We start from the raw sequence: 57,671 nt of genomic DNA on the forward strand, positions 1-57,671 counted from the left end.
CCCCCCCCCCCCCCCCCCCCCCCCCCCCCCCCCCCCCCCCCCCCCCCCCCCTTTTTTCAAGCACAAGACGGCATACCAGATAATGGCGTATGTCTCGTGGGCTCGGAGATGTGTATAAGAGACAGGTCATATGCAGACCGTAAAATACGCCGCGACCAATTAACTCCCCTGCCAGCACCAGCACAAAGGCCAGAGACAGCAACGGCAGCGCAGGCGAGTAACCTTTAAGCTGAGGGGCAATCCAGCACACCAGCGCCGCCGTCAGCAGCACCACACGCCAGGCCATCAGCGAACCGTAATCCGGCACCAGCGCCGAAGCCTGCTGGATAGAGCTGTGAATAGTCGCCAGCTCTGCTCCCTGCATAAGCGCGACAACGGTACTGATTACCAGCGCCAGCAGCGAGACCGCGGGCAGCAGGCGCATCGCCCAACCATTAATGCCAGCCACACGCAGCAGCAGATAACCCAGCAGCGGCCCGCCAATAAACATAGTCAGGAAGAAGCTCATCGGCGTCCAGACGCTATACCAGGTCGGAACGGTATCGATGGTGTTGTACACCCGGACCATCATCCAGACGAAGACAACGCCCAGTACCATGGTGACGATGAGCCACAACGCGCGTAACCCTGACGGCAGCTTTTTCACCGCTGCCAGTAACCACCCCAGCCCACCAACGGCAAAGAAGATTGCCCCGCTGGCAATCTCGTTACTCAGCGAGGAGGCACCTACGCGGTTCAGGGAGTTGAACGCGCGCATCGGTGAGCCGAGGTGCAGCGTAGAGGCGATAAACCCAATGCCCATCAACACCCACAGGCCAAACATGCTTAACACCAAACGCTGCTGCTGTTCAGCATTGAGGTTCCCTTTTAACAGCGCCAGCGCAAGGACGATAAACCCGCCTGCCACGCACTGCCCAAAGACCGTGAAGATCATCAGCGGCCATTCATGCCATCCACTTCCCATCTCACACCTCCTTCGGATTTGCCAGGTAGCCGGTGGTGTCACCCGTCGGACGGCTGTTGGCGTTAGGTTTAATCACAATACTCGGCTTCGTGAAGTGCGCAGACGGCAGCGGCGCGACGGCAGCAAGCTGGCCGTGTTTTTTGCGCAGCTCCTCAATCGGGCCAAAGTTCAGCGCGCGCAGCGGGCAGGATTCGACGCAGATGGGCTTTTTGCCGTCCGCCACGCGGCTGTGGCAGCCGTCGCACTTGGTCATGTGGCCTTTGGCGGCATTGTACTGCGGCGCGCCGTACGGGCAGGCCATGTGGCAGTAACGACAGCCGATGCAGACATCCTCATCCACCACCACAAAACCGTCGTCGCGCTTGTGCATTGCCCCGCTCGGGCAGACCTTGGTGCAGGCCGGATCTTCGCAGTGGTTGCAGGCAATCGACAGGTAATAGGCGAAGACATTCTGATGCCAGACGCCGTTGTCCTCCTGCCAGTCGCCGCCCGCGTATTCATAAATACGCCGGAAGCTGACGTCCGGGGTCAGGTCTTTGTAATCCTTGCAGGCCAGCTCGCAGGTTTTGCACCCGGTGCAGCGGCTGGAATCAATAAAAAATCCATACTGGGTTGTCATCGGTTACTCCTTACGCCTTTTCAACCTGAACGAGGTTTGTGTGGGATGGGTTGCCCTTCGCCAGCGGCGATGGACGCTGCGTAGTGAGAACGTTGATGCAGCCCGCCTGATCGATACGGTTCGCATCCGGGTTATACCAGGCCCCTTCCCCCAGCGCGACAACGCCAGGCATCATGCGCGGAGTCACTTTAGCTTCGATATGCACTTCGCCACGCCCGTTGAAGATACGTACGCGATCGCCATTACTGATGCCGCGCGCTTTCGCATCCATCGGGTTGATCCACATCTCCTGTCGGCAGGCCGCTTTCAGTACGTCAACGTTGCCGTAGGTGGAGTGAACACGCGCTTTGTAGTGGAAACCGGTCAACTGAAGCGGGAATTTCTCCGTCAGCGGATCGTTGTAGTTTTCGAAGCCTGGCGTATAAATCGGCAGCGGATCGATAACGTCCCCTTCCGGCAATTCCCACGTTGCAGCAATTTTTGCCAGCTCTTCGGAGTAGATCTCGATTTTGCCCGACGGCGTGGTCAGCGGATTGGCCTGCGGATCGTCGCGGAAGGCTTTATACGCCACGTGATGCCCTTCCGGATCGCGCTGCTTGTACATGCCCTGCTTGCGGAAGGTATCGAAGTCCGGCAGGTCAGGAATGGCTTTGCGGGAAAGCTCGTGCAGATGGCGCATCCAACCTTCCTGAGTACGTCCTTCAGTGAACTGCTGCTCAACGCCAAGACGTTTCGCCAGCTCAGAAGTCATCTCGTAGATGGTTTTGCACTCGAAGCGCGGTTTGATGGCCTGATCAGTGAAGATCACATAGGACATGTTGCCGCAGGAGGCGTCCAGCGCGAAATCCATCTGCTCAGACGCGGTGCAGTCCGGGAGCAGAATATCGGCATACTTCGCCGACGAGGTCATGTGGCAGTCGATCACCACAATCATTTCGCACTTTTTGTCGTCCTGCAAAATTTCATGGGTGCGGTTGATTTCAGAGTGCTGGTTGATCAGGCAGTTACCGGCATAGTTCCAGATCATTTTGATCGGCACGTCCAGCTTATCTTTGCCCCGAACACCGTCGCGCAGCGCGGTCATTTCCGGGCCGCGCTCGATCGCGTCCGTCCACATAAACATGGAGATGCTGGTCTGAACCGGGTTATCCAGCGTTGGCATACGTTCAAACGGGACTTCATACGAGCCTTCACGCGCCCCGCTATTACCGCCGTGAATGCCGACGTTGCCAGTCAGAATCGAGAGCATAGAAATAGCACGGGTGGCAATTTCGCCGTTCGCGTGACGCTGCGGTCCCCAACCCTGGCTGATATAGGCCGGTTTCGTTGAACCAATTTCACGCGCCAGCTGAACAATACGTTCGACTGGAATGCCGGTGATGGTGGATGCCCACTCAGGGGTTTTCGCTACCCCGTCGCTGCCCTGACCAAGAATGTACGCTTTGTAATGCCCGTTAGCCGGTGCGCTGGCTGGCAGGGTCTTCTCGTCATAACCCACGCAGTATTTATCCAGGAACGGCTGATCGACGAGGTTTTCAGTGATCATCACATACGCCAGCGCATTGACCAGCGCCGCATCGGTACCAGGGCGAATAGGGATCCACTCATCTTCACGTCCCGCACCGGTATCGGTATAGCGCGGATCAACGATGATCATACGTGCGTTGGATTTGGCGCGCGCCTGCTCAAGATAATAGGTTACCCCACCGCCGCTCATGCGCGTTTCGCCTGGGTTGTTGCCGAACAACACTACCAGTTTACTGTTTTCGATATCCGACGGACTGTTGCCGTCTGCCCAGCCGCCGTAGGTGTAGTTCAGCCCCGCAGCAATCTGTGCGGAAGAGTAGTCGCCGTAATGATTGAGATAGCCGCCGCAGCAGTTCATCAGGCGCGCCACCAGCGTTTTACCCGGCGGCCAGGAGCGGGTCATGGTACCGCCCAGCGTCCCGGTGCCATAGTTGAGATAGATGGATTCGTTGCCGTACTCTTTGATCAGGCGCTGCATGTTGGTCGCGATAATATCGTAGGCTTCGTCCCAGCTAATGCGCTCGAACTTCCCTTCCCCACGCTTACCGACGCGCTTCATTGGGTATTTCAGACGATCCGGATTATAAACGCGACGGCGCATTGAACGGCCACGCAGACAGGCACGAACCTGATGTAACCCTTCGTAGTTATCATCGCCAGTATTGTCGGTTTCGACATATTTGATTTCACCGTCCACAACATGCATACGCAGGGGACAACGGCTACCACAGTTAACGGTACAGGCACTCCACACCACTTTTTCCGGGGCTGAAGCGGGAGACAGAGCCTCCGCCGCCGACGCCAGACGGGTAAAAGGGAGCGTAAAGGCGCTGCTGGCAACCGCCAGACCACCTATTGCCGTGGTTTTCATCAACCCACGGCGAGTGACCTCGGCAGCCATTAACGCTTCAGGCGCTTTGATTTTCATAAAGACTCACTTTGGTTGCTCACAAAGAAAAGAGAGGCGGCGCAAACCGCTATGTAGTTTTATTTATAACGAATTACAACGTTATTGGTGTTTTATGCTAACTTTCGTTCGGAGAAGTATTACTACTTTAGAGTGAGGAGGTATTGCGTCGTATCAATTCAGAGGGATAAAAAAAGCGCCCGAAGGCGCTTTTGTGCGTGAATGCAAAATCATTATCCGATGTACTGCTGACCTTTCATGTAAGGACGCAGCACTTCTGGGATCTCAATACGTCCATCAGCCTGCTGGTAGTTTTCCAGCACGGCAACCAGCGTACGGCCGACAGCCAGACCAGAACCGTTCAGGGTATGAACCAGACGGGTCTTCTTGTCGGACTTGCTGCGGCAACGCGCCTGCATACGGCGAGCCTGGAAATCCCAGACGTTAGAGCAGGAGGAGATTTCACGGTAGGTATTTTGCGCAGGCACCCAGACTTCGAGGTCGAAGGTTTTGCAGGCGCCGAAGCCCATGTCACCGGTACACAGCGCCATACGGCGATATGGCAGCCCCAGCAGCTCCAGCACTTTCTCTGCGTGACCCGTCATCTCTTCCAGCGCGTCCATAGACTCTTCCGGACGAACGATCTGCACCATCTCAACTTTATCGAACTGGTGCATACGGATCAGACCGCGCGTATCGCGACCGTAAGAACCGGCTTCAGAACGGAAACATGGAGAGTGTGCGGTCAGTTTGATTGGCAGATCGTCTTCGTCGATGATCTCATCACGCACGAGGTTGGTCAGCGGCACTTCCGCGGTTGGGATCAGCGCGTAGTTGCTGCTGTCAGCTTCCTCGTCCAGCGGACGGGTATGGAACAGATCGCCGGCAAATTTCGGCAGCTGGCCTGTACCGTACAGTGTATCGTGGTTAACCAGATACGGAACGTAGGTTTCGCTGTAGCCATGCTGCTCGGTGTGCAGATCCAGCATGAACTGCGCCAGCGCGCGGTGCAGATGGGCAATCTGACCTTTCATTACCACAAAGCGAGAACCGGTCAACTTAACCGCAGCCGCAAAGTCCAGGCCCGCGTGCATTTCGCCCAGCGTGACGTGATCGCGCACCTCAAAGTCAAACTCGCGAGGCGTACCCCAGCGTTTCACTTCAACGTTGTCGTTTTCGTCTTTGCCGACAGGCACGCTGTCGTCAGGAATGTTCGGGATCGCCAGAGCGATATCACGAATTTCAGCCTGAAGAACGTCCAGTTCAGCTTTCGCCTGATCCAGCTCTTCACCCAGCTTGTTCACTTCCAGGCGTAATGGCTCAATATCTTCCCCGCGCGCTTTCGCCTGGCCAATGGATTTCGATCGAGAATTACGCTCTGCTTGCAGATTTTCAGTTTGTACCTGCAAAACTTTACGACGCTCTTCAAGAGCGCGCAGCTTATCTACATCCAGCTTAAAGCCCCGGCGTGCCAGTTTTTCAGCGACTGCGTCTGGCTCATTACGCAGCAGATTGGGATCGAGCATGCTTATCCTGTGCTTATCGAATTAAAAGAGGAAAAAGTGACCACAGCCTGCGGCCACAGAGATATATTGCCAACATTACCGCAACGATTGAACTAACGGTAGCGTTTTATAGGGCTATTTTGATCCTGTCCGGCAAGCCAGGCGAGCTTTTCGCCAATCTTACCCTCAAGACCTCTGTTTGTGGGGTGATAATAGCGGGTTTGTGCCATCTCCTGCGGGAAATACTCTTCCCCGGCGGCGTAGGCATTGGGTTCATCATGGGCGTAGCGATACTCCTGCCCATACCCCATCTCTTTCATCAATTTGGTTGGCGCATTGCGAAGATGTACCGGCACATCGTAGTCCGGGCGCTCACGCGCGTCCGACATCGCCGCTTTGAAGGCGGTATACACCGCGTTACTTTTCGGCGCGCAGGCCAGATAGACAATCGCCTGCGCAATGGCACGCTCGCCTTCCGCGGGCCCGACGCGGGTAAAGCAGTCCCAGGCGGAAATAGCGACCTGCATGGCGCGTGGATCGGCATTTCCGACATCTTCCGACGCAATGGCCAGGCAGCGACGCGCGACATATAACGGATCGCCACCGGCGGTAATGATACGCGCGTACCAGTAGAGCGCCGCATCCGGGGCGCTGCCGCGCACGGACTTATGTAATGCCGAGATCAGGTCGTAAAAACGATCGCCTTTATTATCGAAGCGTGCGCTGCGTTCACCGGCTATTTCGGTGAGCAATTCAGGTTTCAGTACGCGCTTGCCCGCATCGTCCACTTCAGCCATATCGGCCATCATTTCCAGCGTATTCAGTGCCCGACGCGCATCGCCGTTGACCAGTTCAGCGATCGCACGACGCGTGTCGTCTGGCAGAACGATATCCTGTCCGCCGTAACCCCGCGCGTTGTCCTCCATCGCCTGGGTCAGAACCTTTTCGATATCTTCCGTGGTCAGCGACTTAAGAAGATAGACGCGCGCACGAGAAAGGAGCGCAGAGTTCAGCTCAAACGACGGGTTTTCCGTGGTTGCGCCGATGAAGAAAATCGTGCCGTCTTCAATGTGCGGCAGAAACGCATCCTGTTGGCTCTTGTTGAAGCGGTGGACTTCATCGACAAACAGAATGGTGCGGCGCCCGGCATTGCGGTTTTGCCGCGCGCGCTCGATCGCCTCACGGATCTCCTTCACGCCGGACGTCACCGCCGAGATGCGCTCAACGTCCGCGTTAGCATAGCGGGCGATCACTTCAGCGAGGGTTGTTTTGCCGGTGCCGGGTGGGCCCCAGAGGATCATGGAGTGCAGATGCCCCGCCTCAATAGCGCGCGGCAAGGGTTTCCCCGCAGCCAGCAGGTGTTGCTGGCCGATGTACTGCGCTAAATTTTCTGGCCGCATACGGGCGGCCAGAGGTTGAAACGCATTATCTGAAAAATCGAGCGACAGGTTGCTCACTCATGCCTCTTACTTATTACGTTGGTCGTCCACCGTTACGCCCTGCGGCGGGGTAAAGGTGAATTTCGAAGCATCTACAGCGCCGTTTTGCTGAGACTTAAGCTGATAGCTACTGCGCTGATCGTCCTGCTCAACCGCACCGAACTGATTAATGGTACCGTTGCTGCTCACGTTAATGGTGAACTGCTTCAGGTTACCGTTGCTGCCTTTTGGCGTCAGGACGAACTCATCACCGTTTTGTTTAATGTTGTACTGCTGCCAGTCGCTGGACTGGTTACGGGCAATGAGCATAAACGGCGTATTGCTGGTCGCATCTTTCAGCCAGGTGGCGGTCGCCTGCTCAACAAACGGGTTGTAGAACCATAAGGTTTTCCCGTCGGACACCAGCACGCTTTCATCCGGCTGGGTCATGTGCCAGTTGAAGAGATTCGGGCGTTTCACCCACAAATCCCCCTGACCTTCCTGCACCGCGTTGCCGCTGCCGTCAGTCACTTTTTGCGTGAAGCTGGCGTGGAAGCTGCTCACTTTATCCAGTCGGCTTTTAAGGTCGCTGGCTGCATCAGCCCAGACGCTGCTGGCAACAAAACTGGAGAGTAATGCACAGGCGATGGCGATTTTTTTCATTGTTATTCCTTAAAATACGTCTTCCCGATATGGGGGTTCCGTTTCTATTCTGGACCTGCCCGAAGGCAGGCGACAGAAGAATATGCTTAATTTTTGCTGATTTACCCTTCTTTGCAATCGCTGAAGGTTAATCAAACGGCGGTGGCGCCAGCACCTCACGGTTACCGTTATGCCCCTGTTCGCTCACGATGCCCTGGGCTTCCATCTGCTCGATGATACGCGCCGCGCGGTTGTAGCCAATACGGAACTGGCGCTGGACGCCGGAGATGGACGCCTTACGTTTTTCGGTGACGAAATTAACCGCCTGGTCAAATAACGGATCCAGCTCTTCGCCGCCGTCAAAACCACCGCCGCCGCCTTCACTTTCACTGTCGGAGGTGATGCCGTCGACGTATTGCGGCCGCCCGCGCGCTTTCCAGTCCTGCACCACCGCGTGCACTTCCTGGTCGCGAACAAACGCACCGTGGACACGCACCGGCGAGGTGGAGTTCGGGCCGGAATAGAGCATATCCCCCATCCCCAGCAGCGACTCTGCACCGCCCTGGTCAAGGATAGTACGCGAGTCAATTTTACTCGACACGGTAAACGCGATACGGGTCGGGATGTTTGCCTTAATAAGACCGGTGATAACGTCTACGGACGGACGCTGCGTTGCCAGTACCAGATGGATGCCCGCCGCACGCGCTTTCTGTGCCAGACGCGCAATCAGCTCTTCCACTTTCTTGCCAACGGTCATCATCAGGTCGGCGAATTCATCCACCAGCACCACGATGTAAGGCAGTTTTTCCAGCACCGGATGCTGGGCATCCATGCTGTCACCCGGCTTCCAGTATGGGTCCGGAATCGGACGGCCCATACGTGCCGCCTCAGCGATTTTCTCGTTATAACCGGCCAGGTTACGCACGCCCAGCGCCGACATCAGCTTGTAGCGACGCTCCATTTCATTGACGCTCCAGCGCAATGCGTTGGCGGCGTCCTTCATGTCGGTCACCACTTCCGTTAACAGGTGCGGAATGCCTTCGTAGACGGACAGTTCAAGCATTTTCGGGTCGATCATGATGAAACGCACATCTTCAGGCTGCGCTTTGTAGAGCATACTGAGGATCATGGCGTTCACCCCGACCGATTTACCGGAGCCGGTGGTACCCGCAACCAGCAGGTGCGGCATCTTCGCGAGATCGGCAACCACCGGATCGCCAGCGATATCTTTACCCAGCACCACGGTCAGCGGGGACGGGTTGTCGCGGAATTTGGTGTTATCCAGAACTTCACGCAAATAAACGGTCTGGCGTTTCTTGTTTGGCAGCTCAAGGCCAACGTAAGGCTTGCCTGGGATCACTTCCACCACGCGTACCGCCACGGTCGACAGAGAACGCGCCAGGTCACGGGACAGGTTAGAAATACGCGCCGCTTTTACGCCTGGCGCCAGGTTCAGTTCGAAACGGGTGATCACCGGGCCAGGTGAGTAGTTCACCACGTCCGCTTTAATACGGAAGTCAGCCAGACGCGCTTCCACCAGACGGGCCATCTGCTCAAGGGCAAAAGTATCCACCGGTTCGACTTCCGCTGGCGGCGGCGTTAACAGATCCAGCGACGGCAACGGCGTACTTGGTCGTTGCAGCGGACGGCTGTCTCCGTTACGCATCAGCAGCGGGTGAATCAGGCTTTCCTGCGGCTGTGGTGCTGGCTGCTGGAACTGCGGCTGCGGCGGTTGGGCCGGTGGTGTATGCGGCTGCGTATAAGCCTGCGGCGCTGGCTGTTGTGGCTGCGCATTAACCTGCGGCGCTGGCGCCTGACGCACCGGTTCCGCTTCCGGCATCACGCTCGGCGTGAACAGCGGTTCGCTCGGACCGTCATCCACCAGATCTTTCATCGGTGAAAATTCAAAATCCGAGAGCGAGAACGGGTTTGCCCCCGAAGGCTGCTCACCGGAATAACGTTGCTGTTGTGTGGCCGCAAACTGACGCGCTAATTCCGCTTCAGCAGCATCATCCTCATCCTGCTGAGAATGAACATCGTGTTGGTACTCATTCCCGTAGCGTTGAGTCTGCTGGGCGGCAAACTGACGCGCCAGCTCATCCTGATGCAGTTCGTCAGCATCATCTTCGTAGTCGGACTCACGGGCTTTCTCTTCCGCCATACGCTGGGAAGGCAGTTTAATGCCATAAGAGGCAAGCTCCCGGCGCGTCGGTACGCGCACGCGATTAGGGCGCGGCAATTGTGGACCAATGCCCTCTTTTACCTGAGGACGCGGCGCACCGTCGGTTGCCGGGCTGAATAGCGGAGCGGACGCGGCAGCGGCTGCCGTTGCCTGCTTCACGGCTTCCGCTCCCGACGCAACGGCTGGCGCTGGATCTACAGGTGCAACGCTTGCAGAAGGCGCTTTTACAACAGGCTCCTGCACCGGCTCAGGCACGGGCTGATACCAGGCGGCAAGCTGCTCGCGCTCACGGGCACGGCGCTCTTCCACTTCTTCAAAATAGTATAATGGCGGACGGGATGGCTTCGCTTCCTCCACCACTTCGGGTTCAGACACCGGCGCAACATATGGCTGTTCAGGTACAGCGGGTTCGGGCGTATAAGCCTGATGCGGCTGTTGCGGCTCGCTGACAGGCTCAGGCGGCTGATACGGTTGCTGCCACTGTTCCTGCTGCACAGGAATATAGCTTTCAGGCTCCGGCGCAATGGTCGGTTCAGGCGTATGGACGCCTGGCGCAGTCTGCCAGTCTACCTGCGGTTGCTGGATCGCGGACTCCGGTGCCGGAACAGGCGAGGACGGCATCACGGCTTCAACAGGCGCAACATGGGCCTGCGCAGCCGTCGTTGCGGCAGCAGCAGCGGCTACCGGTTCAGTCACGGAATGACCATTTAACAGCGGATCGTATTCGTCATACTCACCCGGCGTGGCTCGATGACCAGAGAACAACACATCATCAGGATCGACGGCCGCGCCGCGATACTCAATCTGCTCCTCTTCATCCATACGTTTGCCGGAGAAAAGCGCGGCATCCGTTTTACGGCCTAACGGGTTAGCGAATTTTTCAGCAACGCGCTGACGGCGCGCCAGAGCACCGCGCAGAATACGGGCACGGCGGGATTCACGACGCTGCACAGGTGCCTCGTCTTCCTCTTCGTACTCATCTTCATATTCGTCTTCATCGACCCACGTATCGTCACGACGGGTGCGATTGCTGGCAAACGTCAGCAGAGTCAGAATAAAGCTGCCGATTTTTTCAGCAATGCTCACCCAGGACCAGCCGGTAAACAGCGTCAGCCCTGCCGCCCAGATGCAGAGCAGCGCCAGCGTGCCGCCGCTGCTGTGAAGCATCGGTTGCAGCGCGGAGCTCAACAGGCTGCCAATCACCCCGCCGGAGGCGAAGTACCAGATGTCATCGGCGTTGATCGCCGCCAGTCCGCAGGAGGTGAGGATCAGCGCCAGGGCGCCAATCAGGCGCAGCGAAACGGCAAAATAATCGATGTAGTCGTCGTTCTGTCGATGACGCCAGGCAAACCAGCATCCGCCAATAATGATGACGGGAAGGGTATAGGCCATCACACCGAAAATGAAGAAAAGCGTGTCCGCAAGCCAGGCGCCGGGAACGCCACCTAAATTATGGATAGGCTCATGCCATGCGGTTTGCGACCAGCTGGGATCTGAGGGGTTGAAACTGAGTAAGGCAGCCATCAGCCAGACGGCAAAAAGGGCAATAACAATCAGTAACGCCTCAAGGAGACGACGTCCGCTGCTTAGCTTAGATAATGTGACTTCTTTGTCTTCAGTGTATTCCTGGCTCAAGAAAGGCTCTCCAGGTATCAGGCATGTCCTGCCTGTGTGCTAAAACGGACAACAGCGCCGGGGCTCCCCGGCACTGTTGCTGTATGGATTAACAGGAGTGTAATCAAACTACACTGATTTTGCACCTGTTCCGTGTTAGCGCGTCTTAATAACCAGACGATTGCTCTGTTTGACCTCTTCCATCACCACATAAGTACGGGTGTCGTTCACGCCTGGCAGACGCAGCAGGGTTTCACCCAGCAGCTTACGGTAGGCGGACATATCAGGCACACGGGTTTTCAACAGGTAGTCAAAATCACCGGAAACCAGATGACACTCTTGAATTTCTTCAAGTTTTTGTACAGCGGCGTTAAATTGCTCAAACACATCTGGTGCACCACGATTCAGAGTAATCTCAACAAATACCAGAAGTGAGGCATCCAGATAATGCGGGTTCAGCAGAGCCGTATAGCCCTGAATAAAACCCTGTCTTTCCAGTCGACGCACACGCTCAAGGCACGGCGTCGGGGAAAGTCCCACACGTTTTGAAAGCTCGACGTTGGAAATACGCCCATCCTTTTGCAATTCATTAAGAATGTTACGATCGATACGGTCGAGATCTTTGCCAGGGCGCTTCTTGCTATCTACCATTATTATTGTCTCTCTGTATTCCTTCCCTACTCCTGCCTGGACCCTGTGCACATCACTGTTCAGAGCCTGTACCCGTTATTCATCACATCGCCTGGTTATGTATTAGACGCGATGTGGATTCGGGTTCTGCGGTAAGAAGACCGTTGCCCGAAAGCAGTCACAGACATCACGTATGGCGTCTGTCCACACCATGCGTAGATTTCACTGACCCGGTAAAAATGGCATTTCCGTGCATGTCTATGCGGCATGCAGTTCGTGCGTCTTTTTTTCTTCCTTGAATGTTTTCGCAAAAGCGCAGGGGATTGTCAAAGCAAAACATCGATTTTTAGTACAAGATGCCGGATATTCATTACGGAGGGGTATTAATCCTCATTTTATTGCCTTATAAACGCGCGGTTTTCAGTAGCAGACGTGATGTGACCGCCTCTGACCCATAGGGCGCGTCTATTGCATATATCGGAAGCAAAACTGCCGTGCTCTTTTTTTACGGCAACAAATTCCCTACAATCCAGCCCATTGCCTGCCAACAACAATGGGGATCTCATGGGCACGACCAAACACAGTAAGCTGCTAATCCTTGGTTCTGGACCTGCGGGATATACCGCAGCGGTCTATGCTGCACGCGCTAACCTGCAACCGGTACTGATTACCGGGATGGAAAAAGGCGGTCAGTTGACCACCACCACGGAAGTGGAAAACTGGCCGGGCGACCCGAACGACCTGACCGGGCCGCTGCTGATGGAGCGCATGCACGAGCATGCCGCCAAATTCGAAACCGAAATCCTGTTCGACCACATTAATAAAGTGGATTTGCAGAATCGTCCGTTCCGCCTGACGGGTGACAGCGGCGAATACACCTGCGATGCGCTGATCATCGCCACCGGCGCCTCTGCCCGCTATCTCGGCCTGCCGTCTGAAGAAGCGTTCAAAGGCCGCGGCGTGTCAGCCTGCGCGACCTGCGACGGTTTCTTCTATCGCAACCAGAAAGTTGCGGTGATCGGCGGCGGCAACACCGCTGTGGAAGAAGCGCTGTATCTGGCAAACATTGCCTCAGAAGTACACCTGATCCACCGTCGCGACACCTTCCGCGCGGAGAAGATCCTGATCAAACGTCTGATGGACAAAGTGGCGAGCGGCAATATTGTGCTGCATACCAACCGTACGCTGGAAGAAGTGACTGGCGATCAGATGGGCGTGGCGGGACTGCGTATCCGTGATACCCAGAACACCGATAACGTCGAATCGCTGGAAGTGGCAGGCCTGTTTGTGGCCATCGGCCACAGCCCGAACACGGCTATCTTCGAAGGTCAGCTGGAGCTGGAGAACGGCTACATCAAAGTGCAGTCTGGCATTCACGGCAACGCCACCCAGACCAGCGTTCCGGGTGTCTTCGCAGCCGGCGACGTAATGGACCATATTTATCGTCAGGCGATCACCTCTGCGGGCACCGGCTGTATGGCCGCGCTGGACGCAGAACGCTATCTGGATGGACTGGCTGAACAAGGTAAATAATCTTTACAAGTCAGTAACAAACGTAAATAAAGGCGGCCACTGGTCGCCTTTATTTTTGCTCGCGTGTAACATGCAGAGGTCTAATTTCTTATAACGTCACCTGCAAAGTACGCAATGGAAAAAACCCGTCAACAAGAATTAACCCGCTGGCTGAAACAGCAAAGCGTTCTGTCCCGCCGCTGGCTTATGATTTCCCGCGTTCTGGGATTTGTCAGCGGTCTGTTGATTGTTGCCCAGGCATGGCTGCTGGCCCGCATTCTCAACCATATGATCATGGAGAACATCCCGCGCGAAGCGCTGCTGTTGCCGTTTATCGTTCTGGTGCTGGTTTTCGTTCTGCGTGCGTGGGTGGTCTGGCTGCGAGAGCGGGTTGGGTTCCATGCCGGGCAGCACATCCGCTATGAGATCCGCCGCAAGGTGCTCGACCGGCTTTCGGAAGCCGGGCCTGCGTGGATCCAGGGCAAGCCGGCCGGTAGCTGGGCGACGCTGATCCTTGAGCAAATCGACGATATGCACGATTACTACGCGCGTTATCTTCCGCAGATGGCGCTGGCGGTGTTTGTGCCTCTGATGATTGTTATCGCCATCTTCCCTGTTAACTGGGTAGCGGCGTTGATCCTGCTGGGCACCGCCCCGCTCATCCCGCTGTTTATGGCGATGGTCGGCATGGGCGCGGCTGATGCTAACCGCCGCAACTTCCTGGCGCTGGGGCGGTTGAGCGGTCATTTCCTGGACCGTCTGCGCGGAATGGAAACCCTGCGGATCTTTGGTCGTGGTGAAGCGGAAACCGAAAACATTCGCCTGGCGTCGCAGGATTTTCGTCAGCGCACCATGGAAGTGTTGCGCATGGCCTTTCTCTCTTCTGGCGTGCTTGAATTTTTCACCTCCCTGTCGATTGCGCTGGTGGCGGTTTACTTTGGCTTCTCCTACCTCGGCGCGCTGGACTTTGGCCACTACGGTACGGCGGTCACGCTCTCCGCCGGGTTCCTGGCGCTGATCCTGGCCCCGGAGTTTTTCCAGCCGCTTCGCGATCTCGGCACCTTTTACCATGCCAAAGCGCAGGCGGTGGGTGCTGCCGACAGCCTGAAAACCTTTATGGAAACGCCGCTGGCGCATCCGGAGCGTGGTGAAGTGACGCTGAATACGAACGATCCGGTGACCATTGAAGCACAGGATTTTTCCGTTCTGTCGCCTGAAGGCAAAGTGCTGGCCGGTCCGCTGAACTTTACCCTGCCTGCCGGGCAACGTGTGGTGCTGGTGGGTACCAGCGGCTCAGGTAAAAGCTCATTGTTGAATGCGCTGTCAGGTTTTATGGCGTACACCGGATCGCTGCGTATCAACAAAACGGAGCTGCGCGAGCTCGATCCTGATGCCTGGCGTAAACAGCTGAGTTGGGTGGGGCAAAACCCTCAGCTGCCAGCTCCGACGCTGCGCGAGAATGTGCTGCTGGCACGCCCGGATGCGCGTGAAGATGAGCTGCAATCGGTCCTCGACCGCGCCTGGGTCAGCGAGTTTCTGCCGCTGCTTGCGCAGGGTGTCGATACCGTCATTGGCGATCAGTCTGCCGGGCTGTCAGTTGGCCAGGCACAGCGCGTCGCGGTCGCCCGTGCGCTGCTGAATCCCTCTTCGCTAATGCTGCTGGACGAACCCGCCGCCAGCCTGGACGCTCACAGCGAGCAGCGCGTGATGGATGCGCTTAACGCAGCCTCACGCCAGCAAACCACCCTGATGGTGACCCACCAGCTGGAAGGTATTGCCGACTGGGATCAGATCTGGGTGATGGAAAACGGACACATTGTTGAGCAAGGCGATTACGCCGCGCTTGTTGCCGCGCAGGGGCCGTTTGCGACCCTGCTGGCGAACCGTCAGGAGGATATCTGATGCGCGCCCTGCTTCCGTATCTTGCACAGTATAAACGCCACAAATGGATGCTGACACTCGGGATCGTGCTGGCGATCGTCACGCTGCTGGCCAGCATCGGCCTGCTAACGCTTTCCGGCTGGTTCCTCTCCGCGTCTGCGGCCGCAGGCTTTGCCGGGCTGTACAGCTTTAACTACATGCTGCCTGCCGCCGGGGTGCGCGGCACGGCGATTACGCGAACTGCCGGGCGCTACTTCGAGCGTCTGGTCAGCCACGACGCGACCTTCCGCGTGCTGCAACACCTGCGTATTTACACCTTCAGCAAACTGCTGCCCCTCTCCCCTGCCGGGCTGGCACGTTTTCGACAGGGCGAATTACTCAACCGCGTGGTCGCGGATGTGGATACGCTGGATCACCTCTATTTGCGCGTCATTTCACCCATGGTGGGCGCGTTTGTGGTGATTGTCGTGGTGACGCTGGGGTTGAGTTTCCTGGATGTTCCCATCGCACTGACGCTCGGCGGCATCATGCTGATGACGCTGATTATTCTGCCGCCCCTGTTTTATCGTGCAGGTAAAACCACCGGGGAAAACCTGACGCGTCTGCGCGGGGAATATCGCCAGCAGCTCACCGCCTGGTTGCAGGGACAGGCCGAGCTTACCCTTTTTGGCGCCAGCAAGCGCTACCGCGCCCGTATGGAAAATACGGAGCTGAACTGGCATGAAGCCCAGCGTCGCCAGTCTGAACTGACCGCGTTCTCCCAGGCGCTGATGATGTTAATTGGTGGGATTGCCGTAATCGCCATGCTCTGGATGGCCTCCGGTGGCGTGGGCGGTAACGCGCAGCCTGGCCCGCTGATTGCGCTGTTTGTTTTCTGTGCCCTGGCAGCCTTTGAAGCCTTAGCCCCGGTCACGGGCGCCTTTCAGCATCTCGGCCAGGTGATTGCCTCTGCGCTGCGCATTACGGATATTGCCGAGCAGGAGCCGGAAGTGAAGTTCAGCGCCGGTCAAACCGCTGTACCGGAGCAGGTCGCGCTGACGCTCAGCAATGTCACTTTCGCCTACGACAAGCAGGCGCAAAACGCGCTGGAAGACATCACCCTTTCTGTTGATGCCGGGCAGCGCATTGCGATCCTTGGCCGTACGGGATGTGGGAAATCGACACTTCTGCAACTTCTCACGCGCGCGTGGGACCCACAGCAGGGCGAGATTCGGTTTAACGACGTTCCGCTGTCTGGTTTTAGCGAAGCGGCCTTGCGTAAAACGGTCAGCGTCGTGCCCCAGCGGGTGCATCTGTTCAGCGCTACGCTGCGCGATAATCTTCTTCTGGCGGCACCAGATGCCTCCGACGATACGCTGCAAGCAATGCTGGAGCAGGTTGGGCTGCACAAGCTGCTTGAAGACGACGGGTTGAACAGCTGGCTGGGTGAAGGGGGTCGACAGCTTTCCGGCGGCGAACTGCGTCGTCTGGCCATTGCGCGTGCGCTGCTGCACGATGCGCCGCTGATGCTGCTGGATGAACCGACAGAAGGACTGGATGCCACGACAGAGAGCCAAATCCTTGATTTACTGGCGAATGTGATGAAAGGTAAAACCGTACTGATGGTCACGCACCGTCTGCGCGGGCTGGTGAATTTCGATCAGATAATTGTGATGGACAACGGACACATAATTGAGCAAGGTAGTCACGCAGAGCTGCTGGCAAAACAGGGTCGCTACTACCAGTTTAAACAGCGCCTGTAGACTATATTTGTAGCGTCCTCTCTCGCGTACTGGAGTTCTGTTGTCATGCGCCTGGTGCAGCTTTCTCGCCATAATATTGCGTTCCCTTCACCGGAGGGGGCGCTGCGTGAACCTAACGGCTTGCTGGCTCTGGGCGGCGATCTCAGCCCGGCACGGCTCTTAATGGCTTACCAGCGCGGCATCTTCCCGTGGTTTTCTCCCGGCGACCCGATCTTATGGTGGTCTCCCGACCCGCGAGCCGTGCTGTGGCCTGGACAGTTTCACCTGAGCCGCAGCATGAAGCGTTTTCATGCAAAATCACCCTTTCGCGTCACGCTCAATCACGCCTTCGGCCAGGTTATCGAAGGCTGCGCTGAAGATCGTCATGAAGGCACCTGGATAACCCGCGATATCATTATCGCCTACCACCAGCTTCATGAACTGGGCTACGCGCACTCTATTGAAGTATGGAAAGAGGATAACCTCGTCGGCGGAATGTACGGCGTGGCACAGGGCACGCTGTTCTGCGGCGAGTCGATGTTCTCCCGCGCCACGAATGCGTCAAAAACCGCGCTGCTGGTGTTTAGCCAGGAATTTGCCCGACGTGGCGGACGGCTGATGGATTGCCAAGTGCTGAATGAGCACACCGCCTCGCTCGGCGCCGTTGAAATCTCCCGCCGACACTATATCGAACACCTTGAACAGTGCCGAAAAGAGACCCTTCCACGCGATTTTTGGGTTCCCAGAACGCTCTTTATGCCCAATGCCTAAATGTTTTCCGCATATTTTTTATGAGGGTGTTATAATTATGCCGCAGAGTAGCTTCTGCCTGTTGCCCCGCCGCCGTTTGGGACCCTCGCTTCAGATAACGTCCTGACGTTTATCCTGTCGTCTCCCCTTTACGAATGCGCTTTCCGTTCGGTTGTACCGTGACGCTTGGGCAATACGCTGAGACTGTTTTGCTGCGTTTTAAACGCGCAATTCTTTACTTAATTGAGGAATTTCGGCATTATCTTGCCGGTTCAAAACTTGGTAGTGATACCCCAGAGGATTAGATGGCCAAAGAAGACAATATTGAAATGCAGGGTACCGTACTTGATACGTTGCCTAATACCATGTTTCGCGTAGAACTGGAAAACGGTCACGTGGTAACTGCGCACATCTCCGGTAAAATGCGCAAAAACTATATCCGCATTTTGACGGGCGACAAAGTGACTGTTGAACTGACCCCGTACGACCTGAGCAAAGGCCGCATTGTCTTCCGTAGTCGCTAATTGTTTTCGCCTGTAATGGCAGATGAATATTTAAAAGGTCGGGACAATCCCGGCCTTTTTTATTTATGGCTTTAGTGTGGCTGTTCAGGAAGAGGTATTTTAGTGCGTTCTGATGCCTTCACCCTGACCCTCTCCCACAGGGAGAGGGAGAAAAGCGGACACAAAAAAGCCGGGTTAAAAACCCGGCTTTTACACTAAAGAAAATCAGTGAGCCGCTTCCGGCTTGTGCTTCGCCGCACTCTGGAAATCGTACGTCAGTTCGTTCTTCGCCTGATCCAGCCCCACCGTTACCTGGCCGCCGTCCACCAGCGAGCCAAACAGCAGCTCGTTTGCCAGCGGTTTCTTCAGGTTGTCCTGAATCACACGCGCCATCGGACGAGCGCCCATCGCACGGTCATAGCCTTTCTCAGCCAGCCAGTTGCGGGCCTCCTGGCTCACTTCCAGCGACACGCCTTTCTGATCCAGCTGGACCTGCAACTCGACGATGAACTTGTCCACCACCTGATGGATCACCTCGGTAGACAGATGATCGAACCAGATAATGTTGTCCAGACGGTTACGGAACTCCGGCGTGAAGATCTTCTTGATCTCTTCCATCGCATCGGTGCTGTTATCCTGGTGGATCAGGCCGATGGATTTACGCTCGGTTTCCCGCACGCCCGCGTTGGTGGTCATCACCAGCACCACGTTGCGGAAATCGGCCTTGCGCCCGTTGTTATCGGTCAGCGTCCCGTTGTCCATCACCTGCAACAGGATGTTGAACACGTCCGGGTGCGCTTTCTCGATTTCATCAAGCAGCAGTACCGCGTGCGGATGCTTGATAACCGCGTCCGTTAGCAGGCCGCCCTGGTCAAAGCCCACGTATCCCGGAGGCGCACCAATCAAACGGCTGACGGTGTGACGCTCCATATACTCGGACATATCAAAGCGCAGCAACTCAATGCCCAGCGCTTTGGAGAGCTGAACCGTCACCTCGGTTTTCCCCACGCCGGTCGGGCCAGCGAACAGGAAGGAACCAACCGGCTTGTGGTCATGCCCCAGGCCAGCACGGGCCATCTTGATCGCTTCGGTTAAAGCCTCAATGGCTTTATCCTGACCAAAGACCAGCATTTTCAGGCGATTGCCGAGGGTGCGCAGCGTATCACGGTCGCTCTGAGAAACGCTCTTCTCAGGAATACGCGCGATGCGGGCCACCACGGACTCGATATCCGCCACGTTCACGGTTTTCTTACGCTTGCTGGCTGGCATCAGGCGCGCACGCGCACCCGCCTCATCAATCACGTCGATCGCTTTATCCGGCAGATGACGATCGTTGATGTATTTCACCGCCAGTTCCACCGCCGCACGTACCGCTTTCGCGGTGTAACGCACGTCGTGGTGCGCTTCGTACTTGGTTTTCAGGCCGTTGATGATCTGCACCGTTTCGTCAACCGACGGCTCGGTAACGTCGATTTTCTGGAAACGACGCGCCAGCGCACGATCCTTCTCAAAGATGTTGCTGAACTCCTGGTACGTCGTGGAGCCCATCACGCGGATCTTACCGCTGGAGAGCAGCGGTTTGATCAGGTTAGCGGCATCCACCTGGCCACCGGAGGCCGCACCTGCACCGATGATGGTGTGGATCTCATCGATAAACAGGATGCTGTTGGTGTCCTGCTCCAGCTGTTTTAACAGCGCTTTGAAACGTTTTTCGAAATCACCGCGGTATTTGGTGCCCGCCAGCAGCGAGCCAATATCCAGCGAGTAGATGGTGCAGTCGGCAATCACTTCCGGCACGTCGCCCTGCACAATGCGCCAGGCCAGCCCTTCGGCAATCGCGGTTTTACCCACGCCAGATTCCCCCACCAGCAGCGGGTTGTTCTTACGGCGGCGGCACAGCACCTGGATGGCACGCTCCAGCTCTTTGTCGCGGCCAATCAGCGGGTCGATACCGCCAACGCGAGCAAGCTGGTTAAGGTTGGTGGTGAAGTTTTCCATACGATCCTCCCCGCCTGCTTGCTCTTCATTGCTGTTGATCTGTCCGCTGGGATCCGATGCCTGGTTAGGCTCGTCTTTTCGCGTTCCGTGAGAGATGAAGTTGACCACGTCGAGCCGGCTGACTTCGTGTTTACGCAGCAGGTAGGCCGCCTGGGACTCCTGCTCGCTGAAGATGGCGACCAGAACATTGGCGCCAGTCACTTCGCTACGTCCGGAAGACTGGACGTGGAAAACCGCGCGCTGCAACACGCGCTGGAAGCTGAGCGTCGGCTGCGTGTCGCGCTCTTCTTCACTGGCTGGCAGCACCGGTGTAGTTTGTTCGATGAAGGCTTCGAGTTCCTGACGTAGCGCCACCAGATCCACGGAGCAGGCTTCCAGCGCTTCGCGGGCAGATGGGTTGCTAAGCAGTGCGAGCAGCAGGTGCTCGACGGTCATAAACTCATGTCGGTGCTCACGCGCTCTGGCGAAAGCCATGTTTAAACTGAGTTCCAGTTCTTGATTGAGCATAGGCACCTCCCCCAATTTTATGCCTTATCAGGCCTTTTCCAGCGTACACAGCAACGGATGCTCGTTCTCCCTTGCATAGTCGTTCACCATCGCTACTTTGGTTTCCGCAACCTCGGCAGTAAAGATGCCGCAGATCGCTTTGCCACGATAATGAACGGTAAGCATCAGTTGCGTTGCACGTTCAACATCATAAGAAAAGAACTTTTGTAGCACGTCAATAACAAATTCCATCGGCGTGTAATCATCGTTCATTAACATAACTTTATACATAGATGGCGGTTTTAGCGCGTCGCGCACTTTATCTTCCGCCAGCTGGTCAAAATCCAGCCAATCGTTGGTCTTACCCATTATGCATAACCACTTTGAATCTACCTCAGATGTTAGATAACAATCATCTATTACTGTCATCCGCGATGTCTGTCACAAACTGTTGCAATAGCGTTAACTGCCTCAAATTTTGGTTGATTATTGTCCCAACTCCAGCGCCAAACGCTTGACGGCTTCTTCCGTTTCTCTAAATTGTACAAGCGTGAGTTGGCGAGGTTTTGAACAGCCCCCACTCCACTACCGGTTCATTCCATCTTAATTTATAAGATTTACGAAGGATGTCGAAGCATGGAAATGGGTACTGTTAAGTGGTTCAACAACGCCAAGGGGTTTGGCTTCATTTGCCCCGAAGGCGGCGGCGAGGATATCTTCGCTCACTATTCCACCATTCAGATGGATGGTTACAGGACGCTCAAAGCCGGGCAGTCCGTCCGGTTCGATATACACCAGGGGCCAAAAGGCAATCACGCCAGTCTTATCGTGCCCGTTGAAGCAGAAACGGTTGCATAGCTCTCTGATTCATTGTGTACACCCCGCAGGCAAAATGCCAGCCCGATCGGCTGGCATTTTTATTTTCGGGTTATTCCCGCGCCAGCGCATCCACCGGATCCAGCCGCGCCGCGTTTCGCGCCGGCAGCCAGCCAAACAAAATGCCGGTAAAGGTGGAGCACAAAAACGCGGTGAGGATCGCCATCGGTGAGAAGCCAATCTCCCACCCCGGTAAAAAGAGCTGGAGCGCGAAGGCGATCATCATTGAGAGCGCAATCCCCATCGCGCCTCCCACCAGACACACCAGCACCGCTTCAATTAAAAATTGCTGGAGCACATCGCTGGCTCTGGCCCCTACCGCCATGCGAATGCCGATCTCCCGCGTACGTTCGGTCACCGACACCAGCATGATGTTCATCACCCCTATTCCGCCGACGACCAGCGAAATCACCGCCACCAGCGTCAGGAACAGCTGAAGAGTACGTGTGGTCTTTTCGGCCGTTTTCAAGAGGCCGTCCATGTTCCAGGTGAAGAAATCCTTTTTCCCATGGCGCAACGTCAACAGTCGCTCGAGCTGCTGTTCCGCCAGCGCGCTGTCGTAGCCCTCCTTCACGCGCACGGTAATGGAGTTAAGCCAGGACTGCCCCATAATGCGCCCGGAAATGGTGCTGTACGGCAGCCAGACGCGCAGGATCTTGCTGCTGCCAAACATGGACTGTTTCTCTTCCGCCACACCAATCACCGTGGCGGGCATGTTACCCACCAGGATCACTTCCCCCACCACACGGGTTTTATTGGGGAAAAGCTGTCTGCGCGAGTTAGCGTCTAACACCACCACCTGCGCCCTGCCCGCCAGCTGTTCCGCGTTGAAGGTCGCCCCTTCGCTGAAGGTCATGCCGTAAACGTTGAAGTAATCTCCGCTGACGCCGTTAGCGCTGGCCGCCACGTCAATGTTGCCGTAGCGCAGACGCAGGTTTTGCGACACGGCAGGCGTGGCGGAGTTCACCCACGGCTGCTTCTGAATAGCCGCCAGATCGTCGTATTTCAGCGCCTGCTGATACTGCGGCTCGTCGTCGCCGAAATCTTTGCCGGGGTAAACGTCAATGGTGTTAGTCCCGATGGCGCGAATATCCGCCAGCACCAGCTGTTTCGCCGCATCGCCCACCACCACAATCGACACCACCGAGGCAATACCGATAATGATGCCGAGCATGGTCAGCAGGGTGCGCATTTTGTTGGCCGCCATCGCCAGCCAGGCCATGGTCAGCGCCTCACGGAAACCGCTGGAAAACTGTCCCCAGCCGGTGGACGCAGGCAAGGCTTCTTTCGCTGCCGCCGCTCTGGACTGACGCGGCGGCGGGTTGCTGATCAGCTCGCCGTCGTGGATCTCAATGATGCGTTCCGCCTGCGCTGCGACCTGCGGATCGTGGGTGACGATAATCACCGTATGCCCCTGATCGCGAAGCTGATGGAGGATCGCCATCACCTCTTCACCGGAATGGCTGTCGAGCGCACCGGTTGGCTCATCGGCGAGGATCACCTGTCCGCCGTTCATCAGCGCGCGGGCAATACTCACGCGCTGCTGCTGACCGCCGGAAAGCTGTGAAGGCTGATAATCAACACGCTCCGCCAGCCCAAGACGCGTTAACAGCGCCTTCGCGCGTTCGAGGCGTTTTTTGCGCTCGACGCCCGCATACACCGCCGGCACCTCCACATTCTGCGCCGCGCTCAGGTGTGAAAGCAGATGGTAACGCTGGAAGATAAAGCCAAAATGCTCGCGACGCAGCTTCGCCAGCGCGTCGCCGTCCAGGGTGGAAACATCCGTCCCGGCCACGCGATAGGTGCCGCTGGTGGGCTTATCCAGACAGCCGAGAATGTTCATCAGCGTTGATTTACCCGAGCCCGACGCCCCGACAATCGCCACCATTTCGCCGGCTTCAACGCGCAGGGAGATGCCCTTCAGCACCTCCACCGGCCCGTCGCCGGACGGATAGCTGCGACGAATGTCATTCAGCTCAAGCAGCGCCGTCATTGCGCGGCTCCGGGCAGGCTTTCGCTGGTGACCACTTCCTCACCCTCTTCCAGCCCTTTTACCACCACCACATCGGTGTCGTTACGCGCGCCAATCACCACTTCACGCTCTCGGGTTTCGCCGTTGCGCAGTACTTTCACCTTATAGCGATTGTCCCCGGCGGATTCGCCCAGCGCGGAGAGCGGAACCGTCAGCACGTTTTTCACGCCGGTCAGCTGGATATGCACCTGGGCGGTCATGTCCAGACGCAGCACGCCCTGCGGGTTTGGCACCTCAAAACGCGCGTAGTAGAAGATGGCGTCGTTAACCTTCTCCGGCGTCGGCAGGATATCTTTCAGCACCCCTTCATAGCGGGTTTGCGGATCGCCCAGCACCGTAAACCAGGCTTTCTGCCCCGGCTTAAGGTGAATGACGTCCGCTTCGGATACCTGGGCTTTCACCAGCATGGTGCTCATATCCGCCAGGGTCAGGATGTTCGGCGCCTGCTGCGCGGCGATGACCGTCTGGCCTTGCAGGGTGGTGATCTGCGTCACTTCCCCGGCCATTGGCGCAACGATTTGCGTGTAATCGAGGTTGGTTTTCGCCGTATCCAGCGAGGCCTGATTCCGCTTGATTTGCGCATCGATGGTGCCAATCTGCGCCTGCTTCACCGCCAGCTCCGTGGCGGCGGTGTCCAGATCCTGTTTCGAGATAGCCTGCGTTTTCGCTAGCGCCTGCTGGCGCGTCAGGGTGACCTGAGCGAGATTACGCTCCGCCTCAGCCTGTGCGCGCTGCGCGCGCAGCTCCATCAGCGTCGCTTCCACTTCGCGGATCTGGTTTTGCGCCTGCTCAGGATCGATCACGCCCAGCAGCTGGCCTTTTTTAACCTTATCGCCAATCTCAACTGACAGGGTTTTAAGCTGACCGCTGACCTGCGCGCCCACGTCAACCTTACGCAGGGCATCCAGTTTCCCCGTCGCCAGCACGTTTTGTTGCAGCTCGCCCGGACGAACAATCAGCGTTTGATACTGTGGTACCGGCGCGTTCAGTACTTTCCATAACCAGAATCCGCCCGCTAACACCACTACCGCCAGCAGCAGAAACAGCTTTCTGCGTTTTCCCTTCAGGTTCATAAATATTCCAAATAATTGTTCTGGCTATCATCACCGTTGATTTTATCTAAACCACTCCTCAACGAAACCCCCGATCCCCGTAATCGTCGGGAATTGTTTACCCGATGTTGATAAAGCGCCTGCTGAAATAGCGATATTCCACCAGAAGCAGGATCTAACATGTCTTCCATCGTCGATACACCTTATTCAACGCTGCCCCAGCCTAAATCGGGCTGGCAACTGTTTAAAAGCCTGGCATCGGGTTCCCTCACGCCGGGGCTGGCGTGGCAAAATCCGGCCTATCGACGTAAGTTTATGTTGCGCTCGCTGGCAACGCCGTTCACCACTGCGCGCCTGCTCGGAAACCTTGCAAAACAGCCCCGTCTGATGCAGATCCTGCGCGTGCAGCCCGGCCTGCCGTGCCGCCTGCACCGGCCGTGGCTGACCGTCAATATGGGCCGTCAGAATACGCTGGACGCACTGAACGATCACTATCAGATGATGAGCCGCCATCTTCCGGCGTCGCTGCTGAACGGCTACCTCTCCAGCCAGGGCATCACGCTGGTGACGTTAACGGGCAAAGAGGAACAGCAGTTTAGCGTTCGCCTGAGCGCGGATGCGTTTCTGGACAAAGAAGGGGAAGCGACCCTCACTTTTTGCGACCACCAGAACACGGTGCTGGCCGAGCTGACCTTTACGCTGTGCACATACCAGGGCAAGTCAACGCTCTTCATCGGCGGAATGCAGGGGGCGAAAGCGCATGTCCCGCACGAGCACATTCAGCTGGCGACCAAAGCCTGTCACGGACTGTTCCCAAAACGTCTGCTGGTTGAAGCGGTCATGACGCTGGCAGGCGCCTTCCCGGTCGAGCAGATCCTCGCGGTGAGTAACGCCACCCACATCTACCGCAGCTGGCGCTATCGCAAGAAAAAAGAGGGAAAATTGCTGGCTGACTATGACAGCTTCTGGCGCTCCCTTGGCGGACAGCAGCAGGATAACGGCAACTTTGCCCTGCCACTGACCATGCCACGCAAACCGATGGAAGAGATTGCGAGTAAAAAACGGTCCGAATACCGCCGCCGCTATGCCCTGCTTGATAGCCTGATCCAACAGGTTTCGCAGGCGACTGCCCGTTAATCGGCCCTCCCGCGAGCCAGCCAGAGGACGCGGGAGAACATTTTACGCAGCAGCGTGGGCACCGACTCTACGCCTCGCCTGCCCGCTTCCGTCGCGACTTCAATGGCCAAATCCGGTTTTGACGACCGATGGATAGCTTTGGCAATCACCCGACGCATATTCATGGGCACATCCACCGGGATCATCGCCACGCGGTGAAAGACATCGTCAAATCCCTGGCGGTACATAAAGTGCTCCATGTCCATCGCAGGCAGCGCGGTCAGATGCTCCCGCTCCTCTTCACGATCGTTATTGAGCAGGCTGCGCACGGTCGCCGCATATTTTTTACCCGCCTCATCGCCATCCACCAGCACGTGCCACTCTATCCCCATCCGGCGCGCAAATTTGATCAGCGGTTTTAAGCCAGACTGAGCAAATTCGATCACTTTGATCCCTTCGGCATCAAAGTGGTGTCCGCACTGGCGAGCCAGCTCGTTTATCACCCAGGTTTCCGTTTCCCCTTCCACCAGCAACCAGCAGCGGGCAAACAGGGAAGAGGCACGGTTAAAACGGATATGAAACGCGATCCGTCGGCCATCTTCGGCATTTAACCCGCCGGGCCCGAGCCGGTAGGCGGTGACCCGCGACGATTCACGCACCAGGCGGCAGACATACTCCACCGGCGTCAGAGAGAGCAGCTCGCCGGAATTCGTGGTGGTGACTCGCTGCAACGGCAGCAGATTCAGAAGATGCCACGCCACGGAAAGCATAATCGGGTGCAGCCGCGTTTCCGGATCTTCCACCAGCAGCAGCGGGCGCGCGTCCCGATCCAGGCGCACCGTCCCTTTCGCCTGTAAAAGCGTGGAGAATAATCCCAGCAGGATCACCCGATGCGTGCGCCCGCCGGGGCGGTCGATCATGCGGTTGATAATATCGAGATAGCGCCAGCTTCGTTGTTCATCGTGCGAGCGGCGACGCATCAGACGGTGGCGCGCCTGTCCCGTTCCCTGCTCGGAGAAATAGTGCTCCAGCAGTTGCACCATGGCAGACAGTCCCTGACGGATCTGGCCGTCGGTGAGGTTCTGCGGCCGTGAGACCAGTTCACGGGCGAGGAAATCCAGTTCGCGGGCGGTCACCTCCACCTCGGGCATATTCGGCACGGTGCCGTTGCGGATCCGCCGCATAAAGCGCGCGTCTCGTAAGCGCAGCACGGGGGAGAGGCGGATAAGATGGCGGGCAAGTTCGTCAATATTATCGAGCGGGATCGGATTCCCCTTCTCATCGAGAAATTCTCGCAGGGTTAATACCCCGTCGTTTTGCGCCATTTCGCCCTCAAGGCGATAGAAAATACGCTGGAAACCATCTTCACAGGGTACCCAGCAGGGCGACATAGGGCGAAAACGACGCACGCGATGGCGACCGGGCTCGGATTCGCGGAAGGTCAGAATGATATGCAGGTGTTTCTCGCGTCCGTTGACATCCCCCGGCGGAAACCAGAAGTCATCATGAACGAAGTGGTACAAGTTCTCTTCAGGCGAAAGCAGCAGCGTCAGGGCATCCAGCAGGCTGGATTTACCCCAGGCATTTTCGCCTATCAGGACGTTGTTCTGTTCCAGTTGCAGCGACAGGCGGTTAATCCCGCGAAACCCGACAATCTCCACACGTTCGAGTAGCATACATCCCCCGCAATTCGGCCACTTTTTCCTTCAAGTTATCAGCAGTATAGCGGCAGGCGGTGGGTCACGACAGCAGAATATACGCCCCCTTAATTATTGGGCTATGCTCTAATTACCTCCGATCTGAACAAGGATTGACATCACATTGCCTTAAATCAAATTTAGTGAATTTATTTGAGTGGCGAAGGGATGTTGATGGTTTCAAAATACTGGCTCTTTGAGTCGTCATCCCTTTATGGCGATATAACCCGCGCGCAGGAATGGGCGCGGACGTTTATTATTGAGGTGGTTATGTTCAGAAAATTAGCGGCAGAATGCTTTGGTACATTCTGGCTGGTGTTTGGTGGCTGCGGTAGCGCAGTACTGGCAGCCGCATTTCCGGAATTAGGTATTGGATTTGTCGGCGTCGCGCTGGCATTCGGTTTAACCGTATTAACCATGGCATTCGCCGTGGGGCATATTTCCGGCGGTCATTTCAACCCGGCCGTCACATTAGGATTATGGGCGGGCGGACGTTTCCCGGCGAAAGATATTATTGGCTATATTATTGCCCAGGTTATCGGCGGTATTATTGCCGCGGCGGTGCTGTACGTAATTGCCAGCGGTAAAGCCGGGTTTGACGCCGCGGCCAGCGGTTTTGCGTCGAACGGCTTCGGCGAACACTCTCCAGGCGGCTACTCAATGCTGTCTGCCATCGTGATTGAAATTGTGCTCACCGCAGGCTTCCTGTTGGTGATCCACGGCGCAACGGACAAATACGCGCCTGCGGGCTTTGCCCCCATCGCTATTGGTCTGGCGCTGACGCTGATCCATCTCATCTCCATTCCGGTGACCAACACCTCCGTTAACCCGGCGCGCAGCACCGCGGTGGCTATTTTCCAGGGCGGCTGGGCGCTTGAACAGCTGTGGCTGTTCTGGGTGATGCCTATTATCGGCGGTATTCTGGGCGGCGTGCTGTATCGCACCCTGCTGGAAAAACGCGATTAATTAAGTGCGGCCTGTAATGTCGGGTGGCGCTAAAGCTTACCCGACCTACGTTAGTGTGCACTTTGTAGGCCGGGTAAGGCACAGCCGCCACCCGGCTTTTTTTGTAGCTTTACCTCACAGCCTTTATTGGGTAGTGTCTCTGGCGCTTAACTGATACTCAAAAGGACCGGCTGTTCATGTTCTCAGGACTCCTCATCATTCTTCTGCCCCTGATTGTGGGCTACCTTATTCCGCTGCGTCATGAATCGGCCTTAAAGCTTATTAATCGTTTTCTCAGCTGGATTGTTTACGTCATTCTGTTCTTTATGGGGATCAGCCTGGCCTTCCTGGATAATCTGGCGACGAACTTGCTTTCCATCCTGCATTATTCTGCGGTTACGGTAGTGGTTATTCTGCTATGCAATATTGCTGCGCTGTTCTGGCTGGAACGCACTATTCCCTGGAAAAATCACCATCATCAGGAAAAGCTCCCCTCCCGTATTGCGATGGCACTGGAATCATTAAAACTGTGCGGCGTGGTGGTACTCGGCTTTTTACTGGGGCTGACCGGCTGGGCATTTTTACAGCACGCAACGGAAGCCAGCGAATATACGCTTATTTTCCTGCTCTTCCTGATTGGTATTCAGCTGCGAAATAATGGCATGACGCTGAAACAGATTGTCCTTAACCGCCGGGGCATGATGGTTGCCGTTATCGTTGTGGCCAGCTCACTGGCGGGGGGAGTGATTAACGCCTTTATTCTCGATCTGCCGCTGAAAACCAGCCTGGCGATGGCGTCCGGTTTCGGCTGGTACTCGCTCTCCGGTATTCTGCTCACCGAATCATTTGGTCCGGTGATCGGCAGCGCCGCCTTCTTTAACGATCTGGCGCGCGAGCTGATAGCCATCATGCTGATCCCCGGCCTGGTACGCCGCAGCCGCTCTACCGCGCTGGGCCTGTGCGGGGCCACCTCAATGGACTTTACCCTGCCGGTGTTACAGCGCTCGGGAGGGCTGGAGATGGTTCCTGCCGCCATCGTACACGGCTTTATTCTGAGCCTGCTGGTCCCCATCCTGATGGCGTTCTTCTCAGCCTGATACTGCTTTGGCGGTAGTGAACCTGCCGCCAAAATTGCGCTAAATCAATAACCCTCCACTTAGTATAAGAAAGCACTTTTCTCTGCTGTGGCACAGGCACAACCTTAAACATGTATCTCAAATATAACTTTAACAGGTGTGATTATGTTTTGTGTGCAATGTGAACAAACCATCCGTACCCCGGCAGGCAACGGCTGCTCTTACGCGCAGGGTATGTGCGGCAAAACCGCAGAAACGTCCGATCTCCAGGATCTGCTGATTGCGGCGCTGCAAGGCTTGTCCGCCTGGGCCTTCAAAGCCCGTGAATATGGCATTGTTGATCACTATGTCGACAGCTTTGCGCCGCGCGCATTTTTCTCCACGCTGACTAACGTTAACTTCGATTCTCCACGCATTGTGGGCTATGCCCGCGAAGCGATTGCCCTGCGTGAAACCCTGAAAACGCAGTGCCTGAATGCCGACGCCAGCGCCCGCGTGGACAACCCGATGGCGGAGCTACAGCTGGTGAGCGACGACCTGGGCGAGCTACAGCGTCAGGCCGCAGAATTTACTCCCAATAAAGACAAAGCGGCGATTGGCGAAAACATCCTCGGCCTGCGCCTGCTGTGCCTGTACGGTCTGAAAGGTGCTGCGGCCTATATGGAGCACGCGCACGTACTCGGCCAGTACGACAACGCTATTTACGCCCAGTACCACAAAATTATGGCCTGGCTGGGCACCTGGCCTTCCGATATGAACGCCCTGCTGGAATGCTCGATGGAAATCGGCCAGATGAACTTCAAAGTGATGAGCATTCTGGATGCCGGTGAAACCAGCACCTACGGCCACCCAACGCCAACGCAGGTCAACGTCAAAGCGACCGAAGGCAAATGCATCCTGATCTCCGGTCATGACCTGAAAGATCTCTACAACCTGCTGAAGCAGACCGAAGGCACCGGCGTTAACGTTTATACCCACGGCGAAATGCTGCCCGCGCACGGCTACCCGGAACTGCGTAAATTTAAGCATCTGATCGGTAACTACGGCAGCGGCTGGCAGAACCAGCAGGTGGAGTTCGCCCGCTTCCCTGGCCCAATCGTCATGACCTCTAACTGCATCATCGACCCGACCGTCGGTGCGTATGACGACCGTATCTGGACCCGCAGCATCGTCGGCTGGCCGGGCGTGAGCCACCTTGAAGGCGACGATTTCGGTCCGGTTATCGCTCAGGCGCAGCAGATGGCAGGCTTCCCGTACAGCGAAATTCCGCACCTCATCACCGTCGGTTTTGGTCGTGAAACCCTGCTGGGCGCGGCGGATTCCCTGATTGACCTCGTCAGCCGTGAAAAACTGCGTCACATCTTCCTGATCGGCGGCTGTGACGGCGCGCGCGGGGAACGTAACTACTTCACCGATTTCGCCACCCGCGTACCGGAAGACTGCCTGATCCTGACCCTGGCCTGCGGTAAGTACCGTTTCAACAAGCTGGACTTCGGCAACATCGAAGGTCTGCCGCGCCTGGTGGATGCGGGTCAGTGTAACGATGCGTATTCAGCCATCATTCTGGCGGTCACGCTGGCAGAGAAACTGGGCTGCGGCGTGAACGATCTGCCGCTGTCGCTGGTGCTCTCCTGGTTCGAGCAGAAAGCGATCGTGATCCTGCTGACCCTGCTCTCGCTCGGCGTGACCAACATCGTCACCGGGCCGACCGCGCCAGGCTTCCTGACGCCGGACCTGCTGGCCATCCTGAACGAGAAATTTGGTCTGCGTTCCGTGACCAACGTTGAAGATGATATGAAGCAACTGCTGAGCGCGTAAGGAGTAACTCATGACCATGCCAACCTCACAATGTCCGTGGCGAATGCAGGTTCATCACATCCATCAGGAGACGCCGGATGTGTGGACGCTGTCGCTACTGTGCCATGACTACTACCCGTACCGCGCAGGTCAGTATGCGCTGGTGAGCGTGCGTAATTCGGCGGATACTCTGCGCGCCTACACGATCTCCTCCACGCCGGGCGTGAGCGAATACATTACGCTCACCGTCCGTCGTATTGATGACGGCGCAGGATCCGAGTGGCTGACCCGGGACGTGAAGCGCGGGGATTACATCTGGCTGTCTGATGCGCAGGGCGAGTTTACCTGTGACGACAAGACGGAAGATAAATTCCTGCTGCTGGCGGCGGGCTGTGGCGTGACGCCGATTATGTCGATGCGTCGCTGGCTGGCGAAATACCGACCTCAGGCCGACGTGCAGGTGATTTTCAGCGTGCGTTCCCCGGAAGATGTGATTTTTGCTGAAGAATGGCGCAACTATCCGGTGACGCTGGTGGCTGAGCACAACGCGACGCACGGTTTTGTCGCGGGGCGCCTGAGCCGCGAGCTGCTGCAAAGCGTGCCGGATATTGCGAACCGCATCGTGATGACCTGCGGCCCGGCACCGTACATGGAGATCGTGGAGAAAGAAGTGAAAGCGCTCGGCGTGACCCGCTTCTTCAAAGAGCAGTTCTTCACGCCGGTGGCGGAAGCGGCGACCAGCGGGATGAAGTTCACGAAGCTGCAACCAGCGCAGACCTTCTTTGGCCGCGTGGGCACCACGCTGCTTGAAGCGCTGGAAAGCAACAACGTACCGGTGGCAGCGGCCTGTCGCGCCGGGGTGTGCGGTTGCTGTAAGACCAAAGTGGTTTCCGGTGAGTACACGGTCACCAGCACCATGACGCTGACCGACGCAGAAATTGCAGAGGGCTATGTGCTGGCATGTTCGTGCCATCCGCAGGGCGATCTTGTGCTCGCATAATCTGTCGCGGTTCACCTGTAGGCCCGGTAAGCGTCAGCGCCACCGGGCTTTTTGCCGGGTGGCACTACGTTTACCCGGCCTACATTGTGCCTACTACCTGTGCGGCAGCCCTTTATTTGATTGAATTTGCCAGGCACGTCGCGCAGAAAAACCGCCTGTACTTAAAGAATACTGAGCAGGCAATACAGCGACTTTCTTCTAAGCTTGTAAGCGATATCACAAAAAGGAGAAGGACAACCATGAAACAAACCGTGGCTGCATACATAGCGAAAACCCTTGAGCAGGCTGGCGTAAAGCGTATCTGGGGCGTCACTGGCGATTCCCTGAACGGACTCAGCGATAGCCTTAACAAGATGAAAACTATTGAGTGGATGCCCACCCGCCATGAAGAGGTCGCCGCCTTTGCCGCCGGTGCCGAAGCGCAGCTTACGGGTGAACTCGCCGTCTGTACGGGTTCCTGCGGACCGGGAAACCTGCACCTCATCAACGGTCTGTTCGACTGTCACCGCAACCATGTTCCGGTACTGGCGATTGCGGCTCACATTCCGTCATCTGAAATCGGTAGCGGCTATTTTCAGGAAACGCATCCGCAGGAGCTGTTCCGTGAATGCAGCCACTATTGCGAGCTGGTCTCATCGCCGGAGCAGATCCCACAGGTGCTGGCGATAGCCATGCGTAAGGCGATCCTGAATCGCGGGGTTTCGGTGGTTGTGCTGCCGGGGGACGTGGCGCTGAAGGCCGCACCTGAAACCGCCACCACCCACTGGTACTCTGCGCCCCAGCCAACCATTACCCCTGCCGAAGAAGAGCTGAAAAAGCTGGCACAGCTGCTGCGATACTCCAGCAATATCGCCCTGATGTGCGGCAGCGGCTGCGCCGGCGCGCATAAAGAGCTGGTGGAATTTGCCGGCAAGCTGAAGGCGCCAGTGGTGCATGCCCTGCGCGGGAAAGAGCACGTTGAATACGATAACCCGTACGATGTCGGCATGACCGGGCTGATCGGTTTTTCCAGCGGCTTCCACACCATGATGAACGCCGACACGCTGATCCTGCTCGGCACCCAGTTCCCGTACCGCGCGTTCTACCCGACGGATGCCAAAATTATCCAGATCGACATTAATCCCGGCAGCATCGGCGCGCACAGCAAGGTGGATATGGCGCTTATCGGCGATATCAAATCCACTCTCGCCGCCCTGCTGCCGCTGCTGGAAGAAAAAACGGACCGCAAATTCCTCGATAAAGCCCTGAGCGATTATCGCGATGCGCGCAAGGGGCTGGACGATCTCGCCAAACCGAGCGAAAAAGCGATCCACCCGCAGTATCTGGCGCAGCAGATCAGCCACTTCGCCGACGACGATGCCATCTTCACCTGCGACGTGGGTACGCCCACCGTCTGGGCCGCGCGCTATCTGAAAATGAACGGCAAACGTCGCCTGCTTGGGTCGTTCAACCATGGCTCAATGGCCAACGCCATGCCGCAGGCGCTGGGCGCAAAGGCGACGGCACCGGAACGTCAGGTGGTGGCGATGTGCGGCGACGGCGGGTTCAGTATGCTGATGGGGGATTTCCTGTCGGTGGCGCAGATGAAGCTTCCGCTGAAAATCGTGGTCTTTAACAACAGCGTGCTGGGCTTCGTGGCGATGGAGATGAAGGCCGGAGGCTACCTCACGGACGGCACCGAACTGCACGACACCAACTTCGCCCGCATCGCCGAAGCCTGCGGTATCACCGGTATTCGGGTGGAGAAAGCCTCAGAGGTAGACGACGCCCTGCAACGCGCCTTCACCATCGACGGCCCGGTGCTGGTGGATGTGGTGGTCGCCAAAGAAGAGCTGGCGATCCCGCCTCAAATCAAGCTGGAACAGGCCAAAGGTTTTAGCCTCTACATGCTGCGCGCCATCATCAGCGGGCGCGGTGACGAGGTGATCGAACTGGCAAAAACCAACTGGCTCAGGTAAAACATTTCACAAGACCTCTTAAATTAAAGGGATGTGAAATGATTGATTTACGTAGTGATACCGTTACCCGTCCGGGCCGCGCCATGCTCGAAGAGATGATGGCCGCCCCGGTCGGGGACGACGTCTACGGCGATGACCCGACGGTCAACGAACTCCAGCGCTATGCGGCAGAGCTGAGCGGTAAAGAGGCTGCCCTGTTCCTGCCTACCGGCACGCAGGCTAACCTGGTGGCGCTGCTCAGCCACTGCGAGCGCGGCGAAGAGTATATCGTCGGCCAGGGGGCGCATAACTACCTGTACGAAGCCGGAGGTGCGGCGGTGCTTGGCAGCATCCAGCCGCAGCCGATCGATGCTGCGCCGGACGGTACGCTGCCGCTGGACAAGGTCGCGGCGAAAATCAAAGCCGATGATATTCACTTCGCCCGCACTAAACTGCTGAGCCTCGAAAACACCCATAACGGTAAAGTCCTGCCGCGCGAATACCTGAAAGCGGCATGGGACTTTACCCGCGAGCGTAAGCTCGGCCTGCACGTTGATGGCGCACGTATCTTCAACGCCGTGGTGGAGTACGGCTGCGAGCTGAAAGCGATCACCCAATATTGCGACTCGTTCACCATTTGCCTCTCTAAAGGGCTGGGTACGCCGGTAGGTTCCCTGCTGGTTGGCAGCGCGGACTACATCAGGCGCGCCAACCGCTGGCGCAAAATGACCGGCGGCGGGATGCGTCAGGCGGGTATTCTGGCGGCTGCCGGACTGTACGCCCTGAAAAATAACGTGTCACGCCTGAAAGACGATCACGACAATGCGGCGTGGATGGCAGCGCAGCTGCGTGAAATCGGCGCTGATGTCATACGTCACGACACCAACATGCTGTTTGTCCGCGTCGGCGATGAGCATGCTGCCGCGCTGGGCGACTTTATGAAAGCCCGTGTCGTGCTGATTAACGCCTCCCCGGTCGTGCGTCTGGTGATGCATCTTGACGTTAACCGCGAGCAGTTGACCGAGGTGGTGAAACACTGGCAGGCATTTTTACAGCGTTAAGGAGCATACCGTGCCGCAACGTATTCTGGTGCTCGGCGCCAGCGGGTATATCGGTCAGCATCTGACCACTGCGTTAAGCCAGCAGGGGCACCAGGTGCTGGCAGCGGCACGCCACACGGAACGCCTGCAAAAGCTATATTTGCCTGGCGTGACGTGTCACAACGTTGACCTTAACTGGCCGAAAGCGCTTCCTGCGCTGCTGGAAGGGGTCGATACGCTTTACTACCTTGTCCACAGCATGGGCGAAGGCGGCGATTTTATCGCCCACGAGCGTCAGGTGGCGATGAACGTTCGTGATGCGCTGCGGCAAACGCCGGTGAAGCAGGTGATTTTTTTAAGCTCGCTCCAGGCGCCTGAGCACGAGCAGTCAGACCATCTGCGCGCCCGACAGCTGACGGCGGAAACGCTGCGAAGCGCCCATATCCCCGTCACCGAACTGCGGGCGGGGATCATCGTCGGCGCGGGTTCCGCCGCATTCGAAGTGATGCGCGATATGGTCTACAACCTGCCTGTGCTGACGCCGCCGCGCTGGGTACGCTCACGCACCACGCCCATTGCGCTGGAGAATTTACTCCACTATCTGGTGGCATTGCTGGATCACCCGGCGGAGCAGCATCGCGTGCTGGAGGCGGCAGGCCCGGAAGTGCTGAGCTATCAGGCGCAGTTCGAACATTTTATGCGGGTGAGCGGCCGCCGCCGCTGGCTGATCCCCATCCCCTTCCCGACCCGCTGGATATCGGTGTGGTTTTTGAATGTGATCACCTCCGTGCCGCCGACGACCGCCAAAGCGCTGATCCAGGGGCTGAAGCACGATCTGCTGGCGGACGATCGTGCGCTGCGCGCCTTAATCCCTCAGGAATTGATCCACTTTGACGACGCGGTGCGCAATACGCTGAAAGAAGAAGAGAAGCTGGTGAACTCCAGCGACTGGGGCTACGACGCGCAGGCGTTTGCCCGCTGGCGGCCAGAGTACGGCTATTATCCGAAGCAGGCGGGCTGTACGGTAAAAACCTCTGCCAGCCTGGCAGCGCTGTGGGAAGTGGTGAATCAAATCGGCGGCAAAGAGCGCTATTTCTTCGGCAATATTCTCTGGCAAACGCGCGGCGCGCTGGATCTGCTGGTCGGTCACCGGCTGGCAAAAGGCCGCCCTGCCCATCCCTGGCTGAAGGTGGGCGATACCGTCGACAGCTGGAAGGTGATTATCGTTGAGCCGGAAAAACAGCTGGCGCTGCTGTTTGGCATGAAGGCGCCGGGGCTGGGGCGGCTCTGCTTCACCCTGAAGGACAACGGCGACCATCGTGAACTGGACGTTCGGGCATGGTGGCATCCGCACGGAATGCCGGGTCTGTTTTACTGGTTGCTGATGATCCCGGCACACCTGTTTATCTTCCGTGGAATGGCGAAACGGATAGCGCAACTGGCAGAACAAAAGCAGGAAGGTAACTAAATAAAACGCTTTTTCTTTCACCTTTCCCATTGCAACACATCGTAATTCACGAAAGAATGCGCACGAAATTCTTTTCAACACAGTGGATTGTTATGAAGGTACTGGTTACCGGGGCGACCAGCGGCTTAGGCCGAAATGCGGTCGAGTTTCTGCGCAACAAAGGCATCAGCGTGAGGGCCACCGGTCGCAATGAGGCGATGGGTAAGCTCCTGCAAAAAATGGGCGCTGAATTTGTCCATGCCGATCTGACGGAGCTGGTCTCCTCTCAGGCCAAGGTGATGCTCGCCGGTATCGATACGCTGTGGCACTGCTCCAGTTTTACCTCCCCGTGGGGTACCCAGGAAGCCTTTGATCTCGCTAACGTGCGCGCCACGCGTCGTCTGGGCGAATGGGCCGTCGCCTGGGGCGTGCGTAACTTTATTCATATCTCCTCCCCGTCGCTCTATTTCGACTATCACCACCATCGTGATATTCAGGAAGATTTCCGCCCAGCGCGCTTCGCCTGTGAGTTTGCCCGCAGTAAAGCGGCGGGCGAAGAGGTGATCGACCTGCTGGCCCAGTCAAACCCGCACACCCGCTTTACCGTGCTGCGTCCGCAGAGCCTGTTTGGGCCGCACGACAAAGTCTTTATCCCGCGACTGGCCCAGATGATGCACCACTACGGCAGCGTGCTGTTACCGCGCGGCGGCGATGCGCTGGTGGACATGACCTATTACGAAAATGCCGTTCACGCCATGTGGCTGGCGAGCCAGCCGGAATGCGATAAGCTGGTGTCGGGCCGCGCGTACAACATCACCAACGGCGAACCCTGTACCCTGCGCAGCATTGTGCAAAGGCTGATTGACGAGTTAAAGATCGACTGCCGGATCCGTTCCGTTCCCTACCCGATGCTGGACATGATTGCCCGCAGCATGGAGCGCTTTGGCAGTAAATCGGCGAAAGAGCCTGCGCTGACGCATTACGGTGTGTCGAAGCTCAACTTTGATTTTACGCTGGATATTTCGCGGGCGGAGAACGAACTGGGGTATAAACCGATTGTATCGCTGGATGAAGGGATAGTGCGTACGGCGGCGTGGTTACGGGATCACGGGAAGTTGCACCGGTAAGCGTTCCAGCCTCATGTAGGCCGGGTAAGCGCAGCGCCACCCGGCAAAAAACAGAGAGTGCGGACTGATGCCCTCACCCCGGCCCTCTCCCACAGGGAGAGGGTGCAGACACTAAAACGGCAACCCTGGGGGTTGCCGTTTGCTGTTTATAACGCCGTCCAGGCTTCAGCCCATGCCAGACCTGCGCCTGGTTCATAGTACGTTGGAGAGTTGTTACACCAGCCGCTGTACGGGAACGGTTTGCACTGGAACAGTTTACCGTGGTTGTTCACGATATCACCGGCGTTGTACTTGCTGTTCGCGCTCCATGCCGGGTAAGACGTGTCTTCTCCGGATGGCGTTGCCGCTTTCGCTTTCACGTTCAGCAGGTAAGACGTGGTGCTGCTCAGCTCGCCATCGCTGACGGTCAGGCTCACTTCATACTGCTGCGCCGTCGCAGACTCTGGCGCGGTGAAGGTCACAACCGCTTTGTCCTGACCGGAAACAGTCTGACCATCCTGGGAACGCCAGGTATAGGTCAGCTTGTTGCCATCTGGATCGGTAGAGCCTTCCGCGCTCAGAGAAACCTGCGCACCCGCTTCAACTGCGCCGATCGGACCGGCAATCTGCGCAACCGGCGCGTGGTTCACCACAACAGGTTCGACCGGGGTTTCATCCGGCGTTGGTGTTGGTGTTGGCGCTGGCGTTTCATCGCCAGATGGCGTCGGTGTTGGCGTTACCGGGGTTTCGTCCGGGGTAACGGAAGAACCATCATCGTTAACGATTTTCACGTTAAAGAACTTCTGCACGCACTTGCTGTAGTCACCTTCTTTAAAGGCGCTGAACGGAGTCTGGTAGCCCACCAGCTGGCAAGAGTAGGTTTTGCCATCCGGGGTATCCGCGCTCCATCCCCAGTCCTGTTCCCAGTAAATCTTCAGGGCGCCTGCGCCACCTTCGTCGAACTGCTTCATGTTGGCGCAACCCAACACCTCGTTCGCCGGAACAGGCACTTTCAGGTAGTTTGCAAACTCTTTGTAGTACTTGATACGGTTCTGAGACTGCGCAATTTCAGTCGGGCCGCCGCACTCAACGCCGCCGTTGATGATCTGGGTGGTCACGCCAAAGCCCGGAACCAGACCGTTGGCTTTATCGTGGTCGTTCGGCTGCCATGTACCGTCGATCACCTGCAACATGCTTGGTTTTGGCGGCTGCGGATAGGCGAAGAAGAAGATCGCACTCGCCAGGTTCAGCCAGGTGTCCGCCACCAGCTCAGGTTTGTCGAGCAGCGTACGCACGTCGCCGTACATCGCTTCAGAGAATGGACCGTAGTTGTAGTTGTAGGACAACTGTTTCGCCCCACGACCGAAGTAGCTCAGGAAATCGCCGTCTTTATCTTTACCGCAAGGCCAGGTCTGCCCCTGCCAGACGTCCGGGTTACATTCGCCGTTATAACCGCCCTTCTGCCCTTCGCTCCAGCCCATTTCACGTACGTGGACCAGCGCCTGACGCCATTCGGCTTCCGGACGCCAGCTTTCGTGGCCGCCAGTTTCCTGGGCAAAGTGGGCAAACATGGTGGCCAGCTCTTTGCGGCAGATGGCGTCGCTGTCACGACCGTCATTGTAGGTCTTACACAGCGCCGGGAATTTACCCACGGCTTTCAGGAAGTTGCTGTAGGTATAGGCCTGCGCGCGCAGCGGGAAGAGATATTCCCAGTCGCTGGCTTTCACAATCCCTTCAACGCGTTTAACGTTGTCCGGGTTTGCCGCCCGGCCTGGCTCAATCAGTTCGACCTGCGCGTTATCCAGCGTCTGGATGGTCTCTTTCACCGAAGCCATCAGCGGGAAGTCCGTCAGTTCCTTCTCTTTCTTCGCCAGATCGCTGGCTTTGATGGTGTACGGCTCACTGCTGGTCTCCTTCAGATTCGCAGCCTGGGCCATGAATGGCGCCACGCAGGCTCCCGCAATGAGTACACTCAGTAACGTCCTTTTGTTCATTTCAGTTTTCCTGTTTATTTCAAATTAAATGTTAATATCCCGGCTTAGGTATTACTCCGTTAATACATAAACCACATTCAGCTGTTTTCACTTTTCGAAGAACACCTTCAGGAATTCTTCAAAAATAAAAAACGTTAATATCGTGCTGCTAATTTCAGTTGCTGATATTTGGCCCAGACCTTATGGGCATATTTCATCCTCTGCGGATAATTTTCTTTTTTCAGTCCGGCGTTATATGCGCCAACGGCTTCCCAGTTATAGCCATACACCCTGATCATCCCGGAGAGGATAGAAGCCCCGACCATGATCGAAGTACACGGCTCCGTGATTAATCGGTATTCGTCGATGCCTCTGCTTTCCAGCGCGGAAAAATGCGAACTGTTGATTTGCATCAGCCCGACATCCCGCGTGCCATCGCGGTTTTGCCCAACCGCATACGGATTCATACCGGATTCCACATTCGCTATCGCGTACAGTAAATAAGGATCGACATGATAATAATGCGCCGCTTTATCCCAACAATTTGCCAGTGCGCTTTGGCTTATTATCAATAACAACAAAATCAACTTTTTCATTTTTACCTGCTGACAGTTTCGGTTATTTCTCCTTACCAACATCCTGTAAAATGAATTTTGAATGACTCCCCCTCTGAAGGGGGAGTCATTAATGGGCTAGATTATTTGCAATCTGTTGATGCGCCTTCTTTTACCCATACGTCGCTGTTGGCTGGGTTATCACCACGGGTCCACCATTTCGCACGGTAAACGTTGCCTTCATAGGTGGTGGTGTCGCCGCCGTTGTACACCAGGTCAGAACGCCAGTTCATCTTCACGTTGCTCACCAGCTCCCATGCATCCACACCGAAGCCAGGCTGATTGCCCTGAGTCCAGTACTTCGCTTTCCATACCAGATGGTCGAAGCTTACGGTATCGCCACCGTTGTAGATTTTGCTGGATTCCCACGCCGCGTATTTGCTGGCGTTAGCATCCACAGGGGCATCGCAGCTTCCTTTGTCAGACGGAGGAGTCACATCATCAGCCGGAGGGGTAACGTCATCCGCCGGGTTAGTGTCTTCGTCAGCAGGTACCGGTGCAGGCGCCGCTTTCGGATTCACGGTAACCTGGACGTTAGACTGCACGCTGGTCTTACCGTCGCTCACCACCACGCTCAGGGTGTAGGTAGACGTCGAGCTCACTTCCGGTGCCGTGATATTCACGTTCGCGGAGTCAGTTCCGGTGGCGTGCATATCTGCTGGTACGCTCCAGGCGTAGGTCAGCGCATCACCGTCTGGGTCCGCAGCCTGGGCATGCAGCGCATAGGTTTCACCAGATTCAAGCGTGATCGCTTCCATTGGGTTTAAAACCGGAGCCTGGTTAGCTTTCGGCGCCTTGTTCACCACCTGTACATCAATCGCGTTGCTCAGGCCTTTTGCATCGGTCACCGTCAGGCGGAACGTCATGGTCTGGTCGGTGGTCGCTGCCGCAACGTTGAAGGTCGCTTTCGCTTTGGTGCTGTTGTTGATGGTGACAGACGGACCAGAGACCTGAGTCCATTTGTAGGTAATCGCATCGCCATCAGGATCGCTGGAAGCAGAGCCATCGAGCGTGACGGTTGCCGGGCCAGACACGTTCTGATCGGCAGAGGACGCGATTGGCGCGTGGTTGGTGACCACCGGATCAACCGGAGTCGAGTCGCTGCCCAGCAGGCTTTCGTTCATCGCATTCAGAATGTCGCCGGTATCAGAGTCGATAGACCACGCGAACAGACCGCCCAGTTTATTGGCCAGAACATACTTGCCTTTCGCCGTGGTTGAACGCGCATCTTCGTACGAGATCAGGTCGCCGGTGGATTTGTTGAAGACGTAAGGGGCTTCAGCGGTCGTGTCGTAGCCGTATTCCCAGCCTGGTTTGCCTTTGTATTCGTTCACGATCTGACGATAGTCAACCACGCCCGGTTCCCAGGTGCCTTTCACCATGCCGGTTGCCGTACCGGTGAATGGATTGTCACCGGTGTAGCCATGCACGCCGGTCCAGCCGCGGCCATACATGCCCGCACCCACCACGATCTTGCCTGGCTGTACGCCCTGCGCAAGCAGCGCGTTAACGCCGTTTTCAGTGGTGTAATCGGTGTCAGGACGCCATGCTGGCGCACGCAGCGCAGCCTGGTGGCCGAGAACGGTGTTGCTCCAGCCGCCGTAGAAGTCGTAGCTCATCAGGAAGATGTGGTCGAGATACTGCTGAGCCGTGGTGTAATCCACGTCTTCGATCTTATCGCGGCCTGCACCGATGGCGCTGGTCAGTTCATAGGTACGGCCCGTCTGTGCAGACAGCTCGTTCAGCATGGTGCGCAGGTCGTGCATCAGTGCGGTATAGGTCGCTTTATCCTGCTGCGGGTTGCCGATGGTTTCGGTTACACCGCCACCGCCCGGGAATTCCCAGTCGATATCCACACCGTCAAAGAATTTCCACGTCTGGAGGAAATCTTTCACAGAAGAGACGAAGCGTGCGCGGATAGCCGGGTCGCCCATGTGGAAGAACGGATCGGAAAGCGTCCAGCCGCCGATAGATGGCAACACTTTCAGGCCTGGATGCGCTTTTTTCAGCGCCATCAGCTGGCCAAAGTTACCTTTGTACGGGTCATCCCAGTTGGAGACGCCAGCCTGTGGTTTTTGCAGCGCAGCCCATGGGTCGTGGATCGCCACGGTAAAGTCAGGACGGCCCTTACAGTCGTTCTGAAGCACGCGGAAGCTGTTACCGCCTTCAATGGTTTTCAGGCCGTCGTTGATGCCGTCACCGCCACAGATTGGAATGAAGCCGTACAGAATGTGGTTGAGGTTTGCCGCAGGGATCTTATCAACCGGGAAGTTACGGTCGTAAACGCCCCATTCCGGGAAGTAGGCCGCAACCACTTTATCGGTATGCTTCGCGAACGCTTTGTTGTTCTCCTGGAGAGACGTATTCAGCGGCAGCAGGTGGCTACCGTCGGTGTCAGCCACAATAATCAGCTTACTGGCGCTTTTCGCACAGCCGCTGGCGTTACAGACTTCAACCTGTTCCTGATAACGCCCGCCTTTTTTCACTTTAAACGTTGCAGAGCCCGTCGCACCGGCTGCGCCGGTCCATACGGTCTGTCCGTCCAGCAGAACTTTCGCAGAAGTTGGCGCATCACCACTCCAGACGTTCCACTCAACTTTTACATCCACGCCATCGTTATGCACTTTGACAAGATTGTTATAATCCTGAGCAGCCTGATCGACTTCCACCAGGGCAAATTTGTCATTGCCATAGCCGATCGTCGGTGCACCTGGCGCTGCTGCAAATGCGGAGCTGGTTGCCGCCGCAATAAAGAGCGCCAGATATTTTGGCTTCATAAATTTCATTTTTATTTCCTGATAAATTTATTTATAACGTAGTAACCCATGTCTTCCGTGAGATCATGGATGCGTTTCGCGTAATGCGTATTTAACCAACGTGAGTGCCGTGAACAAAAAATTGTTGCTGCGTTGTATTCCTCCATTAAAAGATACAAGCCAAATCCCGTGTAGCTTATATCTCTTACGATACACTGAGCGTAAAGGATCGTCCTTTCCTTCCTCCATCAAAAAGATTTATAAAAAATCTTGACCTGTATATTTAAAATGTGAAAGCAATTTGCTGACTAATAAACACCCCTATTCCAGCAAAGGCGAGATAAGGACCAAAAGAAATAGTGAGGTTATTTTTATTTAAATTATTTACGGCGAAATAACCGACAATACCGCTTAACGCTGCCGCCAGTTCAATGGAGGGCAACGCCTGCCAGCCGCACCAGGCCCCCAGCGCCGCCAGTAGCTTAAAATCCCCGTAACCCAGACCTTCTCGTCCGGCGATCAGTCGAAAAGCCCAGTAGAGCAGCCAGAGCGACAGATAGCCCGCCACCGCGCCGAACAGCGCATCGCGTAGCGGCAACGTGTGGTCAAACGCATGGAGCACTAACCCCGCCCACAGCAGCGGCTGGGTCAGGCAGTCCGGAAGCAGCTGGTGCTGCCAGTCGATCATGGCCAGCGGCAGTAAAAAAGCCGCCAGTAACCACAAAGAGAACAGCGCCTGAACGTCCGGCATGCACCAGGCGGTGATGCCAAAAAACAAAGCGGTGACAAGTTCGACCAGAAAGAGTCGCAGCGGGATCGCGCTGCCGCACTGGTGGCAGCGCCCCCGTAATAAAAGCCAGCTGAGCAGCGGGATGTTTTCCCACGCCGCAAGCGTGTGCTGGCACACCGGACAGTGCGAGGCCGGAAAGAGCAGATTGCCATTCCCCTCCTCATCCATCACCATCCCCGGTACGCGCTCGGCGACAACGCCAAGAAAACTGCCCACAATGCCACCCAGGATCGCACTCATTATCGGGAACCCTACCGGGCAGGCGTCCCGTATCAGCGCGAAGGTATTCATGCGTTTTTTGACCAGGTGAGCTGCACCTGCGCTTTCACGTCGCTGAGGTGGTCAACCGGCGTGAGGTTTATTTTTTGCAGTCTCACGCCGGAGGTCTGATTAATTTCGCGCAGCCAGCTTTTTAATTCATACACATTCACCCGATTCACCACGAACGATAAAGTTTGCCCCTCCTGGCGCACATCCGTCAGTGAAAGGTTAATTTCATGGGCGCTGTTCTCGACCACCGTACGCGGGTTATCCGTTTTGACTAACTGGACCTGAAGATGATTTTTATCAATTTCACTGCGCATCCAGTTAAGCGTCTCTTTTTGTCTTTTAAGCGTCGATTTACTATTTTGAATCATATTATCCAAGGGGATCACTCCTGTGTAATACACCGCTGCCCCCACAATGGCAACGGCACATATTTTTAAAATAATTTTTTCCCGGGCGCTGTAATTCTGATAGCGCGCTTTCAGCTGCGCGATTCGCTCTTTCATTTATGTTTCCCTGCGATCATGGCGGTATACGGTTCGGTTGTTGAAACAGGCTGTAAGGTAAAATCAAAATTCTCACGGGTCTGGTTAACAAACGCCTGCAACGCGGGCTGGTTTTGCGCGCTGACGCTGAGCGTCAGGGTGTTTTGCTGCGCATCGTATTCCAGCAGATCGATCTCCATCGCAGGGACTGCCTGCCGGGCTTTCTCCAGCTCATCAAGCTGAAGAAAGAATCCCTTGCTCTGTTTTTTCAGGCTTTGACCAAAGTGATATTTGAAATTGGTCTGCTGACGCATGCTGGGGAAATGGTGCTGATAAACCTGGACGATCTCCTCCTGCACCCGATTTTCCTGCTGCACCAGCATCCAGGCCATCGCAATGCGTGGCCCCAGCAGCAGACCAACAGACAGCACGCCCGCCGCCACCATCGCCGCTTTCATACTTTTCGCCGCCCGCCCATGACCGGCCTTAAGGCTGAATTCACCGTGAAGCAGGTTAACGCGGCAGGTTTGCCACTGCGGCTGGATCAGCGCCAGCGGATGCTGCCAGGCATGCTGCACGTCAACGTGCACCTTCGCAGGCGCATCGCCGTAGCACCACACTTCCCCGACCCCGGCTTTCTGCATTAACAGCGGCAGCAGGGCTGCCTCCATTTCACCCGCCACATGGGGCGATAAACGCAGCCAGTAGCCATCATCCTGCGCGACCAGCGTGCTGCCCCCTGCCGTCACGGGCAAGAGCCAGGCATCAGGCAGGGCCTGAATCACGTTTAATCCGGCCTCCTGACAGCGGGTTAATGCCGCGCGCAGGCGGTAGGCGTCAATGGCCACAGCGTCGACGTCGGCGCCTTTTTTGTGGAGTACCGTCCAGTGGAGGTTGTCCACGTCGCCAATCAGCGTCTCTTCCGCCATCCACGAGAAGGCCATCGCCTGAGAAGCCACCTTTTTCGGCAGCGTAAAATGGCGGAAAATCATGTCGCTGGCGGGCAACAGGAGACAAACGCGCGTAGCCAGGGGGTGTTCGGCCAGCATCTCCAGGCTGTCGACCACCTCGACGCGCTCGCTGCCGGACTCACACCACATTATTTTCCCGCCCTCGCGGCTGTCGGGACGAACAAAAAGTACCTGTTTCATAACGTTCTACTTTTCTTATTCAATCATTCGGTAACGACGCTGCCACGTCACGATCTCACCGGCTTCGTTATTCACCTGAAGCTGGCTGACCACGCGAAGCGTTAATTCATCGGTATTGCCGGTGTAATTCACGCGGAAGTACCGGCTGTTTATAGAAAATTGATCCGCCACCTGCGGGAGATCGTCTTTTAACTGCGGGAAGGCCTGCTCCAGCGCTTTGCTGAACGCTTCCATATTTTCCCAGCCCGATTCCGGACGCGCATCCAGCAGGCGAACGGCGTCATCCCGCGTGAGTTTTCCCGGGAACATGGCCGCCAGCACGGCGGCCTGTTCCGGTTGCAGGGTGTTGACATCGATCTTGCTGGCAGCGTCCGGCAGCGCGCATAACAGCTTGCTCACCTTCGGATACGCCGTAACAGGGAACGCCGGCAGCAGTTTGATTTCCGCGATGCTGCGCATCATCTGATTTGCCGGTTGCCGCGCGGGCACGACGCCAGCCCACGCATCGCTTTCGGCCCCCTCTTTCGCCGTGGTGCTGTCGCCATCGAGATAATCCACCAGCTGGAAATAGACCGCCTCCGCCGTGCCCGGGCTGAGGCCGCTTTCCGTCAGGAGTTGTTCAACAATCCGCTCTTTACGCGGTTTTTCCGCCACCGCGGGAGCGCTTTGCCCCTGGGGTGCGACGTCGGCGGTCAACAGGTTGTTGACGTTAAAGCAGTCCTGCGCATCTTCCACCTGGCTCACGACCGTATAATCTTCACCCTGCGTCTCCAGCGGCTGATGCCAGTCGCCGTCCAGGGCCAGCGGCTTGCTCTCGCCGCTGGCGTCGGTCTGTAACCGGTCCTTCACCACTTTTTCCTGGGCCTGCATCGCCCAGCGCAGCTGCTGCTGGCTTACCTGATAATGCGTTTTCTGCAAATTACGGCAGAACTGCTGGCTGATTTTGGCGGCCAGCGCCGACATCATCACCAGCAAAATCAGCACCACCAGCAGGGCGACGCCCTGTTGTTGACGGATCCGCTTCATGGTCTGGTCTCCGGCGCAGGCGCTGCATCCGGGGTCGGCGCAGGCGCGTCGGCGGCTTTCTCTGGCGCCGCGGCAGCGGCCACCTCCGGCATATCACCCGGCGTGGTGAACACCCAGCGCCAGGTATCCCCGTTTTCCATCGTCAACGTAATCTCCACGCCGTCCGGCAGATGGGCGGCGTCGTGCCAGGCTGTCAGCCAGCCCTGACGATAAAAACGCCACTGCAATGATTTTACGCCGCTGACAATCGGCACTTCGTCAGGCTTAACGTCCGCCGGGCCGTCAATGACCGGCCAGACGTCGCGATACAAACGCCCCTCTTCCAGCCGCCAGCGCACGCGCTCCAGCTGGACCGTTCCGCTCACGCCATTCAGGGTGGTCAGTTCAAGGGTATCGCCCTCCTGACGAAACAGCTCCGGCTCATTACGCGGGGCGCGCGCCTGAAGCTGGAAAAAATCACGCTCCATCAGACTCCAGGCACGCTGAAGCTGGTTGAGCTTTGCGGCGCTGGCATCCGTCGCCGAGCTGGTACGCATCGCGCCGTCCAGAATTTGCCAGGCCAGGGTGCTGATCACCGCGAAGATAGTCAGCGCAATCATGATTTCCAGCAGGGTAAAACCGCGCTGGCGTCGCGTTTTCTTCACTTGCTCTCTCCCGGCGGAATGATGCGCAGGGAAATAACCGGCTGGCTCTCATCGCCTTCCGCATACACGCGTAGGGTATTCGCCCAGACGTTGTCGGCGGTTTTCACCCGCTGCTTACGCCAGTTCCAGCTGCGGCCGCCCATGATTTCCGTCCCCTGCTGTTCAGCATCCGGGAAGTCGGTTTTCGTGAGCTGTGCTTCCGCCAGCTGGTTTTCCGCCACCCAACTGGCCTGCAAGGTATCGGCCAGGCCATGAGTAAAACGCACGTTCAGGGAGACCGAGTTCATCAGCGCCAGCGCGGCGGTGGAGAAAATCACCAGGGCGACCATCACCTCCAGCAGCGTCATCCCCTTTTGCTTTTTGTTGCCGTTAGCCATCGTTTTCTACCGATACCGGCGCCGCACCTTGCGACACCACGCGGAAATGGTGCTGTTTGTCGTAACTTTGCAGCGTCAGCGTAAAGCGGCTGATTTCACCGTCCGGTAAAAAGATCACCTGCGGCTCGGACGTCACCGTCGCGGCCAGGCGCTGCGGCGAGAGCGACACGTGCATCTCTTCCGGAAAATCACCTTTGGTGGTAATGCGTCCGGCAGATAATGGCACCCAGTGACGCTCGCCATTTTTATCGGCGATCGTCACCAGCTGATATTTATCGGTGGTGATCACCAGCCCGACAATATTTCCGTCCATCACCGCACGGTCTGAACCATAATCAACGAGCGCTTTTAATTGCTGGCCAAATATATCCGCGCCGCTGCGCGAAGGAATGGTGGATACCACCATCATGGCGCAACTGGCAAATATCACCAGCGCCAGAATAATTTCCAGCAACGTAAAGCCGCGTTGATTTTTCATTATTTCTCTTTCTTATCCAGAGACCAGTTGGTAATGTCATCGGCGGTATTGGCTTCGCCGTCCGGACCGGCTGAGAAGACGTCCACCGCGCCGTGTTCACCCGGGCTTACCAGAATATAATCATTGCCCCAGGGGTCCTGCGGCAGGCGACGGATATAGCCGTCCGTGCGGTAGCCGTTCGGGATTGGCGCGATTTCAGGTTTGGTCACCAGCGCCTGCAAACCCTGCTCTGTGGTCGGGTAGCGGTGGTTATCCAGCTTGTACATATCCAGCGAGCCTTCGAGCGCGACAATATCGCTGGTTGCTTTTTGCGTATCAGCTTTTTCCTTATTGCCCATTAAATTTGGCACCACCATACTCGCCAGTACGCCGAGAATAACAATGACCACCATTAATTCGAGCAATGTAAAGCCCGCCTGGCGAGCCAGGTTTTTACGTTTTAAAGCCATGATTTAACCTACCATATTATTAAGTTGCAGAAGCGGTTGTAATATTGACAGCACGATGAATAAAACAATCGTCGCCATGGATACCACCAGCGCCGGTTCAAACACCGACAGCGTTAATGTAATTCGATGTTGTAAGGCCGATTCCTGGTTTTCCGCCGCGCGATCCATTAAATTACCTAATTCCCCGCTCTCTTCGCCGGAGGCAATCATATACAGCATGGTGGGCGGGAATAATTTCGCCTGTTCCAGCGCCGCATACAGCGACGCCCCCTGGCGCACGGTGTCGGCGGCCTGCTCCAGCACCTGCCGGGCATAGAGGTTTTCGATACCGTCCATCGCGATATACATCCCCTCCAGCAGCGGCACGCTACTGGCCTGCAAAATGCTCAGGGTACGGATATAGCGGGCGCTGTTGATGGCGCAGACCAGCTTTTTAATCGGCGAGCCGTTCACCAGCCAGCTGTGCCAGCGAAAACGGTTTTTGGCATTCCTCAGCCAGGTTTTGAAGCCGATAAAGCCGCCGCCCAGAATGCCCACAATATAAATGCCCCAGGCTTGCAGGAAATCACTGACCGCAATCAGCGTCCGGGTGGTGATCGGCAGCTGCTGCTTCATGTGGGTGAACTGCTCAATCACCTGCGGCACCACCGCCACCAGCAGGATGCTGATAACCGCGATGGCGACCACGGTGAGGGTTATCGGGTAGACCATTGCCTGCGTCAGCTTGCTTTTCATCTTCTGGCGCTGCTCGTTGTACTCCGCCAGCTTTTCCAGCACGTCGCCCAGGTGACCGGTTTTCTCCCCGGCCATCACCAGCGTGCAGTAAAGCTTGTCGAAGGTGCGCGGAAACTGGCTGAAGGCATCGAACAGGGTGTGGCCTTCCACCACCTTCTCGCGGATCTCCACCACCATCGCCGCCAGCTTTTTGTCTTCCGTCTGCTTCGAGATCGCTTTCAGCGCGCTCTCCAGCGGCAGCGCGGCGTTGACCAGCGTCGAAAGCTGACGGGTAAACATCGACAGCACCGGGGTGGAGAGCTTCGCCCCGGTTTTCGCTTTCCCGCCTGCCGCCGCCTCGCGGGTTTCGGTGATGCTGACGGGCATCAGCTTTTGCTCGCGAAGCCACTGGCGAACCTGCTTCTGCCCCTCGGCCTGTAACGTCCCGCGCTGGGTTTTCCCCGCGGCATCCGTCGCTGTCCAGGCGTAGAAAGCCATTACGCATCCCCCCCACGCTCGGCGGTGACGCGCATGACTTCTTCCAGAGACGTCACGCCGCTAATCACCTTCAGCAACCCGTTTTCACGCAGGCTGTAGGCCTGCTTAAAGAGCTGCGTTTCGAGGGACATTTCGTCCTTATCTTCATGGATGGCGCGGCGCATGGCGCTGTCCACCACCAGAAATTCATGGATACCGGCGCGGCCCTGATAGCCGCTCTGACGGCACTGTTCGCACCCCACCGCGCGGTAAATCGCTTTTGGCGGCGCGTCAATAAAGCTGAACAGCGCTTTTTCATTGGCGTCCAGCGGACTGGTGGTGCGGCAGTGCGTACACAGCCGACGCACCAGACGCTGGGCAATGACACCGAGCAGCGATGAACCGATTAAAAACGACTCCAGCCCCATATCCCGCAGACGGGTTATCGCCCCTGCGGCACTGTTGGTGTGCAGCGTCGACATCACCAGGTGACCGGTCAGCGACGCCTGCACCGCGATCTGGGCGGTCTCACCGTCGCGAATTTCCCCGATCATCACCACGTCCGGGTCCTGACGCAGAATCGCGCGCAGCCCGCGGGCAAAGGTCATGTCCACGCGCGGGTTAACCTGCGTCTGCCCCACCCCTTCCAGCTCGTACTCAATCGGATCTTCCACGGTCAGAATGTTGCGTTCGTGGCCGTTCAGCGCCGACAGTATGGCGTAGAGCGTGGTACTTTTACCGGAACCCGTCGGGCCGGTAACGAGGATGATCCCGTGCGGGCGGTCGATCAGCCCTTTCAGCTTCTCCAGCTCTTCATCAATCAGCCCCAGCTTGTTGATGTCGGGCTTGAGATTGCTTTTATCGAGCAGGCGCATCACCACGCGCTCGCCGTACTGGGACGGAATGGTCGAGACGCGCACGTCGATCGCCTTGCGACCGATGCGCAGAGAGATACGGCCATCCTGCGGTAGGCGTTTTTCGGCAATGTCGAGTTTTGACATGACCTTGATACGCGACACCAGCAGCGGGGCGAGCTTACGCGCCGGTTGCAGCACCGGGCGCAGCACGCCGTCAACGCGAAAGCGAATGCTCAGGGTGCGCTCGAAGGTTTCGATATGAATATCCGACGCGCCGTCCTTCACCGCCTCGCCGAGAATGGCGTTGATCAGGCGGATCACCGGCGAGTTTTCGTCGTTATCGAGCAGATCTTCGTTATCCGGGATCTCCTCGGTTAACGCCATCAGATCGATATCCGCGTCCATATCGTCCACCAGCTGCTGCGACACGCCGCTGCTCTGCTGCCAGATTTTAGCCAGCATCTCGTCAAACGCTTCCGGCGCCAAGGTGATCGGGACGAACGCGCGTCCCAGCACCCGGCGCACCTCCAGCAGTGCTAATGCCGGGGTGTCCTCACGGATATAGACGTCATTGTTGTAAAGCAGAACGCCGTTATCTTTTGCGTAGTTACTGCTACACAGGGTTTTACTCAATTCGTCCACGGTATCCCTCCGCCTTACTCTTTAAACGGATTGCGTGCCGCGGAGGTTTTCGCGGGTGCGGCGCTGGCGGCAGGGAACGCTGGCAGTACAGCGTTGTCCGTCGGTTCAATAATGCCCAGCTTCTTCTCTTCCGCTCGCTGCATCTGGCGCACCCGGATCTGGTCATATTTCTCTTTCGAGGCTGCGCTGTAGTTGTCGTCGTCACGCAGGACGGTGGTATGAATAAACACCATCAGGTTGCGTTTGGAGGTATCCTGCGAGGTGTAGCGGAACAGCTGACCGACCAGCGGGATATCGCCGAGCAGCGGCACTTTGGAGACCGACTGTTTGGTCACATTTTCCATCAGGCCGCCGAGCACCACCGTCTGACCACTGTGGACCATCACTTCGTTATTGATCGTGCGCGTGTTGAAGGTTGGGCCGAGGCTGGAATCTTCCGTCGCGCTGTTGTCAACGCTGGACACTTCCTGCTCAATCTTCAGGTGGATCATGTCGCCATCGTTGATTTGCGGCACAATCTTCAGCTTGGTCCCCACGGTTTTACGCTCAACGGAGTTAAACACGTTGTCGCCGCTGGTGGTTTGCGAACCGGAAAGCACCGGCACATCCTGACCGACGTTGAACGACGCTTCTTTGTTATCCAGCGTGACCACGCTTGGCGTGGAGAGGATGTCATTTTTACCGTCGGTAGAGAGCGCGGTCATCAGGGCGCCAAAATCACCGTTGAAGAAGCCGGTTGCCAGGCCAGTGAAGCTCGCCCCCTTCATGGTGCCATTTTTAATCTGGCTGATTGGCAGGCCGGTAGCGCCAAACTGCACGCCGCCGTGTTTGCTGGTCCACTGCACGCCAAGATCCAGGCCGTTGCCGTCCTGCACTTCGGCAATGATCGCTTCCACCAGCACCTGCGGACGGCGAATATCCAGCTTGTCGATCACCTTCTCCAGGGAGTTCATCACGTTAGGCTGCGCGGTGATCACCAGGGAGTTAGTTGACTCGTCGGCGGTAATATTCAGGTCGGTTGAGGCGCTCGCGGTTTTCGCTTTGGCCGCGCCCGGCTTGTCTTTCAGCTGCTCGCCAATCCCGGTCAGCACCGGCACCACTTTGGTGGCGCTGGCATATTTGAGGTAGAAGACGCGGGTGTTCCCCTCGTTATTCTGCTCGCGATCCAGCTGATGGATAAGGGAACGGGTACGCGCCCGCGCATCTTCCGAACCGCTGATCACCAGGCTGTTGGTTTCGTCATCCGCCACCACCTTGGTCGCCAGCTGCGGCGCGTTCTGTCCTTTCTGCTCTTCGTTGTTGAGGTTATTCAACATTTCCGAAAGCTCTTTGGCAGAGGCAAAGCGCAGCGGGACGATTTCGCGGCGCTGAATGCCGTCTTTATCGACGCGCTGCACCAGATCCACCAGGCGGTTCACCACCGAGGCTTTACCGGTTAACAGCAGGACGTTGGACGGCTCAAAGTGCACCACGTTCCCGATGCCGGTGGCATCGTTGAGCTGACGCAGCAGCGGGGCCAGTTCGCGAACGGGTACGTTTTCCATGCGCACCACGCGGGTGATGATCTCGTCACCTTTGCCCGGGTTCTTGCTGTCAGCCAGCGGCGCACCGGCGGTACGCGCCACGCTTGAGCGCACCACTTTGACCATGCCGTTATCCATCGGGATCACCGACAGGCCGTAGAGATCCAGCACGCTCAGAAAGAACTGGTAGTACTCATCTTCCGTCAGCACGTTGTAGGTTCGGACCGAGACGGTTCCCTGGACGGACGGGTCGACCAGAATGGTTTTGTTGAGATTGCGACCTACCGTATCGATAAACTCGCGAATATCAGTATTTTTAAAACTCGCGCTAAAGTTAGCTGCAAGCAGCGAACTGGAATATAACGACAATGCGGTCAGCGCCACGCACGCCCAGGGAAATTTTTTCATGTCTGCACACTTGTTAATTGTTTAGAACATTAACCCGAATATTTTCAAGGTGAGCGTGACGCCGTACGACGACCTCCGCTTCTTTCATTTTCGACCAGTTGGCAATAATGCTTTTCGCTTTTGCTTCATCGGTCATATCGACAGAGTTAACCTGAATCGCCACATCGCCTTTTTCCAGACCTGACTGACTGTAAAAGGCGGAGGCATTCCTTGGATTTATCCTGTAGCCTTCCAGTCGGCCTTTTTCAATGATGGGTTTTAACACCAGATAATCATCAAGATGCAAACTGTCTGCGCCAGCATCTTTCGTCGATTTTGTAACCGGGCCGCTATCCACGCCACCCTTAAAATAGTCCGGTTTATTTAACGCCAGTACCTGCGTAGCACCTTCATAATTAACCACCACATTATCTTTGTTTATTTCCTGAATAAATGCGTCGTTAAATCCGGCGAGAGGTTCACCCTCACGGTAGCTTCGCTGACCGCCTGGGGTTTTGATAACAGCGAAGGAGAGCCAGGCGTCATCACTGCGCACAATGCCCTCTATCTCCGCTGCCAGCGGGGCTTTTGCCGCATCCGGTAAGTTCTCCTGACGGACGGCAGCCGTAAAAAGCGTAAAGGGTTTCTCTTCGCGCGTTTTTTTCAGCGGCTGTAGATCAGATTTAGCCAACTTATTCGTAACTTTTTTATAATCTTTTAAGGTGAGATACCCTTGCTGGCCGCTAAAAATGAGCAGCACAAACATAATACAAGGCGTTATCCACCGTGACAGAAATGAGAACCTCATTTTTTATCCGGCCTATAGCAAAGCAAAAATAAGCAGCGTCATACTGCGCCAATATGGAGGAAAATAGTAATAAGCTGTTGCAAATACGACCACTGACTTCGCCACCAACTTTCATACAGAAAAATATTGACCGTATAAAATCCAGATGTTAGGCGCGGCCAGCTGGATATTTTTACCCTGTCTGCAAATTGACCGCTCATGGGCTTTACCTTACTTTCTGCTGCTGTTGCTATTCCTAATCAGAGACGGTCAGTCGTTATGTATCAGAGCCACTTTAATTTTAAAAATCCGCCATTCAGGACAATCACCCGTTTATCCGGTGATTTTCTGGTGCCTTATCATCAGGACGTGTTCAACCTGCTGAAAGAGAAAACCCAGCTGGCGGGAATTATCGGGCTTTTTTGCGACGACGCTCCGCTTCTGAGCCACTTCATCGACGCGCTGAAAGCCAGCAACCCTACCGTTCTTGCCATCAACGCGTTTCCCAAACTGAGTGCCAGTAGCCTGCTGTACAAACTCAACCCGGGAACGAAAGCGATTAAAGATCGCATGCAGGCGGTGGATGCCGTCCTGCGCCAGTGGCAGGAGGGGAAAGCAAAATCCCGAGTGCTGACGATCGCCCATTCCGAAGCCATGAAGGAGAGCTGCCGTGAAGTCCTGGGCACGCTGCTCACGCGCGCCCAGGAGCTGAACTTCCGGCTCGCCGTGGTGCTGACGGGCACGGCGGATCAGGAGCACCTGCTAAAGCAATCTGAACTGCGCGAATATACGCACACCCATCATGTCCTGCGCCCCCTCACCTGCCGCGAATACCTGAGCTATGTGCAGGGGCAGTGTGAAGAGCACGGCTGTGAACATTCGCCGTTGCCGCCTGCCCGTGTGCGCAAAATGCACACGCTGACCAAAGGCAATATCAGCAAACTGAACGAACTGGCACACCTGTCAATGCTCGCCGCCTGGACGGAACGCGCGGCGCAGGTCAGCCCACGCCATTTACGTCTGGCGGCGGGAGAGATCCTGCCCGCCCAAAAACACGGTAAGCGCCTGGCGACCGTGGGGCTGTTTGCATCCGTGCTGTTTGCCGCCTGCGGCTGGTATTTTTCCTCGTCGATCGGCGCGCGCCTGCCGTTCCAGCTGCCGGTGCCCGTCAGCTGGAAACAGCAGACGCCAAAACCTGAGGCAGCCGTAGTGCCGGTTATCGACAACGAAATGGTTAATCAGCCGGATGCGATGCATCAGCTTTATCTCATGTGGGGGTATGACGCCTCGGCTGAAGATGCGCTGTGCCAGAACGCCGCCAAAGTGAATCTGATGTGTAAACAGGGGAACGCGTCGCCGGAGACGCTGGCGCAGGAAGGTTATCCGTGGGTCAGTGAACTGAAAACCAGCGACCATCTTAACTATGCGGTGGTCGCCAGGGTCGGAGAGACGTCCATTGACCTGTTAATGAATAACCGGACCTGGCAGGTGAGCCGCAGCTGGTTTAACCGGCACGCGACCGGCAACTTCACCCAGCTGCACCGCCTGACACCGGAAGGTAAAGACGCGATCGGCGCGGCCAGCGACAGCAAAGACATGGCCTGGCTGGATCAGCAATTAAGCCTGGCGCTGAGCCAGCCTGAAACGCATGCCCGGATCTGGACCGCAGAGATGATGAAACGCACCCGCGAGTTCCAGCAAAAAATGCATCTGCACGTGGATGGCATCCCCGGGGAAGATACGCTGATGCAGCTGATGCGCGTGACCAACAGCACGCCGAGCGTACTGATTCAGGCCACCCGCACCACCCCGGACGCGAAAATGCAGGAGAAGAAAGCCTAATGTCGACCATCTGTCTTGCGGCCCAGCGCAGCTATACAACCGGGGAAGCGGTCTGGTTTTCGTACCGTCTCCCCAGCCTGAAAAACATATTCGGCAAAACGGCGTTATGGCTGGTCGGGCTTTGCGCCATGCTGGTTGTCGGCCTGTATATGCACATCTACTGGAACCTGCGCCACCCGGCGCCTGAACCGGTCAACGCCAGCGTTGCGAAACCGGAAACGCAGCTTTCGGATATGCATTACGTATACGTGAGTAAACCGTTCCCGCATCCGCAGCCTAAAGTTGCGCCAGTGCCTGTTGATGTTCCACCGATGCAGGATCTGCCGATCAACAGTGATGATGCCGACTGGCAGCAGGCGCCCGACGGCGCGGTGCCGCACGATACCTCGCGGGATACCTTACCCGGAACCGAGGCGCATGAGCACGATATCGCTCCCGTCAGCGCGAGCAGTGAAGAGTCATCATTAACAGAATTATTTAAGCAGGCGTTAAAAGAGCAGGAGCAGGATTATTCTCAAGGAAAAATTCCCGCGCCGCCGGTTGACGAAACGCAGGATAATTCACAAGCGAGTGTAAAAAACAGTGGAAATAGCCGTTCTCCTTTCAGTGAAAAAGAAGAACGGCGGGAGTAGGCATTAATATTTTTCAGGCAGTGCGGTAAGGTTAAGCAGTCGTCCTTTTTCCACCACAATATATTGACCTTTTTTCAGGTCGGAGAGGATTTTGATAATGGTGCTACGTGCGAGGTTAGTGTATTCCTGAATGTAATCATAAACGTTAATATCACGTTGCTGATGAACAATCAGGTCGTTAATCTCATATAAAAATTCACGAACAACAGAATACGCACTGCGGGCAACCAGAACATCATCACGTTTGCTCATCAGGCATATGTACCAGGACAGGACTTTAGTCAGGTCAGGCCACAGATTTTTTTCGGTCATCAACTGGGCGAAGACCTCTTTCTTGATCGAGCGAACGACCGTATTCGTCCGGACAAGGCCGTACATATGGGTGGCGTTGTAATACATTGACGACAGGCCGAAAATGCATTGCCCGGTGACGGTGAACATGCACAGTTCGTCAGATTCACGTCGAAATTCGACCTCGCCGCTGACGATAATATGAATATAACCGGAATCAGAAGTGGAAATTTTCTGCCATTTTTTTAACGTTTTTTCTTCAACGCCTGCGGTTGCAGAAATAATTCTTTCCATTTCATATTGTGGACGTAATTTTTTTCCATAGATGCTTAACATTGTTATACCCGATTCAAGATGTGATTTTTTAAAATAAGATGGCCGCGGCGTTTACGCCGAACCATAAATTTTTACCTGATGAAAATTTCAAGAATAAAAATAAAAGAGTAAAGTTTTTAATTAATTCGCTACATTACTTAGCGCGCTATGTGTCCATCTTAAATCGGGATAATTTTAAGTCAATTAACTAAAA

Annotated in this window: 45 protein-coding genes and 1 pseudogene; 17 read left to right on the forward strand and 29 right to left on the reverse strand. The window is 56.4% G+C overall.

Annotated features, from left to right (window positions below):
• Nucleotides 1-124: 124 nt before the first annotated feature.
• The 8 genes and pseudogenes from ACNQ0W_RS00985 to lrp form a co-directional block, all read right to left on the reverse strand.
• A pseudogene (locus ACNQ0W_RS00985) lies at nucleotides 125-964 on the reverse strand (dimethyl sulfoxide reductase anchor subunit family protein); the annotation flags it as partial.
• A 1-nt stretch (nucleotide 965) separates the two neighbouring features.
• Entirely contained in the window at nucleotides 966-1,583 is a 618-nt protein-coding gene (locus ACNQ0W_RS00990; protein WP_180261519.1) for a DMSO/selenate family reductase complex B subunit, read from the reverse strand.
• 10 nt (nucleotides 1,584-1,593) lie between these two features.
• Nucleotides 1,594-4,038, reverse strand: coding sequence for a dimethylsulfoxide reductase subunit A (gene dmsA, locus ACNQ0W_RS00995; protein ID WP_022650720.1), 2,445 nt, complete (start codon nucleotides 4,036-4,038; stop codon nucleotides 1,594-1,596).
• 212 nt (nucleotides 4,039-4,250) lie between these two features.
• Nucleotides 4,251-5,543 (reverse strand): serine--tRNA ligase, encoded by a 1,293-nt coding sequence (gene serS / locus ACNQ0W_RS01000; RefSeq protein WP_008499983.1) that lies wholly within the window; start codon nucleotides 5,541-5,543, stop codon nucleotides 4,251-4,253.
• 92 nt (nucleotides 5,544-5,635) lie between these two features.
• The gene (rarA, locus tag ACNQ0W_RS01005; RefSeq protein ID WP_047052389.1) at nucleotides 5,636-6,979 is read right to left on the reverse strand and encodes a replication-associated recombination protein RarA; all 1,344 of its coding nucleotides are present in this window, start codon (nucleotides 6,977-6,979) and stop codon (nucleotides 5,636-5,638) included.
• Nucleotides 6,980-6,988: 9 nt separating this feature from the next.
• Nucleotides 6,989-7,603 (reverse strand): outer membrane lipoprotein chaperone LolA, encoded by a 615-nt coding sequence (lolA, locus tag ACNQ0W_RS01010; RefSeq protein ID WP_003858270.1) that lies wholly within the window; start codon nucleotides 7,601-7,603, stop codon nucleotides 6,989-6,991.
• A 127-nt stretch (nucleotides 7,604-7,730) separates the two neighbouring features.
• Nucleotides 7,731-11,399 carry a DNA translocase FtsK 4TM domain-containing protein gene (locus ACNQ0W_RS01015; protein ID WP_062932095.1) on the reverse strand — a complete coding sequence of 1,223 codons (3,669 nt, stop codon included), beginning with the start codon at nucleotides 11,397-11,399 and terminating at the stop codon, nucleotides 7,731-7,733.
• Between the two features lie 135 nt (nucleotides 11,400-11,534).
• Complete coding sequence (gene lrp / locus ACNQ0W_RS01020) at nucleotides 11,535-12,029, reverse strand: leucine-responsive transcriptional regulator Lrp (RefSeq protein WP_000228469.1); 495 nt, start codon at nucleotides 12,027-12,029, stop codon at nucleotides 11,535-11,537.
• 543 nt (nucleotides 12,030-12,572) lie between these two features.
• Here lrp and trxB point away from each other — a divergent pair.
• The 5 genes from trxB to infA all read left to right on the forward strand — a co-directional run bounded on the left by trxB (nucleotide 12,573) and on the right by infA (nucleotide 18,396).
• On the forward strand, nucleotides 12,573-13,541 hold the full coding sequence (gene trxB / locus ACNQ0W_RS01025; protein ID WP_047052385.1) for a thioredoxin-disulfide reductase: 969 nt from the start codon (nucleotides 12,573-12,575) through the stop codon (nucleotides 13,539-13,541).
• A 114-nt stretch (nucleotides 13,542-13,655) separates the two neighbouring features.
• Nucleotides 13,656-15,422, forward strand: a complete 1,767-nt coding sequence (gene cydD, locus ACNQ0W_RS01030; protein WP_062932096.1) for a heme ABC transporter permease/ATP-binding protein CydD — start codon at nucleotides 13,656-13,658, stop codon at nucleotides 15,420-15,422.
• A complete protein-coding gene (gene cydC, locus ACNQ0W_RS01035; RefSeq protein ID WP_062932097.1) occupies nucleotides 15,422-17,143 on the forward strand; it encodes a heme ABC transporter ATP-binding protein/permease CydC in 1,722 nt (573 codons plus the stop codon). Before cydD ends, cydC begins: the two co-directional genes overlap by 1 nt.
• Before the next feature lie 45 nt (nucleotides 17,144-17,188).
• Nucleotides 17,189-17,893, forward strand: coding sequence for a leucyl/phenylalanyl-tRNA--protein transferase (gene aat / locus ACNQ0W_RS01040; protein ID WP_062932098.1), 705 nt, complete (start codon nucleotides 17,189-17,191; stop codon nucleotides 17,891-17,893).
• A gap of 284 nt (nucleotides 17,894-18,177) precedes the next feature.
• Nucleotides 18,178-18,396, forward strand: coding sequence for a translation initiation factor IF-1 (gene infA / locus ACNQ0W_RS01045; protein WP_002211347.1), 219 nt, complete (start codon nucleotides 18,178-18,180; stop codon nucleotides 18,394-18,396).
• A gap of 204 nt (nucleotides 18,397-18,600) precedes the next feature.
• Here infA and clpA read toward each other — a convergent pair whose 3' ends face one another.
• Both clpA and clpS read right to left on the reverse strand, forming a co-directional pair.
• Nucleotides 18,601-20,880 (reverse strand): ATP-dependent Clp protease ATP-binding subunit ClpA, encoded by a 2,280-nt coding sequence (gene clpA / locus ACNQ0W_RS01050; RefSeq protein ID WP_006809407.1) that lies wholly within the window; start codon nucleotides 20,878-20,880, stop codon nucleotides 18,601-18,603.
• A 27-nt stretch (nucleotides 20,881-20,907) separates the two neighbouring features.
• Nucleotides 20,908-21,228 (reverse strand): ATP-dependent Clp protease adapter ClpS, encoded by a 321-nt coding sequence (clpS, locus tag ACNQ0W_RS01055; RefSeq protein WP_006174393.1) that lies wholly within the window; start codon nucleotides 21,226-21,228, stop codon nucleotides 20,908-20,910.
• A 267-nt stretch (nucleotides 21,229-21,495) separates the two neighbouring features.
• Here clpS and cspD point away from each other — a divergent pair, with 267 nt between their 5' ends.
• Nucleotides 21,496-21,717 carry a cold shock-like protein CspD gene (gene cspD, locus ACNQ0W_RS01060; protein WP_116329924.1) on the forward strand — a complete coding sequence of 74 codons (222 nt, stop codon included), beginning with the start codon at nucleotides 21,496-21,498 and terminating at the stop codon, nucleotides 21,715-21,717.
• A 70-nt stretch (nucleotides 21,718-21,787) separates the two neighbouring features.
• Here the strand turns inward: cspD and macB are convergent, their stop codons facing one another.
• Together macB and macA are read right to left on the reverse strand one after the other, a co-directional pair.
• A complete protein-coding gene (macB, locus tag ACNQ0W_RS01065) occupies nucleotides 21,788-23,728 on the reverse strand; it encodes a macrolide ABC transporter ATP-binding protein/permease MacB (RefSeq protein WP_062932099.1) in 1,941 nt (646 codons plus the stop codon).
• Entirely contained in the window at nucleotides 23,725-24,840 is a 1,116-nt protein-coding gene (gene macA, locus ACNQ0W_RS01070; protein ID WP_062932100.1) for a macrolide transporter subunit MacA, read from the reverse strand. Before macA ends, macB begins: the two co-directional genes overlap by 4 nt.
• Nucleotides 24,841-24,999: 159 nt before the next feature.
• Between macA and ACNQ0W_RS01075 the strand changes: the two genes are divergently transcribed.
• The gene (locus ACNQ0W_RS01075) at nucleotides 25,000-25,956 is read left to right on the forward strand and encodes a VirK/YbjX family protein (protein ID WP_062932101.1); all 957 of its coding nucleotides are present in this window, start codon (nucleotides 25,000-25,002) and stop codon (nucleotides 25,954-25,956) included.
• Here the strand turns inward: ACNQ0W_RS01075 and ACNQ0W_RS01080 are convergent.
• Entirely contained in the window at nucleotides 25,953-27,611 is a 1,659-nt protein-coding gene (locus tag ACNQ0W_RS01080) for an ATP-dependent endonuclease (RefSeq protein WP_017693708.1), read from the reverse strand. The two genes, ACNQ0W_RS01075 and ACNQ0W_RS01080, sit on opposite strands and share 4 nt — an antisense overlap.
• A gap of 291 nt (nucleotides 27,612-27,902) precedes the next feature.
• Here ACNQ0W_RS01080 and aqpZ point away from each other — a divergent pair, with 291 nt between their 5' ends.
• The 8 genes from aqpZ to ACNQ0W_RS01120 all read left to right on the forward strand — a co-directional run bounded on the left by aqpZ (nucleotide 27,903) and on the right by ACNQ0W_RS01120 (nucleotide 38,001).
• Nucleotides 27,903-28,598 carry an aquaporin Z gene (aqpZ, locus tag ACNQ0W_RS01085; protein WP_026080729.1) on the forward strand — a complete coding sequence of 232 codons (696 nt, stop codon included), beginning with the start codon at nucleotides 27,903-27,905 and terminating at the stop codon, nucleotides 28,596-28,598.
• A gap of 176 nt (nucleotides 28,599-28,774) precedes the next feature.
• Nucleotides 28,775-29,674 (forward strand): lysine exporter LysO family protein, encoded by a 900-nt coding sequence (locus ACNQ0W_RS01090; protein ID WP_015570988.1) that lies wholly within the window; start codon nucleotides 28,775-28,777, stop codon nucleotides 29,672-29,674.
• Between the two features lie 144 nt (nucleotides 29,675-29,818).
• Entirely contained in the window at nucleotides 29,819-31,471 is a 1,653-nt protein-coding gene (gene hcp / locus ACNQ0W_RS01095; RefSeq protein ID WP_062932102.1) for a hydroxylamine reductase, read from the forward strand.
• A gap of 10 nt (nucleotides 31,472-31,481) precedes the next feature.
• Entirely contained in the window at nucleotides 31,482-32,450 is a 969-nt protein-coding gene (gene hcr / locus ACNQ0W_RS01100; protein ID WP_017384848.1) for an NADH oxidoreductase, read from the forward strand.
• A 239-nt stretch (nucleotides 32,451-32,689) separates the two neighbouring features.
• Complete coding sequence (gene poxB, locus ACNQ0W_RS01105; RefSeq protein ID WP_062932103.1) at nucleotides 32,690-34,408, forward strand: ubiquinone-dependent pyruvate dehydrogenase; 1,719 nt, start codon at nucleotides 32,690-32,692, stop codon at nucleotides 34,406-34,408.
• Nucleotides 34,409-34,446: 38 nt separating this feature from the next.
• Nucleotides 34,447-35,448: a low-specificity L-threonine aldolase gene (gene ltaE / locus ACNQ0W_RS01110; RefSeq protein ID WP_062932104.1), complete on the forward strand. Its 1,002-nt coding sequence runs from the start codon at nucleotides 34,447-34,449 to the stop codon at nucleotides 35,446-35,448.
• A gap of 10 nt (nucleotides 35,449-35,458) precedes the next feature.
• Nucleotides 35,459-36,895, forward strand: a complete 1,437-nt coding sequence (locus ACNQ0W_RS01115; RefSeq protein WP_062932105.1) for an SDR family oxidoreductase — start codon at nucleotides 35,459-35,461, stop codon at nucleotides 36,893-36,895.
• Nucleotides 36,896-36,987: 92 nt separating this feature from the next.
• Nucleotides 36,988-38,001, forward strand: coding sequence for an NAD-dependent epimerase/dehydratase family protein (locus tag ACNQ0W_RS01120; RefSeq protein ID WP_017384852.1), 1,014 nt, complete (start codon nucleotides 36,988-36,990; stop codon nucleotides 37,999-38,001).
• A gap of 146 nt (nucleotides 38,002-38,147) precedes the next feature.
• Here the strand turns inward: ACNQ0W_RS01120 and ACNQ0W_RS01125 are convergent, their stop codons facing one another.
• The 15 genes from ACNQ0W_RS01125 to gspC form a co-directional block, all read right to left on the reverse strand.
• Nucleotides 38,148-39,974: a chitinase gene (locus ACNQ0W_RS01125; RefSeq protein ID WP_047051801.1), complete on the reverse strand. Its 1,827-nt coding sequence runs from the start codon at nucleotides 39,972-39,974 to the stop codon at nucleotides 38,148-38,150.
• A gap of 134 nt (nucleotides 39,975-40,108) precedes the next feature.
• Nucleotides 40,109-40,549: a type III secretion system invasion protein IagB gene (gene iagB, locus ACNQ0W_RS01130; RefSeq protein ID WP_047051800.1), complete on the reverse strand. Its 441-nt coding sequence runs from the start codon at nucleotides 40,547-40,549 to the stop codon at nucleotides 40,109-40,111.
• 101 nt (nucleotides 40,550-40,650) lie between these two features.
• Nucleotides 40,651-43,353 (reverse strand): glycosyl hydrolase family 18 protein, encoded by a 2,703-nt coding sequence (locus tag ACNQ0W_RS01135; protein ID WP_047051799.1) that lies wholly within the window; start codon nucleotides 43,351-43,353, stop codon nucleotides 40,651-40,653.
• Nucleotides 43,354-43,606: 253 nt separating this feature from the next.
• A complete protein-coding gene (locus ACNQ0W_RS01140) occupies nucleotides 43,607-44,404 on the reverse strand; it encodes a prepilin peptidase (protein WP_062932106.1) in 798 nt (265 codons plus the stop codon).
• Nucleotides 44,401-44,886, reverse strand: coding sequence for a type II secretion system protein GspM (gene gspM / locus ACNQ0W_RS01145; RefSeq protein ID WP_047718677.1), 486 nt, complete (start codon nucleotides 44,884-44,886; stop codon nucleotides 44,401-44,403). The genes ACNQ0W_RS01140 and gspM overlap by 4 nt, the downstream gene beginning before the upstream one ends.
• Complete coding sequence (gene gspL, locus ACNQ0W_RS01150; protein WP_062932107.1) at nucleotides 44,883-46,016, reverse strand: type II secretion system protein GspL; 1,134 nt, start codon at nucleotides 46,014-46,016, stop codon at nucleotides 44,883-44,885. Before gspL ends, gspM begins: the two co-directional genes overlap by 4 nt.
• Nucleotides 46,017-46,031: 15 nt before the next feature.
• Complete coding sequence (gene gspK, locus ACNQ0W_RS01155; protein WP_047718679.1) at nucleotides 46,032-47,042, reverse strand: type II secretion system minor pseudopilin GspK; 1,011 nt, start codon at nucleotides 47,040-47,042, stop codon at nucleotides 46,032-46,034.
• Complete coding sequence (gene gspJ / locus ACNQ0W_RS01160; RefSeq protein ID WP_062932108.1) at nucleotides 47,039-47,686, reverse strand: type II secretion system minor pseudopilin GspJ; 648 nt, start codon at nucleotides 47,684-47,686, stop codon at nucleotides 47,039-47,041. The genes gspK and gspJ overlap by 4 nt, the downstream gene beginning before the upstream one ends.
• On the reverse strand, nucleotides 47,683-48,063 hold the full coding sequence (gspI, locus tag ACNQ0W_RS01165) for a type II secretion system minor pseudopilin GspI (protein WP_045348025.1): 381 nt from the start codon (nucleotides 48,061-48,063) through the stop codon (nucleotides 47,683-47,685). The genes gspJ and gspI overlap by 4 nt, the downstream gene beginning before the upstream one ends.
• The gene (gspH, locus tag ACNQ0W_RS01170; RefSeq protein WP_047051794.1) at nucleotides 48,056-48,541 is read right to left on the reverse strand and encodes a type II secretion system minor pseudopilin GspH; all 486 of its coding nucleotides are present in this window, start codon (nucleotides 48,539-48,541) and stop codon (nucleotides 48,056-48,058) included. The genes gspI and gspH overlap by 8 nt, the downstream gene beginning before the upstream one ends.
• Nucleotides 48,541-48,990, reverse strand: a complete 450-nt coding sequence (gene gspG, locus ACNQ0W_RS01175; RefSeq protein ID WP_047051793.1) for a type II secretion system major pseudopilin GspG — start codon at nucleotides 48,988-48,990, stop codon at nucleotides 48,541-48,543. Before gspG ends, gspH begins: the two co-directional genes overlap by 1 nt.
• Nucleotides 48,991-48,993: 3 nt before the next feature.
• On the reverse strand, nucleotides 48,994-50,202 hold the full coding sequence (gene gspF, locus ACNQ0W_RS01180) for a type II secretion system inner membrane protein GspF (protein WP_062932109.1): 1,209 nt from the start codon (nucleotides 50,200-50,202) through the stop codon (nucleotides 48,994-48,996).
• On the reverse strand, nucleotides 50,202-51,680 hold the full coding sequence (gene gspE / locus ACNQ0W_RS01185) for a type II secretion system ATPase GspE (RefSeq protein WP_062932110.1): 1,479 nt from the start codon (nucleotides 51,678-51,680) through the stop codon (nucleotides 50,202-50,204). Before gspE ends, gspF begins: the two co-directional genes overlap by 1 nt.
• A 14-nt stretch (nucleotides 51,681-51,694) precedes the next feature.
• Complete coding sequence (gene gspD, locus ACNQ0W_RS01190; RefSeq protein ID WP_062932111.1) at nucleotides 51,695-53,611, reverse strand: type II secretion system secretin GspD; 1,917 nt, start codon at nucleotides 53,609-53,611, stop codon at nucleotides 51,695-51,697.
• Nucleotides 53,612-53,624: 13 nt separating this feature from the next.
• Complete coding sequence (gspC, locus tag ACNQ0W_RS01195; protein WP_062932112.1) at nucleotides 53,625-54,356, reverse strand: type II secretion system protein GspC; 732 nt, start codon at nucleotides 54,354-54,356, stop codon at nucleotides 53,625-53,627.
• Nucleotides 54,357-54,656: 300 nt separating this feature from the next.
• Here gspC and ACNQ0W_RS01200 point away from each other — a divergent pair, with 300 nt between their 5' ends.
• Together ACNQ0W_RS01200 and ACNQ0W_RS01205 are read left to right on the forward strand one after the other, a co-directional pair.
• On the forward strand, nucleotides 54,657-56,219 hold the full coding sequence (locus tag ACNQ0W_RS01200; protein ID WP_062932113.1) for an ExeA family protein: 1,563 nt from the start codon (nucleotides 54,657-54,659) through the stop codon (nucleotides 56,217-56,219).
• Nucleotides 56,219-56,851, forward strand: a complete 633-nt coding sequence (locus ACNQ0W_RS01205) for a hypothetical protein (protein WP_062932114.1) — start codon at nucleotides 56,219-56,221, stop codon at nucleotides 56,849-56,851. Before ACNQ0W_RS01200 ends, ACNQ0W_RS01205 begins: the two co-directional genes overlap by 1 nt.
• 3 nt (nucleotides 56,852-56,854) lie before the next feature.
• On the opposite strand, the gene ACNQ0W_RS01210 is transcribed toward ACNQ0W_RS01205, so the two are convergent.
• A complete protein-coding gene (locus ACNQ0W_RS01210; RefSeq protein WP_062932115.1) occupies nucleotides 56,855-57,478 on the reverse strand; it encodes a helix-turn-helix domain-containing protein in 624 nt (207 codons plus the stop codon).
• Nucleotides 57,479-57,671 lie beyond the last annotated feature (193 nt).

The organism is Enterobacter cloacae complex sp. 6730903, assembly GCF_048283985.1.
Lineage (GTDB): Bacteria > Pseudomonadota > Gammaproteobacteria > Enterobacterales > Enterobacteriaceae > Enterobacter > Enterobacter hormaechei_C.

Excerpts from the sequence above, each read along its gene's own strand:
- cspD (WP_116329924.1), top strand. The coding sequence starts at position 21,496 with ATGGAAATGGGTACTGTTAAGTGGTTCAACAACGCCAAGGGGTTTGGC.
- infA (WP_002211347.1), top strand. The coding sequence starts at position 18,178 with ATGGCCAAAGAAGACAATATTGAAATGCAGGGTACCGTACTTGATACG.
- hcp (WP_062932102.1), top strand. The coding sequence starts at position 29,819 with ATGTTTTGTGTGCAATGTGAACAAACCATCCGTACCCCGGCAGGCAAC.
- ACNQ0W_RS01135 (WP_047051799.1), bottom strand. The coding sequence starts at position 43,353 with ATGAAATTTATGAAGCCAAAATATCTGGCGCTCTTTATTGCGGCGGCA.
- ACNQ0W_RS01090 (WP_015570988.1), top strand. The coding sequence starts at position 28,775 with ATGTTCTCAGGACTCCTCATCATTCTTCTGCCCCTGATTGTGGGCTAC.
- gspL (WP_062932107.1), bottom strand. The coding sequence starts at position 46,016 with ATGAAACAGGTACTTTTTGTTCGTCCCGACAGCCGCGAGGGCGGGAAA.
- iagB (WP_047051800.1), bottom strand. The coding sequence starts at position 40,549 with ATGAAAAAGTTGATTTTGTTGTTATTGATAATAAGCCAAAGCGCACTG.
- gspH (WP_047051794.1), bottom strand. The coding sequence starts at position 48,541 with ATGAAAAATCAACGCGGCTTTACGTTGCTGGAAATTATTCTGGCGCTG.
- macB (WP_062932099.1), bottom strand. The coding sequence starts at position 23,728 with ATGACGGCGCTGCTTGAGCTGAATGACATTCGTCGCAGCTATCCGTCC.
- lolA (WP_003858270.1), bottom strand. The coding sequence starts at position 7,603 with ATGAAAAAAATCGCCATCGCCTGTGCATTACTCTCCAGTTTTGTTGCC.
- clpA (WP_006809407.1), bottom strand. The coding sequence starts at position 20,880 with ATGCTCAATCAAGAACTGGAACTCAGTTTAAACATGGCTTTCGCCAGA.
- gspF (WP_062932109.1), bottom strand. The coding sequence starts at position 50,202 with ATGGCTTTCTACGCCTGGACAGCGACGGATGCCGCGGGGAAAACCCAG.
- lrp (WP_000228469.1), bottom strand. The coding sequence starts at position 12,029 with ATGGTAGATAGCAAGAAGCGCCCTGGCAAAGATCTCGACCGTATCGAT.
- serS (WP_008499983.1), bottom strand. The coding sequence starts at position 5,543 with ATGCTCGATCCCAATCTGCTGCGTAATGAGCCAGACGCAGTCGCTGAA.
- ACNQ0W_RS01120 (WP_017384852.1), top strand. The coding sequence starts at position 36,988 with ATGAAGGTACTGGTTACCGGGGCGACCAGCGGCTTAGGCCGAAATGCG.
- gspM (WP_047718677.1), bottom strand. The coding sequence starts at position 44,886 with ATGAAAGAGCGAATCGCGCAGCTGAAAGCGCGCTATCAGAATTACAGC.
- aqpZ (WP_026080729.1), top strand. The coding sequence starts at position 27,903 with ATGTTCAGAAAATTAGCGGCAGAATGCTTTGGTACATTCTGGCTGGTG.
- ACNQ0W_RS01075 (WP_062932101.1), top strand. The coding sequence starts at position 25,000 with ATGTCTTCCATCGTCGATACACCTTATTCAACGCTGCCCCAGCCTAAA.
- ltaE (WP_062932104.1), top strand. The coding sequence starts at position 34,447 with ATGATTGATTTACGTAGTGATACCGTTACCCGTCCGGGCCGCGCCATG.
- ACNQ0W_RS00990 (WP_180261519.1), bottom strand. The coding sequence starts at position 1,583 with ATGACAACCCAGTATGGATTTTTTATTGATTCCAGCCGCTGCACCGGG.
- gspK (WP_047718679.1), bottom strand. The coding sequence starts at position 47,042 with ATGAAGCGGATCCGTCAACAACAGGGCGTCGCCCTGCTGGTGGTGCTG.
- ACNQ0W_RS01125 (WP_047051801.1), bottom strand. The coding sequence starts at position 39,974 with ATGAACAAAAGGACGTTACTGAGTGTACTCATTGCGGGAGCCTGCGTG.
- dmsA (WP_022650720.1), bottom strand. The coding sequence starts at position 4,038 with ATGAAAATCAAAGCGCCTGAAGCGTTAATGGCTGCCGAGGTCACTCGC.
- clpS (WP_006174393.1), bottom strand. The coding sequence starts at position 21,228 with ATGGGTAAGACCAACGATTGGCTGGATTTTGACCAGCTGGCGGAAGAT.
- aat (WP_062932098.1), top strand. The coding sequence starts at position 17,189 with ATGCGCCTGGTGCAGCTTTCTCGCCATAATATTGCGTTCCCTTCACCG.
- cydC (WP_062932097.1), top strand. The coding sequence starts at position 15,422 with ATGCGCGCCCTGCTTCCGTATCTTGCACAGTATAAACGCCACAAATGG.
- ACNQ0W_RS01080 (WP_017693708.1), bottom strand. The coding sequence starts at position 27,611 with ATGCTACTCGAACGTGTGGAGATTGTCGGGTTTCGCGGGATTAACCGC.
- gspG (WP_047051793.1), bottom strand. The coding sequence starts at position 48,990 with ATGGCTTTAAAACGTAAAAACCTGGCTCGCCAGGCGGGCTTTACATTG.
- trxB (WP_047052385.1), top strand. The coding sequence starts at position 12,573 with ATGGGCACGACCAAACACAGTAAGCTGCTAATCCTTGGTTCTGGACCT.
- poxB (WP_062932103.1), top strand. The coding sequence starts at position 32,690 with ATGAAACAAACCGTGGCTGCATACATAGCGAAAACCCTTGAGCAGGCT.
- gspC (WP_062932112.1), bottom strand. The coding sequence starts at position 54,356 with ATGTTTGTGCTGCTCATTTTTAGCGGCCAGCAAGGGTATCTCACCTTA.
- ACNQ0W_RS01205 (WP_062932114.1), top strand. The coding sequence starts at position 56,219 with ATGTCGACCATCTGTCTTGCGGCCCAGCGCAGCTATACAACCGGGGAA.
- ACNQ0W_RS01140 (WP_062932106.1), bottom strand. The coding sequence starts at position 44,404 with ATGAATACCTTCGCGCTGATACGGGACGCCTGCCCGGTAGGGTTCCCG.
- ACNQ0W_RS01210 (WP_062932115.1), bottom strand. The coding sequence starts at position 57,478 with ATGTTAAGCATCTATGGAAAAAAATTACGTCCACAATATGAAATGGAA.
- hcr (WP_017384848.1), top strand. The coding sequence starts at position 31,482 with ATGACCATGCCAACCTCACAATGTCCGTGGCGAATGCAGGTTCATCAC.
- ACNQ0W_RS01200 (WP_062932113.1), top strand. The coding sequence starts at position 54,657 with ATGTATCAGAGCCACTTTAATTTTAAAAATCCGCCATTCAGGACAATC.
- gspI (WP_045348025.1), bottom strand. The coding sequence starts at position 48,063 with ATGGCTAACGGCAACAAAAAGCAAAAGGGGATGACGCTGCTGGAGGTG.
- cydD (WP_062932096.1), top strand. The coding sequence starts at position 13,656 with ATGGAAAAAACCCGTCAACAAGAATTAACCCGCTGGCTGAAACAGCAA.
- gspD (WP_062932111.1), bottom strand. The coding sequence starts at position 53,611 with ATGAAAAAATTTCCCTGGGCGTGCGTGGCGCTGACCGCATTGTCGTTA.
- macA (WP_062932100.1), bottom strand. The coding sequence starts at position 24,840 with ATGAACCTGAAGGGAAAACGCAGAAAGCTGTTTCTGCTGCTGGCGGTA.